Source organism: Arthrobacter sp. BG5 (genome assembly GCF_056680155.1).
In genome coordinates, this window is record NZ_CM155268.1 from 3683727 (window position 1) to 3739348 (window position 55622).

Here is a 55622-nt window from a genome sequence, read left to right on the forward strand (position 1 = left end):
CGGATCTCCGTCCGCCGGCTGGGGCTCGGATGGACGGACCTGATCAGGCGGCATCCCTAGCTATGTTACTCATCAGTAACATAGCTGGCAAGGAGTAGGTATGCCGGGCTTCAGGACACGGCGTCGGAGGGTGCTGCCGCTTCCGCCGGGGCTGCCTTGGTATCCTTCGGCGGCAGCGGCTGGGGGTTCAGGAAAGCATCAGCGATCAGCGGGGCGGTGAGCTGGATCTGCCATTGCCGGGCGCCGAGGTTTTGCAGCTCCTCGGCAATGCCTTCCTCACTGATCTCGGCCGGCGGCCGCCACGCCACACGGCGCAGGTAATCCGGGGTGAGCAGGTTTTCGACCGGCAGGTTCAGCTCCTCGGCCCGGGCCTGCAGCTTGGGCCGGGCGGTGGCGAGCCGCGCGGCAGCCTCGGGATCCCGGTCGGCCCAGACGCGCGGCGGCGGGGGAGCGTTGGTGGGCAGGTGCAGCGGCGGGAGCTCCTCAAGGCTGCGGGCCGCGCTGATGCAGCGCAGCCAGCGCGGGGCCTCGCGCTGCGCGGCCCGGCCGTGGAAGCCCTTCGTTCCCAGCAGCTGCGGGACGGTGCTGGGCATGGCCTTGGCGGCGGCGACGAGGGACGAGTCGGGGATGAGCCGGCCCGGGGCGACGTCGCGCTTCTGCGCCAGCGAGTCGCGCTCCAGCCACAGTTCGCGGACGGCGGCGAGCTGACGCCGGTCGCGGATCTGGTGCAGCCCGGAGGTCTTGCGCCAGGGATCGACGCGCGGCGGGGCCTGGCCGGCGTCGAGGATCGCGGCGAATTCCTGCTCGGCGTAGTCCAGTTTGCCGTCTGCGGTGAGCAGTTCGATCAGCTCTTCGCGCAGCTCGGTGAGGACCTCGACGTCGAGCGCGGCGTAGCGCAGCCAGGGTTCCGGCAGCGGCCGGGTGGACCAGTCGGCGGCGGAGTGTTCCTTGGCCAGGCCGAAGCCCAGGAGTTGTTCGATCACGGCGGCGAGGCCCACCCGCGGCAGCCCGGCCAGCCGGGCGGCGAGTTCGGTGTCGAAGAGTTTGTCCGGCCACATACCGAGTTCGGACAGGCAGGGGAGGTCCTGGCTGGCCGCATGCAGGATCCATTCAACGCCGCGCAGTGCCTCGTTGATGATGCGCAGGTCGCCGAACGGCTCCGGGTCGATCAACCAGGTGCCGGCGCCTTCGCGGCGGATCTGCACGAGGAAGGCGCGCTGGCCGTAGCGGAATCCGGAGGCGCGTTCGGCATCCACCCCCGCGGGTCCGTGGCCGGCGGCCAGGGCGGCGGCGCAGCGTTCCAGCCCTGCCCGGGTCTCGATGACGAGGGGGACGCCGTCACGGGGGGCGTCGAGGTCAATGACCTCGGGGACCAGGCTGTCGAAGCCTTCCACCGTGATGTGGGCTGCCGTGTCCGCGGCGTCGGTTGCGCCCGACACTGCGCTGGGGACTGGGTTGGTGGCGGTGCCCGCGGTGCTGATTTCCGGATTATGAGGGGTCATGATGGTTCCAGTTTACCGACAACGCTGTCCTTGCCGGCCGAGGCTGCGGCGCTCCGGGCCAGGTCATGCCCGCCGTGGACGCCGTCGGGGCAGTGCGGAGACGCCCTCGGGCAGCGGCGGCAGGCCGGCAAAGGTGCAGACCATGTCAGACCACGCCTCCAGGTGGGCGGTGATGTCCCGGCCGGCCGGGGTCCAGGAGGCGCGGAGTTCGATGTCGATGGTTCCGGGCCGGTCGGCGAGCGTGCCGAAGCTCTCGGAGAGTACCCGGGTGGCCGTGCCGCCGGCCGAACGGTACTCCGCGTGGTGGTTTTCCAGTGCTTCCACGAGCCAGGTCCAGGCAACGGAACCCAGCATCTCGTCATTGCCCATGTCCGGCTCCAGCTGGGCCCGGATGTAGGTGACAATCCGGAATTCGCCGTCCCAGACGGCGGAGCCGTCCGGGTCGTGCAGCAGGATGAAGCGGCCGGTGGCGAGTTCGACGTCGTCGCTGCCGGACGCCGGCGCCAGCGCGGCGGCCGCCGGGCCATGGACCGCGCCCGATGCCGCGTCGCCGGGGACGACCACTTCCGCGCCGAGCGCCACCGCGTAGGGGGCGAGCCGGCCGGGTGCCGGGATCTCATCGAGGCGCAGTTCGCTGCGGCACCGTGCTTTTCGAAGCGTCCCCAGGGCGAAGAGAAAATCCGCCGGAACCTGGTCGAGTGGGTTCACAGTGAAAGATTATGCACGGGGTCCGTCCCGGCCCGGCAGGCTCGCCGCCGGGCCGGGACGGGTGTGCTGCTAGCCGTCCGCGAGCTCGCGCTTGATCGCGGCAATAAAGGAATCAACGTCTTCCTCGGTGGTGTCGAAGGAGCACATCCAGCGCACCTCACGGGCCGCCTCGTTCCAGTCGTAGAAGCGGAAGGACTCCCGCAGCCGGTCCGCCGCGCCGGCGGGCAGGACGGCGAAGACGCCGTTGGACTCGGTCTTCTGGCTCAGTTCGACGCCCGGGATCGACTCGACGCCGGCGCGCAGCCGGGCAGCCATCGCATTGGCGTGCGAGGCCGAGCGCAGCCAGAGGTCGCCCTCGAGCAGCGCGATGAACTGGGCGGACATAAAGCGCATCTTGGAGGCCAGCTGCATATTCATCTTGCGCAGGTAGACCAGGCCGTGGGCCGCCTCGGGGTTCAGCGCGACCACCACCTCGCCAAAGAGCAGGCCATTCTTGGTGCCGCCGAAGGAGAGGATGTCCACGCCGGCGTCGCGGGTGAAGGCGCGCAGCGGCACATTCAGGTGGGCCGCGGCGTTGGCCAGCCGGGCGCCGTCCATGTGCAGCTTCATGCCCTTGGAGTGGACATGCTCCGCGATGGCGCGGACCTCGTCCGGGGTGTAGCAGGTGCCCAGCTCGGTGGTCTGCGTGATGGAGACAGCCAGCGGCTGTGCCCGGTGCTCGTCGCCCCAGCCCCAGGCCTCCTGGTCGATCAGGGCGGGGGTGAGCTTGCCGTCCGGCGTCGGGACCTGCAGCAGCTTGATGCCGCCGATCCGCTCCGGCGCGCCGTTCTCGTCCATGTTGATGTGGGCGGTGGAGGCGCAGATGACGGCGCCCCAGCGGGGGAGCAGCGACTGGAGCGACAGGACGTTCGCGCCGGTTCCGTTGAAGACGGGGAAGCACTCGATGCCCGCGCCGAAGTGCTGTTCCATCAGTTCCTGCAGGCGGGCGGTGTAGTCGTCCTCGCCGTAGGACACCTGGTGGCCCTCGTTGGCTGCGGCCAGGGCGGCCAGGACCTCGGGGTGCACGCCGGAGTAGTTGTCCGAGGCGAAGCCGCGGACGGAGGGGTCGTGGAGCCGCGCCGCGGTGTCCGCGGGGGCAGCGTCAAGGGTGGTGGTTTCGACCGGGTTTGTTTCGACCGTGCTGGTCATCTCTTTGCTCACGCTTTCAGTCTAGGGGTGCCGGCTTACCGGTTGAGGGGCAGGCGCCGGCCGTTCAGTTCTGCGGCGGGGGTCCGGAAAATTTCGACGGCGGCCGCCGCCAGCTCCTCGACGTCGGTAAAGCCGGGGAATTTGCGTTCGGGGGAGGCCTCGCGCATGGCCGGATCGACGAGGGCTTTCACCACGAAGACGACGGCGGCGCTGTGCTGCTGCTCCGGGCCTGCTGTCGTTCCGGAGGCGGCCGGGTTTGCAGCATTCGCTGCGTCGGCCGGGTTTCCGGACTTTCGGGCCTGGTCGCGCCGGAAGCCGTCGGCCACGGCGAGGGTCCAGGCTTCCGCGGCGGCCTTGGCCGCCACGTAGTTGGCGCCGCCCGCCGTCGGGCTGGCCACCGCGCTGGAGGAGACGATGGCCAGCCGCCCGGTGTCCGAGGCGGCGAGGTCCTCGTAGAAGGTCCGGCTGACGTTGCGGAGCGTGGTGACGGCGTTGCGTTCCAGGAACTCCCAGTCCTCGTCGCTCTGGTCGGTGATGCCCTTCGCGCCGCGCCAGCCGCCCACCAGGTGGATCACGCCGTCGATGTGTCCGGCCCGTGCCGTCAGCTCTGCGTGGAGGTCCCGGACCGCCGCCGGATTGGCGAGGTCGCAGGCCAGCGGCACCACGCCGCTGCCGGCTTCGGCGGCGGCGGCCCGGATGCGGGCGGCATCGGAGCCGACGGTGAAAACCGTGTGCCCCGCGCCCCGGAGGGCGCGGGCCACGGCGATTCCGGACGGGCTGCTGCCGCCGGCCACCAGGATGTTGAGCGTGCGTCCGCTGCTCATCCGGCGTTGATGGCCTGGGTGGCGGGGCCGGCGGCCGTGTCCGGGTGGGTGTCTGTGCTGGTGTCTGTCGACCCCGTGATGCCGGCGGTCGATTCGATCACGGTCCGCATCTTCTTTTCCAGCGCCTCGTAGAACATGGAGAGCGGGAACTCGTCGTCGAGCACCTGGTCGGTGAGGCCGCGCGGCGGGCCGTCCAGCGGCAGGGCGCCTGGGCCCTTGGCCCAGACCGAGGCCGGGTTTGGCGTGACGGTGCCGGAGATGAGCTCGTAGGCGGCGAGCCAGTGGGCCAACTTGGGCCGGTCGATCGAGCGCCAGTAGAGTTCCTCGATCCGGGCGCCGAGTTCCACGACGACGTCGGCCACTTCGTCCCAGTCGATGCTGAGCTTGCTGTCGGTCCAGTGCAGCACGTGGTGCTGGTGCATCCAGGCGAAGAGCAGCTGCCCGCCAAGGCCGTCGTAGTTGCGGACGCGGCTGCCGGTGATGGCGAACCGGAAGATGCGGTCGAAAATGACGGCGTACTGGACCAGCTTGGCGTGCCGGCGGGCTTCCGGGTCCGCTTCCTCGTCCTTTTCGATCTTCACCGATTCGCGGAAGGCGGTGAGGTCGCAGCGGAGTTCCTCGAGCGAGTACAGGAAGAACGGCATGCGCTGTTTGATCATAAACGGGTCGAACGGCAGGTCCCCGCGCATGTGCGTGCGGTCGTGGATCAGGTCCCACATGACGAAGGTCTCCTGCGTCAGTTCCTGGTCCGCGAGCAGGCCGGCGGCGTCCTCGGGCAGTTGCAGCGAGGTGATGTCCGCGGCGGCCCGCAGGACGCGGCGGAAACGGGCGGCCTCGCGGTCGGCGAAGATGGCGCCCCAGGTGAAGGTGGGGGTCTCACGGACGGCCACGGTTTCCGGGAAGAGCACCGCGGAGTTGGTGTCGTAGCCCGGGGTGAAGTCGAGGAAGCGGATCGGGACAAAGAGCTTGTTGGAGTAGTCGCCCGCTTCCAGTCCGGCGATGAACTCGGGCCAGATGACCTCGATCAGCACGGCCTCGACCAGGCGGTTGCTGCTGCCGTTCTGCGTGTACATCGGGAAGACCACGAGGTGCTGCAGGCCGTTGACGCGGTGCTGCTGCGGCTGGAACGCCTGGAGCGAGTCGAGGAAGTCTGGAACGCCGAAGCCGCCGTCGGCCCAACGCTGGAAGTCGGCAACCAGGAGGTCCAGGTAGCGCTCGTCATGCGGGAACGCCGGGGCGAGGGCGGCGACAGCCGTCGTGATGGTGGCGACGTGCCCGGCCGCTGCCTCGTGGTCGGCGGGCTCCGGCACGGAGCCGTCCTGGATCTGGAGCGCCTGCAGGGCCGTGGCAGCGGCTTTGAGCCGCTGCCAGTCGGGGGATTCGGCGGTGATCGGGGCAGGGGCGGTGAGGGCGGTCATGGTCATCGTCGGTCGCCTTTCTGGTTGCTTGGAACGTCTACGGCGAGCGTAGCAAGCAAACAGCAGCTCTAACTCAAAAAGCGGTCGAGCGTAAGGAACTCTGAGTCATTGGGGCACCCGCAAGCGTCCCAGCTCCAGCGGGGCCGGGGGTTGCTTAGGACTCCTGGCCGGCGGCGGCCGTGCCGGCCGCCGGGACCAGCTTCAGCGAGACCGAGTTGATGCAGTAGCGCTGGTCGGTGGGCGTCCCGTACCCCTCGCCTTCAAAGACGTGGCCAAGGTGTGAATCGCAGGCCGCGCACCGCACCTCAATACGGTCCATCCCCATGGTGCGGTCATGGATGTAGCGCACGGTGCCGTCCGCCAGCGGCGCAAAGAATGAAGGCCAGCCGCAGTGCGAGTCGAACTTTTCCCGGCTCGTGAAGAGCTCGGCGCCGCAGGCCCGGCACTGGTACACGCCCTCGGTATGGGTGTCCCAGTATTCGCCGGTGTAGGGCCGTTCCGTTCCGGCCTGGCGCAGGACCCGGTACTCCTCCGGGCTCAGCTCCTCGCGCCATTGCTGGTCCGTTTTTTCAACCGGTGCCGGTCCGGCCGCCGGCGGGTTGCCGGCCGGATCACCGGCGGGGGAGCTGACGGGCGTGACTTTGGGCTTGTTGCTGAAGATGCTCATGACGTCAGTAACGCTCAGGAGTCCCCGATAAATCCCGATCCGGCGTACAAATGCAGCACCGGAAGGCCCAGCTTGTCCTGTGCCTCGTTGGCCCAGTCGGTGTGGAAGGTGTCCGCGACGGCGTGCGGACGGGTGATGACCACAGCCTGCCCGGCGTTCAGTTCCTTGACCTTGGCGACCAGGCCGTCCACGGCCCGGCCCTCGACGACTTCACCGGTCACGCCGCCGCCCAGGCCGCCCAACGCGGCCAGCGAGGCGGCAAGGGTTTCGGCCGCAGCCGTCCGTTCCACGGCCGGATCCGGCTGCTTGGCGGTCAAGTCCCGGAACGCCTTGGCGATCTCCAGCATGGACAGGTTCTCCAGGAAGTCCACCAGCAGGTGCCGCTCGGTGTTCGCCGGGACCAGGACCACCAGCGGCGAATCACCGCCGGCCACGAGGGTTTCGATGTTGACGCGGTCGTCCGCGCCGAGGGGCTCTTCTGTCAGGATGACGATTGGGTCGCTCATGCCCCCAGCCTAACTGTTAATGCGCCGGGGGCCGCCGCCCCGGCACCGAATGGGCCGCGGTGCGCCGGATGCCGGGCTTGACCGGGAGTTCGGTAAGAATGGTGCCATGGCATCCACCCCGCGCCTCGTCCCGCAAAAGCCCCGGACCCCGACTGCCCGCGGGGCCTCCCGCATCCTGCAGGCGGCGGTGCCGGACACCCCCCTTGCGGATACGTCTGTCCCGGGGAGCGCTAAATGGGCGGTGGGCGGCATCATCGGCGGAGGTGCCGCGGCCGGCCTCCTCGCCGCGGGGTCCTCGGCGCTGGCCCTGTACTTTGCCCGGCGGGTCATCACCCCGGTCCGGGTCCGCGAGGAGGACCAGGAGGTGCTGGCGGTGATCCGGGAAGGCCGCGGGCAGCAGATCATCCTCAAGGCGACCCCGGATTCCACCGTGGAGGGCGTTTACGGTTTCTTTTTCGACGGCGGCCGCGGGCACGCCCGGCTGGGCCGGGTTCTGTCCTATTCCCCGGCCGAGCAGACCGTCCTGCGCGACGTTGAGGCCGTCTACAGCGGGGACCTGGCGACGGCGCGCCGCGGCTACTGGAGCGGGGCCGTCCATCCGGATCCTGCGGCCATCGGGCTGCCGTTCGAAGACGTGCAGATCGAGGTCGACGGCGGAACAGCGCCGGCGTGGCTGGTTCGGGCCGCCCCGGCGGCGGATGCGCCGGCGTCGGACACGTGGGCGATTATGGTGCACGGGCGCGGCGCCTCGCGGCAGGAGGGCCTGCGGGCCGTCCGGGTGGCCCGGGAGCTGGGCCTGTCCAGCCTGCTGATTTCCTACCGCAACGATGGGCTGGCGCCCTCGGCCGAGGACGGCCGCTACGGCCTGGGTTCCACCGAGTGGCGTGACGTCGAAGCCGCGATCGGATATGCGCTGGAGCAGGGTGCCCACGAGGTGGTGCTCTTCGGCTGGTCCATGGGCGGCGCGATCTGCCTGCAGACCGCGGATTTGTCCCGGTACCACCACCTGATCCGGGCCATGGTGCTGGATGCGCCCGTGATCAACTGGGTCAACGTCCTGGCGCACCACGCCGAGCTGAACCGGATCCCGTCCGCCGTCGGACGCTACGGGCAGCTGATGATGAGCCACCCGCTGGGCCGCCGGCTGACCGGGCTGGCCGCCCCGGTGGACCTCAAGGCGATGGACTGGGTGTCCCGCGCCGTCGAGCTCCGGACGCCGACGCTGATCCTGCACTCCGTCGACGACGAGTACGTCCCCTACGGCCCGTCCGCGGACCTCGCGGAGAAGAACCCGGAGATGGTGACCTTCGAAGCGTTCAGCACGGCGCGGCACACCAAGGAATGGAACGTCGATCCGGAGCGCTGGGAGTCGCTGGTCTCGGCCTGGCTGCGGCAACAGCTGGCGCCGCGGTCTAATCCGGGCCAGCCCGACCCGGAGACGCCGTCGAACTGACAGGTGACGGCAGGGTTGGCCCGCGGGATTGGCGTTAACTGTCAGTTGGGCGGCGGGCGGGACCCGGGTCAGCTGCGGGACGTGCCGATCCGGGCCGTGCGGGCGCCGGTCAGCCGGATCAGTTCGGCGGGGCTGAGTTCCAGGTCCAGTCCGCGGCGGCCGCCCGAGACCAGGATGGTCTCCAGCTGCAGCGCGCTTTCGTCGACCACGGTGGGGGAGGGCTGGCGCTGTCCCAGCGGCGAGATGCCGCCGAGCACGTAGCCGGTACGGCGCTCCGCCGTCGCCGGGTCCGCCATCGCCGCCTTCTTGCCGCCCAAGGCTGCGGCCATCGCCTTCAGGTCCAGATTGCCGCTCACCGGCACGACGCCGACGGCGAGCCGCCCGTCGACGTCGACCACCAGTGTCTTGAAGACCCGGGCCGGGTCAATCCCCAGCACCTCCGCGGCCTCCAGCCCGTAGCTCGTCGCGGCGGGGTCATGGCTGTAGGAGTGCGCAACGAAGGAAACCCCGGCCGCCGCGAGTACCGCGGTGGCAGGGGTTCCCTGGGACGCCTGTTTGCGGGCCATGGTGCGGATCAGGCCTGTTGCGGCAGGGCGGCGACCTTGCGCTTGATCCGGCCGAGCATCGCCGTCATGCCGCGCATCCGCAACGGAGTGATGGCCCGGGTGAGCCCCAGCAGTTCGGGCATGTCGTCCGGAACAGCGAGGATCTCCGCGGGGCTGAGCCCGTCGAGTCCCTCGTGCAGCACGCCGGCGAATCCGCGCGTCGTGGGAGCCTCCGGCGGGGCCTTGAAGAACAGGCGCACCCGCTCGGGCGCACTGCCGGACTGGCCGCCGGCCGGCTCCGTTTCGATCGTCAGGAACAGTGGCGACTGGCATTCAACCACCTGCTCCATCAGCTCCGGGTGGTCCTGCAGGCGCGCCGGGGGATCGGGCAGCTCGCGCGAAAACTCAAGCAGGAGCTGCAGCCGCTCGGCTTCTTCGAGGGCCTGGAAGTCGTCAACGATTTCCGCCAAGGCGGCGGGGAGGGCAGAGGTATTCATCAGTTCCAGTTTACTTTCCTGCCGGCACGGTGCCGCGCTCGGTGCCCTTGACGATCGGAACGCGCACGGCGTTGCCCCATTCGGTCCAGGAGCCGTCGTAGTTGCGGACGGTGTCGAAGCCCAGCAGGTACTTGAGTGCGAACCAGGTGTGGCTGGACCGCTCACCGATCCGGCAGTAGGCCACGACGTCGTCGCCCGCCTTGAGCCCGGCTTCGTCCAGGTACAGGGCCTCCAGTTCGGGACGGCTGCGGTAGGTGCCGTCCTCGGCGGCGGCGCGGGCCCAGGGGACGGACGCTGCGGTGGGGATGTGGCCGCCGCGCAGGGCGCCCTCTTCCGGGTAGGCCGGCATGTGCGTGCGCTGGCCGGTGTATTCCTCGGCCGAGCGGACGTCGATCAGCGGCTTGCCGAAGTGCGCCAGCACGTCGTCCTTGAAGGCGCGGATCGGGGCGTCATTGCGCTCGACCACCGGGTAGTCGCCGGGCACGGGGACCGTCCGGTCCGTGGTCATCGGGCGGCCCTCCGCGATCCACTTGTCGCGGCCGCCGTCGAGCAGCCGGACGTCCTCGTGGCCGAAGAGCGTGAAGACCCAGAGCGCGTAGGCGGCCCACCAGTTCGACTTGTCGCCGTAGATCACTACGGTGCTGTCGCGCGAGATGCCCTTGGCAGCAGCCAGCGCGGCGAACGCTTCACCGTTGACGTAGTCGCGGGTGACCTCGTCGTTCAGGTCGGTGTGCCAGTCGATCTTTACCGCGCCGGGGATGTGGCCGATTTCGTACAGCAGGACGTCCTCGTCCGATTCGACGACCACCAGTTTGCCGCCGTCGAGCGCACCGCCCTCGATTGCCGCCGCGAGCCACTCGGTGGAAACCAGGCGTTCGGGGTGGGCGTAGGCGGCGAATTTGTCGTTCTGCTCAACGGGGTAGGGCATGAAGATGGCCTTTCACTTGGCGGTCGTGGGGGCCGGGCCAAGGGTGGTGAGCGGCGCCGGGCCTGCTACCCACAGTAACCACGCTCCGGCAGGATTGCTTCCCGGGCCTCCATGCGCGGAAATATGGCCTTCGTCACGTCCGTTGCCGCGCCCGGAAGGGAAACCCGCCGTTGCCGGTATTCTTTTTGGGGACACGAGACCAGCAGAACGGACCACCTTGGTACAGATCGAACAGCTCGCCGCCAGAACGCCGGCGGTTTCCGTGGATGAACTCCTCAACGGGTTTTATCCGTCGCCGCGCTTCGGTGAGGTGTCCTTCGCCAGCTACCGGCCGGACCCGGCCCAGCCCAGCCAGGCCCATGCGGTCCATGCGCTGCAGAGCTTCGCTGCCGGCGTCGGCTCCCGGGACGGTGACGGCCTGTTCAAGCGTCTCTTCGGCAAAAAGGACACCTCCCGGGCGGGCATTTACCTCGACGGCGGGTTCGGCGTTGGCAAGACCCACCTGCTCGCTTCGCTGTGGCACGCCGCCCCGGGGCCCAAGGCCTTCGGCACCTTCGTGGAGTACACCAACCTGGTGGGTGCGTTGTCCTTCCGCAAGACCGTAGAGGCGCTCAGCCACTACAAGCTGGTCTGCATTGATGAATTCGAGCTCGACGATCCGGGCGACACGGTCCTGATGTCCCGGCTGATGCGCGAGCTCGCCGACGCCGGGGTCAAGCTCGCCGCGACGTCCAACACCCTGCCCGGTTCCCTCGGCGACGGCCGCTTTGCCGCCGTCGACTTCGCCCGCGAGATCCAGGTCCTGGCCGACCAGTTCGACGTCGTCCGGATCGACGGCGAGGACTTCCGCCACCGCGGCCTGCCCAAGGCGCCCGCGCCGCTGCGCAACGACGAGCTGACGCACCACATGAAGGCGGAGTTCGACGGCCGGACGGTGGCCAAGGACGAATTCAGCACCCTGATCAACCACCTGGCCGGCGTGCACCCGAGCCGCTACCGGCAGCTGATCGACGGGATCGACGGCGTGGTGTGGCGCAATGTCGAGACCATCACCGAGCAGGCCGTGGCGCTGCGCTTTGTGGTCCTGGCGGACCGGCTGTACGACAAGGACGTGCCGATCCTGGCCAGCGGCGTGCCGTTCGACCAGCTCTTCACCGAGGAAATGATGACCGGCGGGTACATGAAGAAGTACTTCCGCGCCGTGTCCCGGCTCACCGCCCTGGCCCGGGAGGGCCAGAACCACGAGCCCTCCTAGCCTGTGACTGCAACGCGGGGTCACTTTTGGCCGATTCGGAGTCTCCGGATGGGCAGAAGTGACCCCGCGTCGGTCGTTAAACGACAAAGGTGCCGGCGCCGCCTCTCGGCGGGACCGGCACCTCGCTGACGTACCTGGGTCAGAGGCCCTGCTGCCGGGGTTCCCCGGCGACGGGTGGCTCACCCGCGACGTGCGGCTCTGCGGCGGGGGCCGTTGCCGGCCGGCCGTCCGCGTTGTCCACGAAGCCGGAGGCGCCTCGCTGGGCGGAATCTACTTTGTCGGCGTATTTTCCGCCGGTCTTCGAATCGACGAAATCACCCGCCTTTTCGATGCCGTCCTTGATGGCCTGTTCGTTGCCACCAATCAGATGCTGAGCCTTGCCCTTTAGATCGTCAATTAAACCCACGGGCACCTCCCTTCAGTCGCGGAGCCAGATCGCTCCTAGCGCTTTCGATCCTAACCGCCGGGTGGAAACGTGCCAAGGGTGTACGCCCAGAGGAGAAAGACCTGGGCGGGGGAACCCTGGAAGGGCAACGAAAAAAGCAGCCCCAGGGGAGCTGCTTTCATGGTGGGCGATACTGGGATCGAACCAGTGACCTCTTCCGTGTCAGGGAAGCGCGCTACCGCTGCGCCAATCGCCCGCAACCGGAAGGATCCGGAGTGGAGTTGTGAAGCTTCGAAACAAGAGAGCGGACGACGAGATTCGAACTCGCGACATCCACCTTGGCAAGGTGGTGCTCTACCAGCTGAGCTACGTCCGCATTTTAGTCCGTTCCGGCAATGCCGGCGGTACTGGATCAAGCAAGTTGCCTTGCTTTGGTGGGCGATACTGGGATCGAACCAGTGACCTCTTCCGTGTCAGGGAAGCGCGCTACCGCTGCGCCAATCGCCCCTTCGTAACCGGCCGGAACCGGAAACCAGGGTTTTCACCGAGGTGGGTACGGGATTCGAACCCGTGTATACGGCTTTGCAGGCCGCTGCCTCGCCTCTCGGCCAACCCACCGTGTAGACAGGGTTCCAGAAGAACCATATCCGTGACAGTGTCCTGCGAGCGGACGACGAGATTCGAACTCGCGACATCCACCTTGGCAAGGTGGTGCTCTACCAGCTGAGCTACGTCCGCATTGTTGCCTGCGATTCACTGCCGCAATCGGCATTTCCTCGCGTTCCAACGAGTAAGAACTCTATAGGAGGTTCAGGGAACTTACAAATCGGTGCGCGTTCCCCGCCCCCTGACCCCCGTCCTTCGCTGCAATCTAGCGGATTTTGCTAATTACAGGGGTGTAATTCGCGCCGGGTCTGGCGGCGTTGGGGCCGGGCGCCTGAGCGGTGGGGCGACGACGGCGGCCGGGCGCTTGTGGGGTTGGACGACGGCGGCCGGGCGCCGCGCCGGGTGCGAGGCCGGGCGCGGGTCTCGCGGGTCTGCGGCCCACTGGGGAAGCGGGCCCGACGATTCGCCAATGGTGGCCGCTATGTTGCCCTCAAAGCGGCCATCTTCGTCAGATGGGCGCAGCGGGCCCCGGTTCCTAAGGGGGCCGCGCCGCCGTCGGGAGCGCCGATTTCTAAATTCCGCCGGGGTGGGCTAGCATTCAATGGCACCGGGGCGATTGGCGCAGTGGTAGCGCGCTTCGTTCACACCGAAGAGGTCACTGGTTCGAACCCAGTATCGCCCACCCGAAAGATGGTCCGTTCCGCTCACAGAGCGGGGCGGGCCATCTTGTTTTTCCGCGGCCTGTTGCCTGCGGCCTGTTCTCCTGTGGCTTGTTTTCCTGCAGCGTCCGACCCCTGTGAAAGAGTCTTTCTATGACCGCCCCGCTCCTCGCCCACGCCACCGAATACGGCCGGATGTATGCCCGTTCCACGTCCGAGCAGTTCTCCGTCCCGTCCATCACCACGGTGATCGGCCAGCAGCCCCACGGCCTGGACGGCTGGTTCGGCTACATGGGCGCGAACAGCCTCGCCGCGGATCCCACGCTGCCGGCCATCCTGGGGAGCCCGGCCAAGGTTCGGCAGGCGGTAAGCCGGGCCGCCAAGGCAGCCGAAACGCACCGGGACGACGCCGCCAAGCGCGGCGACCGCGTCCACAACTACTGCGAACAGGTGGCCCTGCGGGCGCTTGGCCGCCCGCACCAGATGAAGGAAACCCGGGAGGCCCTGGCCGCCAACGGCGAGGAAGCGTTCGCCGCGCGCTTTGACGAGTGGTGGGAGCTGTTCCAGGTGGAGCCGGTCGCTCCGGAGATCACGGTCTGGAACAAGACGGTGGGCTATGCCGGCACCCTGGACCTGGTGGCCAAAATCAACGGCCGTACCTGCCTCATCGATTACAAGACCAAGGGGACCAGCCGGGACGGCACCGTCAAGCCGCTCGACGACAAAGTGGTGATGCAGCTGGTGGCCGGCATGAAGGCCGAAGAAAGCCTGGTGGACCCGGTGGCAGGGGAGTGGGAAGCGTGGCAGCACGGCGACTCCCCGATCCTGCTCGCGGTGGCCATCGGTGAGACGGAGGTGCGGCCGCAGCGGGCCAACCCGGACGTGCTCAAGCATCACTGGTGGAAGTTCTGCGCGCTGCGGCGCGTCTGGGAGATGTCCGCCGACACGCTGGCCGCCGGACCGGCCCTGCTGCCGATCGCGCCGCCCGCGGCCCGCTGAGCCGGAAACCCGCGGCAACCACTAAACTGGACGGGATCCCGAAGCCGCCCACCGTGAGGACACACCGCCCATGGCCATCTTGAATATCCGCATCATTGGGGACCCTGTGCTGCGCACAGTTGCCGATCCCGTGACGGAATTCGGGCCTGAGCTGGAAAAGCTCGTTGCCGACATGACCGAAACCATGGAGGACGTGGAGGGCGCCGGACTGGCCGCCCCGCAGGTCGGGATCAGCCAGCGGGTCTTCACCTACCGCATCCGCGGGGTGGAGGGCCACATCATCAACCCGGTGCTGGAAAACAGCGATGACTTCCAGCCCGACGAGGTGGAAGGCTGCCTGTCCATTCCCGGGCTTGGGTTCCCCGTCCGCCGGCACCGCAGCACCCGCGTCACCGGCGTCGACGTGCACGGCAACCCGGTGGTGCTCGAAGGTGAGGGCATGCTCGCCCGGGTCTTCCAGCACGAGACCGACCACCTGGACGGGATTCTCTTCACCGACCGGCTCGACGGCGAGGACCGCAAGGCCGCCCTGCGCGCCATCCGCAACGCCAACTACGACTCCATTACCGAGCAGACGACGTCGAAGCGGGCCAAAACTGTGGGCTCGAGCTTCGGCGCGGGATCCGCGTTCGGAACCGGCCAGTGAGGGTCCTCTTCGCGGGAACCCCGGCCGTCGCCGTTCCGTCGCTGGATGCCCTCCTCGCCGCCGGGTTCGACGTCGTCGCCGTGCTGACCCGGCCCGACGCACCGCTGGGCCGCAAACGGGTCCTCACGCCCTCGCCGGTCGCCGCCCGCGCCGCCGAGCTCGGCATCGACGTCATCCATGCCGCCAAGGTCGACGCCGGCGTGACGGCCAGGATCGATGCCGCCGCACCGGATGTCGCCGCCATCGTGGCCTACGGCGGCCTCATTCCGCGGGCGGCCCTGGACATTCCCCGGCACGGCTGGATCAACCTGCATTTTTCGCTGTTGCCGGCCTGGCGCGGCGCAGCGCCGGTCCAGCGCGCCCTGATCGCCGGGGACGACATCACCGGCGCCGTGACATTCCGGCTCGAAGAGGGCCTGGACACCGGGCCGGTGTACGGCACCCTGACCGAGGCCGTCCGGCCTGCTGACACTGCCGGCGAGCTGTTGGAGCGACTGTCCCACAGCGGCGCCGTGCTGCTGACCCAGACCCTGTCCGCCGTCGACGCCGGCAAAGCCACCGCCGTCCCGCAGCAGGGGGACGTCAGCCTGGCCCCCAAACTCACCCTCGAGGACGGCAGGCTCGATTGGCAGCAGCCGGCCCTGGCGATCGGGCGCCGCTCACGCGGTGTGACGCCGGAGCCCGGCGCCTGGACCACGCTGGAGGGTCAACGCGTGAAACTCGAACCGGTGCTGCTCCGCCCGGTGGCCCCGGCCCTGCGTCCGGGGCAACTGGCCCTGGACGGGAAGTCGGTCCTGGTCGGGACCGGCTCGCACCCCGTTGAGCTCACCCGGGTCCAGCCCGCGGGCAAAAAAATGATGACCGCCGCTGATTGGGCGCGCGGACAGGCAACACTGGAAAGCGTGGTCTTCGAATGAGCGAATCCGGATCCAACGGCAACGGCCGGGGACGCGGCGCTGCCGCCGGCGGTCCGTCCTCCGGCAAGTCCGGCCAAGGCGGCCGCGGCGGCCAGGGTCCCCGGGGCGGCGTCAAGCGGAACGCGCAGGGACGCGAACGGAACCGCGGACCGCAGCGCGGCTTCACCGAAAACGCCCCCTCCCAGCGCACCCGGCGCGCCGATCCCGCCCGCCTGGTGGCCTTCGAAGTGCTGCGTGCGGTGGCCGCCGAGGACGCCTACGCGAACCTGGTGCTGCCGGCCCGGATCCGGCACCACGGACTGGACAAGCGCGACGCCGGGTTCGCCACCGAGCTCAGCTACGGCGCGCTCCGCGGCCAGGGCACCTACGACGCCATCCTCGCCCGCTGCGTGGACCGCCCGTTGGACCAGCTGGATCCGGCGATCCTCGACGCGTTGCGGATCGGCGCCCACCAGCTGCTGGCCATGCGGGTCCCGGCCCATGCCGCCCTCGACGAAACCGTGGGCCTGGCCCGCGCCGTGATCGGCGCCGGCCCGTCCGGCCTGATCAACGCGGTGCTCCGCAAAGTCTCCGCGCACACGCTCGACGAGTGGCTGGAACTGCTGCTCAGTGATGAGCAGGACGAAACCAAGGTGGCCTCGGTCCGGTACGCCCACCCGGAGTGGATCGTGCGCGCCTTCCGGCAGTCGCTCGTGGCGCACGGCCGCCCGGTCACGGAAATCAATGAACTCCTGGAGGCGGACAACGCCGCCCCCGTGGTGAACCTGGTGGCCCTTCCCGGCCTGGGCAGCCTGGACGAGGCCCTCGAAAGCGGCGCCACCCCCGGCGAGCTCGTGGAAGGGTCGGCGCTGTCCAGCGGCGGTGACCTCGGCCGGCTCGCGTCCGTGCGGGACGGCAGCACCCGGGTCCAGGACGTCGGCTCCCAGCTGGTGGCCCGCGCCCTGGCATCGGTGGACCTGTCCGCGGGAACCGGGGCTGGCAGCCAGGCCGGCGCCGACGGCAGCCAGCCCGGCGCCGACGGCGAACGCTGGCTTGATCTCTGCGCCGGCCCGGGCGGCAAGGCGGCCCTGCTCGGCGCCCTGGCCCGGCAGCACGGCGCCACGCTGCTCGCCAACGAGCCGGCGCCGCACCGCGCGAAACTGGTCCGGCAGGCGCTGGCAGCCGTCCCGCACGAGGTGTGGCATGTCCGGACCGGCGACGGCCGGGAGGTCGGGTCCGAGCAGGCGGAAAGCTTCGACCGGGTGCTCGTGGACGTGCCCTGCACCGGGCTGGGCGCGCTGCGCAGGCGGCCGGAATCCCGCTGGCGGCGCACCCCCAAGGACCTGGTGGACCTCGGCCCGCTGCAGCGCGAACTGCTGAAGTCGGCCCTGGATGCGGTCAAGCCCGGCGGCGTCGTGGCGTACGTGACCTGCTCCCCGCACCCGGCTGAGACCACCGCCGTCGTCAGCGATGCGCTGCGCAAGCGGGACGACCTCGAACTGCTCGACGCCGGCGCCGCCCTGGACGCCGTCAGCCTCACCGGCCACCTCGAGGCGGGCCACGACCTCACCGCCCAGCTCTGGCCGCACCGGCACCGCACGGACGCCATGTTCCTGGCTCTCATCCACAAAAAGGCCTGAGTCCCGGGCCATACTGGCACCAGCTACCCGACCTTCCGACCAGCACAATGAAGAGGAAATCCATGGCCCATTGCTGCATCCACCCCAGCATCCTGTCGGCGGACTTCGCGAACCTCCAGTCCGAGCTCCACAAAATCAGGACCGCGGACGCCGTGCACGTGGACGTGATGGACAACCACTTCGTGCCCAACCTCTCGCTCGGCCTTCCCGTGGTCCAGCGGCTGCAGGAAGTCAGCCCGATCCCGCTGGACGCGCACCTCATGATCGATCACGCAGACCGCTGGGCGCCGGCCTACGCCGACGCCGGGTTGGCTTCGGTGACGTTCCACGCGGAGGCTTCGATCGCGCCGGTGAAGCTGGCCCGTGAGCTGCGCGCCCGCGGGGCCAAGGCGGGCCTGGCGCTGCGGCCCGGCAGCGGCGTGGAGCCGTTCCTGGACATGCTCGGCGAGCTGGACATGATCCTCATCATGACGGTGGAGCCCGGTTTTGGCGGCCAGGAATTCCTGGACCTTACGCTGCCCAAGATCCGCCGGGCCCGGGCGGCGATCGACGCTTCCGGCCTGGACATCAAGCTCCAGGTGGACGGCGGCATCACCGAGAAGACCATCTGGCGTGCCGCCGAGGCAGGCGCGGACGTCTTTGTTGCCGGATCCGCGGTGTACGGCGCCGACGACCCGGCGGACGCGATCGCGCGGCTGCGAACCGCCGGCGGCCGCTGACGCGAACATGACGAAAGTTGTACCGCCCGCCCGCGAGGAATAGCGGGGCGGTACCGGCGGTTGTGTCAGAATAGCTACACACATACGTGCTCCGGGGTCGGTGTAAGTCCGAACCGGCGGTTATAGTCCGCGACCCGCGAGCCGTCACTTTCCCGCTGGGGGAGGCCGACGGCGGACGGTTGAACCGGTGGAACTCCGGTACCGACAGTTAAAGTCTGGATGAGAGAAGCACGTACAGCTGTTACTGCGGCGCCCCACGGCGCCGCGGAATTGCGCTGTCGTATACCCCCGGAGCCATCGCGGTTCTTGAGGGAAGGAACGACAGACATGAACCCCTTGCGATGGCTCTACGCCGACCCTGCGGTCCAGCCGGACCAGGCGGACGGCAAATGAGCGTTCAGCAGCCGGCCGCCAGGCCGCAGGATATCGAAGAGCCGGGCCATAAAACGGCCAGGGCGGATTTCGCCGCCGCTGCCGGTTTCAGCGCCGCCGAGACGGCCGCCATGGACACTGCCCTCGCTGCGGCGGCACAGGGTCCGCGCGGGGCGAACCCGCTGGTGGGCGCCGTCGTCATCGGCACCGACGGCGCGCCCCTGGTCACCGGCTACCACCGCGGCGCCGGCACCCCGCATGCGGAGGCCGACGCGATCGCGCAGGCCGCGGACGCCGGGCTCGACCTGACCGGCACCACCATGGTGGTCACGCTCGAACCATGCAACCACTGCGGCCGCACCGGCCCCTGCGCCCAGGCGATCATCGAGGCGGGCGTCGCGGACGTCGTCTACGCTGTCGATGACCCGCATGATCCGGCAGCCGGGGGAGCGGCCACCCTGCGTGCTGCCGGGGTCCGGGTCCGTTCCGGACTCGGCGCCGTGGCCGCCCTGGAGCTCAACCGGCGCTGGTTCGACGCCGTCGCCGCCAAACGGCCGTTCGTCACCCTGCACATCGCGCAGACCCTGGACAGCCGGATCGCGGCCAGCGACGGCACCAGCCAGTGGATTTCCAGTCCCGAATCGCTCGCCGACAACCACGCAATGCGGGGCCGGATCGACGCGATCCTGGTCGGCACGCAGACCGTCCTGGTGGACAACCCGCGGCTGACCGCCCGCACCCCCGACGGCTCACCCGCGGAAAAGCAGCCGCTGCGCGCAGTGATGGGCCTGCGCGGAATCCCCGAGGACGCCGCGGTCAACGGCGAGGACGGCAAGGTGCTGCACCTGCCCACCCGCGAGCCGCGCGAGGCGCTGGACCAACTGTTCGACGCCGGCGTCCGGCACCTGATGGTGGAGGGCGGCTCGCGGATCCTGAGCGCGTTCCTGGCCGCCGGCCTCGTCGACGAGCTCATCGTCTACCTCGCTCCGACGCTGCTTGGCTCCGGCACCGCCGCCCTGGAAGACCTCGGCATCGGCACCCTCGCCGACGCCCAGCACTGGGACTGGGACCACGCTTCCGGCGGCGCCGTCCGGACACTGGGCCGCGACCTGCGGCTGCACCTGCGCCCCGCCACCGACACTTCATCCGATTCCACCCCGCGCAGCGACGCGGACACTGCCGCAGGAGGCTACTGATGTTTACCGGAATTATCGCCGAACAGGGGAAGGTGCTGTCCGTCGAGCGCGACGGCGACACCAGCGCCACACTGCGCCTGCACGCCCCCGGCAGCACCGAGGGCCTGGCCCACGGCGGATCGATCGCCGTCAACGGTGTCTGCCTGACCGCCACGGACATCGACGGCACGGACTTCAGCGTCGACGTGATGGGCGAGACCCTGGTCCGCAGCACCATCGGCGGGCTGGCCGCAGGCGATCCGGTCAACCTCGAGCGCTGCGTCCCGGCCGGCGGCCGGCTCGACGGCCACGTGGTGCAGGGGCACGTCGACGGCGTCGGCGAGCTGCTGGAACGCGAGGCGCTCGGCAACTGGGACCGGCTGCGCTTCGGCGTGCCGGCCGCGCTGGCCCGCTACATCGCGGAGAAGGGCTCAATCGCCGTCGACGGCGTGTCCCTGACCGTCACGGCCGTGAGCCCGGCGCCGGAGCCGGCCCCGTGGTTCGAAGTCGGCCTGATCCCGACCACCCTGGCCGAAACCGGCCTCGGCGCCAAGTCCATCGGCGCCCGCGTCAACCTCGAAGTGGACGTGCTGGCCAAGTACACCGAACGGCTGCTCGCGTTCGCGCCCGCGGCGCCCGCCGCGCACCGCCAGGAGGCCGCATCATGAGCAAATTGCAGGAGGACCGCGGTGTCGCCGTCGACACGCCGTCGGCGCTGGACCCGATCGAGGACGCCATCCGTGCCATGGCCGCCGGCCGGCCGGTGCTGGTGGTGGACAACGAGGACCGCGAGAACGAGGGCGACATTATCTTCGCCGCGCAGCACGCGACGCCGGCGCTGATGGGCTGGACCATCCGGTACAGCTCCGGCGTGATCTGCGTGCCGCTGCCCGGCGAACGGGCCGATGCACTCGCGTTGCCGCCGATGGTGACCATCAACCAGGACTCCAAGGGCACCGCGTATACGGTGTCCTGCGACGCGGCCGTAGGCGTGAGCACCGGAATCTCCGCGACCGACCGCGCCCTGACGGCCCGGATCCTGGCCGATCCGACCAGCCAGCCGAATTCCCTGACCCGTCCCGGGCATGTTTTCCCGCTCCGCGCCGTTAAGGGGGGTGTGCGGGAGCGTCCCGGCCACACCGAAGCGGCTGTCGAGCTGTGCCGGCTGGCCGGCTTGGAGCCCGTGGGCGTTATCGCAGAACTGGTGCACGACGACGGAGAAATGATGCGGCTGGACGGACTTCGCGGCTTCGCGCGGGAACACGGCTGCCCGCTGATTTCGATTGCCGACCTGGTGGCGTACCTTGAGGCCGGTAACACCGGCAGCCACGCAGCGGAATCCGCCTGACACCCTGAATTGAGGAGAGACAATGACGACTTCTGAAGCGCAGCCGGCCACCCCGGGACAGCAGCCGCATCCGGTCAGCGGCGGACCGATCGTCCAGTTGCCCACCGCGTACGGAGACTTCGTGGCGCAGGCCTGGACCGACCTGGACACCGGCGCCGAGCACCTCGCCGTCAGCTCCCCGCTGCCGGCTACGGACGGCCAGCCACCCCTGGTCCGGCTGCACTCCGAATGCCTCACCGGGGATGTGTTTGGTTCCTACCGCTGCGATTGCGGCGAGCAGCTGGCCTACGCCCTGGAAATGATCCACGAATTCGGCGGCACCCTGCTCTACCTCCGCGGCCAGGAAGGCCGCGGCATCGGCCTGGCGAACAAGATCAAGGCCTACGCCCTGCAGGAGGCCGGCTTCGACACCGTCGAGGCCAACGAGCAGCTGGGCCTGCCGGTGGACGCCCGCTGCTACAACGCCGCGGCGCAGATCCTCGCCGAGATGGGCCTGCACGAGGTCCGCCTGCTGAGCAACAACCCGGACAAGCAGGACCGGCTGGCCCAGGCCGGAGTAAAGGTCGTTGAGATGGTCCCCACCGAGGTGCCGTCCCGCGAGCAGAACCTGCGTTACCTGCAGACCAAAAAGGACCGGATGGACCACCGCCTGGTCCTCGACATGGAGCCCGCCGCGCCCGCCGCGGGACCACTCGGCTTCGAGCACGAACAGGGCTAACAGCCCACCACCAGAGACCCACCCCCACAGCATAGGAAACTGCATGAGCGGCCACGGCGCACCCCAGATCGACCTCACCACCTTCCAGCCCGACGAGACCTCCCGGCTGAAACTGGCCATCGTGGCCGCCAGCTGGCACACCCAAATCATGGACGGCCTGCTCGACGGCGCGCTGCGCGCCGCCAAGGACGCCGGCATTGCCGAACCGACCGTCCTGCGCGTCCCCGGGACCTTTGAACTGCCGGTCGCGGCGGCCCGGCTGGCACCGCACTTCGACGCCGTCGTCGCGCTTGGCGTCGTGATCCGCGGCGGAACCCCGCACTTCGAGTACGTCTGCGAGGCCGCCACCCTCGGCCTGACCGAGGTCAGCGTCCGCACCGGCGTGCCGGTGGGCTTCGGCGTGCTGACCTGCGACACCGAACAGCAGGGAATTGACCGGGCCGGCCTGCCGGGCTCCACCGAGGACAAGGGCCACGAAGCCGTCACCGCCGCCCTCGCCACCGCCGTCACACTCAAGCAGTACTCGTAGGCTGTGTATTCCCTCACATCCGGGGCGTCATGCTGGGGCCCGGCAGGCGTGGCCCGGCGGTGAACAAGTAGGCTGGACGGTGTGAAGAATTTCGAATCGCTGTTCGCAGAACTGAGTGAGAAGGCAGCCGTCCGTCCGGAGGGCTCCCGCACCGTCGCCGAACTGGATTCCGGGGTCCACGGCATCGGCAAGAAAGTCGTGGAGGAAGCAGCCGAGGTCTGGATGGCTGCCGAGTACGAATCCGACGAGGCCGCCGCGGAAGAAATTTCGCAGCTGCTCTATCACCTGCAGGTTCTGATGCTCGCCAAAGGACTCAGCCTGGAAGACGTCTACAAGCATCTCTAGCCACGTCGCGCCGGGCTGCGCGGACTGAAGTCCGCGCAGTCCGGCGCACCGCGTGGCCCGTTGTGCCTGCACCCGATGACTTCCTAACCAGAAAGAACTTCCCATGCTGAGAGTTGCCGTCCCGAACAAGGGATCCCTGTCCGAAGCCGCCTCCGCCATGCTCGCCGAGGCCGGTTACCGCCAGCGCCGCGACAGCCGCGAACTGGTCATGGTGGACCCGGACAACGACATTGAATTTTTCTTCCTCCGCCCGCGCGACATCGCCGTGTACGTAGGCCAGGGCACCCTGGACGTCGGCATCACCGGCCGCGACCTGCTGCTCGACGCCGAGGTGGAGGCCGAGGAGCTGCTGCCGCTGGGCTTCGCCGCCTCCACGTTCCGGTTCGCCGGCCCCGTCGGGGACTTCAACTCCATTGACCAGCTCGAGGGCAAGCGCCTCGCCACCAGCTACGACGGGCTGCTCCGCGGCTACCTCGCCGAGCGCGGCATCAACGCCAAGGTCGTCCGTCTCGACGGCGCCGTCGAATCCTCCGTCCGGCTCGGCGTCGCGGATGCGATCGCCGACGTCGTCGAAACCGGCACCACCCTCAAGGCCGCCGGGATGGAAATCTTCGGCGAGCCGATCCTGAACTCCGAGTCGGTCCTGATCGGCCGCAAGGGCGAGCAGAACCCGGCCACCGAGGTGCTGATCCGCCGCCTGCAGGGCGTCCTCGTCGCCCGCCAGTACGTGCTGATGGACTACGACATCCGCAAGGAGCTCGTCGAACAGGCCGCGGCCCTCACCCCCGGCCTGGAATCGCCTACCGTCTCGCCGCTGCGCGATTCGGACTGGGTGGCCGTCCGGTCCATGGTGCCAAAGAAGGAAACCAACCGGATCATGGACGAGCTCTACGACCTCGGTGCCCGCGCCATCCTGGTCAGCAGCATCCACGCCTGCCGGATCTAGCGGCCCGCCCGTGAAACCATCAGCCGTGAGCAAATTCCAGGAGCAGCCATGTCCGTAGCCGTCCGCGTCATCCCGTGCCTGGACGTCGACGCCGGCCGCGTGGTCAAGGGGATCAATTTCGAAGGCCTGCGCGACGCCGGCGACCCGGTGGAGCTGGCGCACCGCTACGACAACGGCGGCGCCGACGAACTGACCTTCCTGGATGTCACCGCGTCCTCCGGCAACCGCGAAACCACCTTCGACGTCGTCCGCCGCACCGCGGAGGAAATCTTTATCCCGCTGACCGTCGGCGGCGGTGTCCGCGGCGTCGCCGAGGTGGATAAACTGCTGCGCTTCGGCGCGGACAAGGCGGCCATCAACACCGCGGCCGTCGCCCGGCCCGACGTGATCGACGAGATCACCCGGCACTTCGGTTCGCAGGTCCTGGTGCTTTCCCTCGACGCCCGGCGCACCCGGCCCGGCTCGCAGCCGACCCCGTCCGGGTTCGAGGTCACCACCCACGGCGGCCGCCAGGGCACCGGCATTGACGCCCTCGCCTGGGCGCGCGAGGCCGCCGACCGCGGCGTCGGCGAGATCCTGCTCAACTCGATCGACGCCGACGGCACCAAGGACGGCTTCGACCTGGAGCTGATCCGGCTGGCCCGCGCCAGCGTGAAGGTGCCGCTGATCGCCTCCGGTGGCGCCGGCAAGCCCGAGCACTTCCCGCCGGCGGTGGCCGCGGGCGCTGACGCCGTACTCGCAGCCTCGGTGTTCCACTTCGGCCCGCTGGACATGATCGCCCAGGTCAAAACCGCCATCCGGGAGGCAGGCTTCGAAGTCCGCTGACCACCTGCCGAGACCACCGCGGTTTAAAGCAACGCGGGGTCACATTGCGCCCAACCCGAAGGGGAATATGGGCGCGATGTGACCCCGCGTTGTTTGGTTTAGTGCGAGCTTAGAGGCCGACTTCGGCGGACTGCAGGAGTGCGACGGCGTCCGGCTGGCCCTCGAAGGTCACCAGCGCGTGCCTAGTGCGGCCATGCGCATGCATCAGGAGTTCGCCCGGTTCGCCGACGATCGCGACCGAGACGGGCGCGCGCTTGGCCACATGCCGGGGACCGGACGGGCGCACCAGGACGATGCCCAGGTCCACGCCGCGGTACAGGATGGCGGCCCGCTTGATCAGTTCATCCCAGAGAGCGTCGGAGTAGGCCTCGTCCAGGGCGCGCGGGGCCCAACGGTCCACCGCCCTGCGGACATCCTCGGTATGCACGAAATATTCGATCAGGTTGGAGCTCTCGTCCAGGGCTTTGATCAACATGGGGGAGAGCGCAGGCGGACCGGCGCGGAAGGTGTTGACCAGCCGGGCGTACGCGTCCGGCGTCCGGACCTTGGCGGCGAGTTCGGCCGTGGCTTCGTCCGAGGCCTTGGACAGGCGCTTGATCAGCAGGCCCAGTCCAACGCGGGCTTTTCGCTCCCGCAGATACAGGTGCGCGGCAAGATCCCGGGTCTGCCAGCCCTTGCAGAGCGTGGGGGAGTCAGGACCGGCCGCCAGCAAGGTTTCGGCCAGAACTTCTCGGGATGGATCGACGAAATGCATCACTTGTGAAACTAGCACGAGACGCCGGTCCGTGTGCACAGCGGGCGCCGTGATTTTGGCGGCGTCGGGCTTTTAGCGCACATGTTAAGCGCGGGCCCCTCGGCGCCGGGCGGCAGCCGGTCCCGAGGCACTAGACTTGAGCTGATGTCTGAGCAGCCCGCCCCCGCCCCCGTCAGCGAAACTCCGCTCCCTGCCGGCCTGGCCGCGTCCCTGAAACGGGACAGTGCCGGCCTGGTGGCAGCGATCGTCCAGCAGTACGACACCAACGAGGTGCTGATGCTCGGCTGGATGGACGACGAGGCGCTGCACCGCACCATGACCAGCGGCCGCGTCACCTTCTACTCCCGCTCCCGGCAGGAATACTGGCGCAAGGGCGACACCTCCGGCCACGTCCAGTGGGTCAAGTCGCTCGCGATCGACTGCGACGGCGACGCCCTGTTGGTCCGCGTCGACCAGGTCGGCGCTGCCTGCCACACGGGCACCCGGACGTGCTTCGACGGACGCGCGCTGGACGCCGTCGTCGGCCACGCCGACTGACCCCGCATGCATAGCCGCGCCCACCGCGGCGCGCACCGCGGCACCCCACCAGCTTCAGACCAAGAGAACAGGCGGAAAAACGCAGCCATGCAGGACCTTGGAATCATCAGCCCCAGCCTGGACGAGTTCCGGGAGCTCGCCGGCCACAGCCGCGTCATCCCCGTCCGGCTGAAGGTGCTGGCTGACGCCGAAACGCCGATCGGTTTGTACCGCAAACTCGCCCAGGGCCAGCCGGGAACCTTCCTGCTGGAGTCCGCCGCGGTGGGCGGCGCCTGGTCCCGCTACTCCTTCATCGGCGCGAGGTCCCGCGCCACGCTGACCACCAGGGACGGGCAGGCACACTGGCTCGGCGAGCCGCCCGTGGGTGTGCCGCTGGACGGCAGCCCGGTCGACGCCATCCGGGACACCCTGCGCGTCCTGCACACCGACCGCTTCGAGGACCTGCCGCCCTTCACCTCCGGCCTGGTCGGCTTCCTCGGCTGGGAAACCGTCCGGCACTGGGAGAAACTCACCAGCCCGCCCGAGGATGACCTGCAGCTGCCGGAAATGGCGCTGAACCTCGTGACGGACATGGCCGTGCACGACAACATGGACGGCACCGTGCTGCTGATCGCCAACGCGATCAACTTCGACAACAGCTCCGAGCGCGTCGACGAGGCCTGGCACGACGCCGTCGCCCGGGTGAAAGAGCTGCTGGCCAAGGTCAGCACCCCGACGGAACAGCCCATCTCCGTGCTGCAGCCCGCTGCCGTCGACTTCGCCTCCAGCGTGCAGGAGCGCTGGGACGAGAACGACTACCTGGCCGCCCTGGACCGCGGCAAGGAAGCAATCGTTGACGGCGAGGTCTTCCAGGTGGTGATCTCCCGGCGCTTCGAAATGGAATGCGGAGCCGACCCGCTGGACGTCTACCGGGTGCTGCGGAACACCAACCCCAGTCCCTACATGTACATCTTCAGCCTCGAGGACGCCGCGGGCCGCCAGTATTCGATTGTGGGTTCCTCCCCGGAAGCCCTGGTCACGGTCACCGGTGAGGACGTCATCACCCACCCGATCGCCGGATCCCGGCCGCGCGGCAAGACCATCGAAGCGGACAAGGCCCTCGCCGAGGAACTGCTCGCCGACGAGAAGGAACGCGCCGAACACCTGATGCTCGTGGACCTTTCCCGCAACGACCTCTCCAAGGTCTGCGTGGCCGGAACCGTGGACGTCACCCAGTTCATGGAGGTGGAGCGGTTCAGCCACATCATGCACCTGGTGTCCACGGTGGTGGGCAAACTCGCGCCGTCCGCCACCGCCTACGACGTGCTCAAAGCCACCTTCCCGGCCGGCACCCTCTCCGGCGCCCCAAAACCGCGCGCGCTGCGGCTGCTGGACGAGCTGGAACCGCACCGCCGCGGCATTTACGGCGGCGTCGTGGGCTACCTGGACTTCGCCGGCGACCTGGACATGGCGATCGCCATCCGCTCCGCGCTGCTCCGCGAAGGCCGCGCCTACGTGCAGGCCGGCGGCGGGATCGTGGCCGACTCCGTCAACGCCACCGAGGCGATTGAAACCATCAACAAGGCCGCCGCCCCCATGCGCGCCGTCCACACGGCCCAGTCGCTGCGCAACATCACGGCCGACACGGTGCCCGGGACCGGGACGGAGCAGCCATGACCGGCCCCGCAGGAACGATCAAGAGCACCAGCCCGGCCGTCCCGCGCTGGGCCCGGAAGTCCACCCTGGTCCTGGTCGTCGCCGCGCTGGCGCTGGCGGTCTTCGGCACCACCACCCAGACCTGGCTGTCCGTCCAGCTGGACCCCAGCCAGCTCGGCCAGGGCGTCAGCAGCCAGGACGGACTGCAGGTCCAGGGGAGCAAGGCAGCCACCACGGTGACGGCGCTGGCCCTGGTTGCGCTGGCCGGCGGCCTCGCCGCGTCGATCGCCGGACGCATCGCCCGGTGGGTCATCACGGCGATCATCCTGCTCGCCGCCGCCGGGATCGTTGCCGCCGCGGCGACCGTATTGGCCGACCCGCTGGCCGCGGCGCAGGGTTCCATCGCCGCCGCCACCGGCATCAGCGGCAGCAACGTCCAGGTGGCGACCACCGCCTTTCCCGTCCTCGCCGTCGTCGCCGGTTCCCTGCTGGGGCTCAGCGCCCTGGCGATCGTGCCCGCCGGACGGTACTGGAAGAGCCGCACCAAGTACGACGCCGCCGCCACCGGCGGCGCCTCGGACCCCGCCGGGCCGACCGACGAGATCGACAGCTGGGACCGGCTCTCCCGCGGCGACGATCCCACCTGAGCCGGTGCCGCGGGTGATCCCGCGGACGCTGCCGGCCACCCGGCCAGTAACGCGGCCAACGGCGCCGCCAATAAATGGCAGAATGTAAGCAGTATTGATCCTGAGGAGATTTCCATGAGCAAAGCCCCTGTTTCTGCACCCAAGCCCGCCGCCGGCACCGGCGTCTACGACGGCGTCGACCACAGCGAGCCGACCGGCCACGGCAACAGCCCGGCGGCCTGGACCACCGTGATCGTGATGCTGATCGGTGCCCTCATCGCAGCCATCGCCTTCGTGATCGCCAACACCCCGATCTTTATCGCGGGCGCGGCCGTCATGCTGATTGGCCTCGTGGTGGGCTTCGTGATGCGCAAAGCCGGATACGGCGTCGGCGGCAGCAAGCTGAAGAACTCCGGCCACTAAGAGTGACTGTTCTCGATGACATCAATGCCGGTGTCAGGGAGGATATGGAGGCACGCCAGCGCCTCGTCACGCTCGCCGAACTGAAGGAGCGTGCCGCGGCGGCCGCCCCGGCGCGCGACGCCTGGGCCGCCCTGGGCGGGCCAACGGAGCGGACGCAGCTCAAGGTGATCGCCGAAATTAAACGGCGCAGCCCCTCCAAGGGCGACTTGGCGAGCATCGCGGACCCGGCCTCGCTGGCGGCGCAGTACGCCGACGGCGGCGCGGCCGTGATCAGCGTGCTCACCGAGCAGCGGCGCTTCAACGGCTCGCTCGCGGACCTGGACACCGTCCGGGCCGCGGTGGACATCCCGCTGCTGCGCAAGGACTTCATGATCGACGAGTACCAGATCTGGGAGGCCCGGGCCCACGGCGCCGACCTGATCCTGCTGATCGTCGCCTCCCTGTCCGACGCGCAGCTGCGCGAGTACAGCGCGCTCAGCCACGAGCTGGGCATGAACGTCCTCGTGGAGACCCACACCGCCGGAGAAGTTGAGCGCGCCGTCGCCGCGGGAGCCCGGATCATCGGCGTGAACGTCCGCAACCTCAAGACGCTCGACGTCGACCGTTCCGTCTTCGCCGAACTCGCCGCCGGCATCCCGGCCGGGTCGCTTGTGGTGGGCGAATCCGGTGTACGCGGCGTCGACGACGTCCGGCACTACGCGGCCAGCGGCGCCAACGCCGTCCTGGTCGGCGAGGCGCTGGTCAGCGACGCGACCCCGCGCGAGCGGATCGCCGAATTCATGGCCGCCGGAGCCGAAGAAATCGCCGCACGTTCCTGACCGCGTCCGGCCGGATCCCCGGCCGGACTCCGCGGCGCTTCCGTGCGGCACCGAAGATCTAGTTAGCAGTGGAACAGGATGGTGAGACTGATGGTCGATGCGCCAACAGCCGGCTCAGAGGACAGCCCCGTGGATGCGTTCCTGGAGGGCAGCCGACCGGATGAAGACGGACCGCAGGGCGCACCCTCCCTGCGCCACAACCCGGGACCCTACTTCGGCTCCTACGGCGGCCGCTGGATGCCCGAGTCCCTCATCGCCGCCCTGGACGAGCTCGAGGACACCTTCGAGAAGGCCAAGGCCGATCCCGAGTTCACCGCGCAGATCGCGGAGCTGAACAAGAACTACTCCGGGCGCCCGTCGCTGCTTACCGAAGCCAAGCGCTTCGCCGAGCACGCCGGGGGAGTGCGGATCTTCCTCAAGCGCGAGGACCTGAACCACACCGGCTCGCACAAGATCAACAACGTGCTGGGCCAGGCGCTGCTCGCCAAGCGGATGGGCAAGACCCGCGTCATCGCCGAGACCGGGGCCGGGCAGCACGGCGTGGCCAGCGCCACCGCCGCGGCCCTGCTCGGCCTGGAGTGCGTGGTCTACATGGGCGCCGAGGACTGCCGCCGGCAGGCCCTCAACGTGGCCCGGATGGAGCTCCTCGGGGCCACCGTCATCCCGGTGACCAACGGCTCCCAGACGCTCAAGGACGCCATCAACGAGGCGCTCCGGGACTGGGTCGCCAATGTGGGCAACACGCACTACCTGCTGGGCACCGCCGCCGGAGCGCACCCGTTCCCGGCCATGGTGCGGTACTTCCACGAAGTCATCGGCGAGGAAGCCCGCGCCCAGATCCTGGAACAGACCGGCCGGCTGCCGGACGCCGTCTGCGCCTGCATCGGCGGCGGCTCCAACGCGATCGGCATCTTCCACGGCTTCCTCGATGATCCCTCGGTGAAGATCTACGGTTTCGAAGCCGGCGGCGAGGGCGTCGAAACCGGGCGCCACGCGGCGACCATCACGCTGGGCAAGCCCGGCGTGCTGCACGGTGCCCGCTCCTACCTGATGCAGGACGACGACGGCCAGACCATCGAGTCGCACTCCATCTCCGCCGGCCTGGACTACCCCGGCGTCGGACCCGAGCACTCCTACCTGGCCGACATCGGCCGGGTCAGCTACGAGCCGATCACGGACAGCGAGGCCATGGAAGCCTTCCGCCTGCTCTGCCGCACCGAGGGCATCATCCCGGCCATCGAGTCCGCGCACGCCCTGGCCGGCGCCATGAAGATCGGCCAGCGCCTGGCCGCCGACGCCGGCGATACCCCCGGCGGCGCCTCAGACAAGATCGTGCTCGTAAACCTCTCCGGCCGCGGCGACAAGGACGTGGCCACCGCCGCGGAATGGTTCGACCTGCTGGACAAGGATTCACCCGAGCACGAGATCGCCCAGGAGGGGGAGCAGCTGTGAGCGACACCGACAACAACACCGAAGGCCAGACCGACGGCCACGCCGAAGGCAAAGTGCAGTCCGCCAGCAAGTCCGCGGCGGCCATCGACCGGGCCAGGGCCCAGGGCCGGGCCGCCCTGATCGGATACCTGCCCGCCGGCTACCCGAGCGTTGAGGACACCATCGCCGCCGGCATCGCGCTGGCCGAAAACGGCGCCGACCTGATTGAGATCGGCATCCCGTACTCGGACCCGGTGATGGACGGCCAGGTCATCCAGGCCGCCACCACCGAGGCGCTGGCCAAAGGCTTCCACGTCAGCCAGGTCTTCGACGTCGTCCGCGGCATCACGAGCAAGACCGAGGCTGCCGTCCTGGTCATGACCTACTGGAACCCCGTGGTCCGGATGGGCGTGGACGAGTTCTCCCGCCGCCTGGCCGACGCCGGGGGAGCCGGGCTCATCACGCCGGACCTGATTCCGGACGAAGCCGCAGAATGGATGGCCGCCTCGGACAAGTACGGCCTGGACCGGGTGTTCCTCGTGGCACCGTCGTCCTCGCCGGAACGGATGAAGCGCACCGTCGACGCGAGCCGCGGGTTTGTGTACGCCGTCTCCATCATGGGCGTCACCGGCGCCCGCACCTCCGTCAGCTCCGCGGCCAAGGACGTCGTCGCCGCGGCCCGGGCGGCGGGCGCCGAACGCGTCTGCGTGGGCCTGGGCGTCTCCAACGCCGGCCACGTCCGCGAAATCGCCGCCTACGCCGACGGTGTGATCGTCGGTACCGCCTTGGTCGCGGCGATCGGCGAGGGCGGCGTGGATGCGGTAGCGTCCTTGACGAAAGAGCTCAGCACCGGCTTGAGCAAGGAAGAAGCGTAAGCAATGCAGTCAATCCTCCACGCGGCAGCGATGGTTCCCGCGAGCATTCCGAGCCCGGACTGGTCCGGCTTCGATATCCCGCTGCCCTGGGGGACCCTGCGGATCCACGCCTACGCGCTGTGCATCCTGGCCGGCATCATCGCCGGCCTCTGGCTGACCTCCGTGCGCTGGGCCCGCCGCGGCGCGCCTGAGGGCAGCGTCTGGGACATCGCCATCTGGGCCATCCCCTTCGGCATCATCGGCGGCCGGCTCTACCACGTGGTGTCCTCCCCGGACGCCTACTTCGGCCCCGGCTTCGACGGCACCGGGGACCTGTCCCTGATCCCGCAGATCCAGCGCGGCGGCCTCGGGATCTGGGGGGCCGTGGTGCTCGGCGCCGTCGGCGCCTGGATCGGCTGCCGCCGCGCCGGCGTCAAGCTCAGCGCCTTCATGGACGCCGCGGCCCCCGGCCTGCTGCTCGCCCAGGCGATCGGCCGCTGGGGCAACTACTTCAACCAGGAACTCTTCGGCGGCCCCACCACCCTGCCGTGGGGCCTGCAGGTCGACGCGGACAACCCCAACTTCCCGGCCGGCATGCCGGCTGACACGCTGTTCCACCCCACGTTCCTCTACGAATCCCTGTGGAACCTCGTGGGAGTGGTGGTGCTGCTCGCCCTGGACCGGAAGTTCTCCTTCCGCCGCGCCCGGTTGTTCTGGCTCTACGCCATCTACTACACGCTGGGCCGCGTTTGGATCGAGGCCATGCGGATTGACGACGCCGAGCAGATCAACCTCTTCGGCATCACCACACGGCTCAACGTCTGGACCAGCATCTTCGTGCTCATCGCCGCGCTGGCGGTCTTCATCGTCCTGGGCCTGCGCAAGCGCGAGGTCCCGGACACCCCCTACCTGCCGGGTCGCGAACCGGAGGCTGCTGTGACGACGGACGACGTGAAGGGGGACGACGCCGTCGGGCAGGATTCGGCGGACGACGCCGACGCCGACGCCGACGCGGAACCGGCGACGGTGCCGGCCGCCCCCGCTGCTATCCGCCATTCGGACACAGCTGTCTCAGATACTGAATCGCGTGCTAATGTCCCGGGTAACCAGAGCGGTCCGGACCGCGCTTCGGCCCCAGCCGAAGCGCCCGGCGAATCCACCGGCGGCACCAAACCCGCCAGCGGAGAACCTGCCACCGGAGCATCCGGCAGCAGGGGCACCGGAACCGCGCCGGAAGCTGACAGCACCAAGTAGCTCAGCACCGGCAATCGGGCTGCAGGGCGAACGCCGGCTGGGCCCGAGTCCACAGCGTCGTGGCGAGATGGTTTGCATGGAGCAGCAGACAGCTGCACGCTATGCAAACCCGGGCTGGCGGCCCGCGTAACTGTTCGTACAGCAAGCGGCGCTGGCCTACAATTCGAGTAGGAAAAACACGTTGTTGTGCCCGTCACACCGGCGCACCGATACGGGCCAATGTTGTCCCTCCCATACGCACGATCAGGAGGAAGGACGTCTCCCATGACCCAAACCCTGCACAGCCCCAGCTGGTCCGGTCCGGACCAGCCCGCCACGGCTATCTCACCGTTCAAGCGCTTCGCGGCACTGCCCGACGCCGCCGGACTGTACAACCCGGAGCAGGAGAAGGACGCCTGCGGCCTGGCCATCATTGCCACCCTGCGCGGCGAACCCGGCTACGACATTGTTGACGCCGCGCTGACCGCCCTGCGCAACCTTGAGCACCGCGGTGCCGTCGGCGCCGATGAGGGAACCGGTGACGGTGCCGGCCTCCTCATGCAGGTCCCGGACGAGTTCTTCCGCGCGGTCACCGACTTCGAGCTGCCCGCCGCCGGCCAGTACGTGGTGGGTACCGCGTTCCTGCCGGCCGAACAGCGTGAATCCGACGCCGCCAAGGCCGGCATCGAAGGCCTCGCCGCCGACGAGGGGCTTACGGTCCTGGGCTGGCGTGAAGTCCCGATTGTGGCCGACCTCGTTGGCGCCATGGCCCGGGCCTGCATGCCGTACTTCTCGCAGCCGTTCTTCGCCTCCAGCACCGGGGAGTCGCTCTCCCGCAACGAACTCGACTCCCGGGCCTGGCGGATCCGCAAGCGCGCCCAGAACAAGTTCGGCGTGTACTTCCCCTCGCTGTCCTCCCGGACCATCGTCTACAAGGGCATGTTGACCACGGCGCAGCTTGAACCGTTCTACCCAGACCTCTCGGACACACGTTTCAAGACCAAGCTCGCGATCGTCCACTCGCGCTTCTCCACCAACACCTTCCCGTCCTGGCCGCTGGCCCAGCCGTTCCGCACCATCGCGCACAACGGCGAGATCAACACGGTCAAGGGCAACCGGAACTGGATGCGTGCCCGCCAGTCGCAGCTGGCCAACCCGCTGCTGGGGGACAGCCCCGAGGAGCTCTACCCGATCTGCACCCCGGGCGCCTCGGACTCGGCCTCCTTCGACGAGGTCGCGGAACTGCTCTGGCTCTCCGGCCGGCCCATCACGCACTCGATCATGATGATGATCCCCGAGGCATGGGAAAACCACGCCACGATGGACCCCGCCCGGCGCGCGTTCTACGAGTACCACTCGCTGCTGATGGAACCGTGGGACGGCCCCGCCGCCGTGTCCTTCACCGACGGCAACCTCGTCGGCGCCACCCTTGACCGCAACGGGCTGCGCCCGGGCCGGTACTGGATCACCGAGGACGGCCTGGTCGTCTTCGCCTCCGAGGTGGGCGTGATCGACGTCGAACCCTCCAAGGTGGTCAAGAAGGGCCGCGTCTCGCCCGGCAAAATGTTCCTCGTCGATACCGAGGCGGGCCGGATCATCGACGACGCCGAGGTCAAGGCCGAGGTCGCCGCGGCGAACCCCTGGGCCGAGTGGGTCAAGGACAACCTGATCGACCTGGCGGACCTGCCCGAACGCGAGCACGTGGTGCACACCGCAGCCTCGGTCAACATCCGCCAGCGCACCTTCGGCTACACCACCGAGGAACTGAAGATCCTGCTCGGCCCGATGGCCCGCACCGGCGCCGAACCCCTCGGCGCGATGGGCTCGGACACCCCGGTGGCCGTGCTCTCCAAGCGGCCCCGGCTGCTCTTCGACTACTTCGTGCAGTCCTTCGCACAGGTCACCAACCCGCCGCTGGACGCCATCCGTGAGGAACTGGTCACCTCGCTGACCTGCGCGATCGGCCCCAACGGCAACCTGCTGGACACCAAGCAGGTCCGCCAGCCGCAGGTCTCGCTGCCGTTCCCGGTGATCAACAACGACCAGCTGGCCAAGATTGCCAACATTGAAAACGCCGACGGCGACCGGGTCGCCATGAAGGTGCGCGGCCTGTACCGTCCCGACGGCGGCGAAAACGCGCTGCGCGCCCGGCTGACCGAAATCTGCGAGCAGGTCTCCGGCGCCATCAACCGCGGCGTCCAGTACGTGGTGCTCTCGGACCGCGACTCGAACGCCCAGTGGGCGCCGATCCCGTCGCTGCTGCTGGTCAGCGCCGTGCACCACCACCTGCTGCGCAGCGCCAACCGGACCAAGACCGCGCTGGTCGTCGAGGCCGGAGACGTCCGCGAGACGCACCACGTCGCCGTGCTGATCGGCTACGGCGCGTCCGCCGTCAACCCGTACCTGGCGATGGAATCCGTGGAGCAGCTGATCTCCTCCGGCGACGTCACCGGCGTCACCGCCCAGGACGGCGTCTACAACCTGATCAAGGGCCTGGGCAAGGGCGTCCTGAAGATCATGTCCAAGATGGGCATCTCCACGGTCGCCTCCTACACCGGCGCCCAGACCTTCGAGGCGCTCGGCCTGGGCCAGGAACTGGTGGACGAATACTTCGCCGGCACGCACTCCCAGCTGGGCGGCGTCGGCCTGGACGTCATCGCCGCCGAGGTCGCGGCGCGGCACCGGATGGCCTACCCGGAAAGCGGGATCGAACTGCCGCACCAGCCCCTGCTGGGCGGCGGCGAGTACCAGTGGCGCCGCGACGGCGAACCGCACCTGTTCAACCCGGAAACGGTGTTCCGGCTGCAGCACGCCACGCGGGAGCGCCGCTACGACATCTTCAAGGCCTACACCCGCGGCGTGGACGACCAGTCCACGAACCTGATGACCCTGCGCGGGCTGCTGAAGTTCAAGGGCGGACTGCGCCCGGCGGTCCCGCTCGAGGAAGTGGAGCCCGTCTCCAGCATCGTCAAGCGTTTCTCCACCGGCGCGATGAGCTACGGCTCGATCTCGCAGGAGGCCCACGAGACCCTCGCGATCGCCATGAACCGGCTGGGCGGCAAGTCCAACACCGGCGAAGGCGGCGAGGACGTGGACCGGCTGCTGGACCCCACCCGGCGCTCGGCGGTCAAGCAGATCGCCTCGGGCCGCTTTGGAGTGACCAGCCTGTACCTGACCAACGCGGACGACATCCAGATCAAGATGGCGCAGGGCGCGAAGCCCGGCGAGGGCGGCCAGCTGATGGCCCAGAAGGTGTACCCCTGGGTGGCCCGTACCCGGCACTCCACGCCCGGCGTCGGACTCATCTCGCCGCCCCCGCACCACGACATCTACTCGATCGAGGACCTCGCGCAGCTGATTTATGACGCCAAGCGGGCCAACCCCTCGGCGCGGGTGCACGTCAAACTGGTTTCCGAGGTCGGCATCGGCACTGTCGCCGCCGGCGTCACCAAGGCCAAGGCCGACGTCGTACTGGTCTCCGGCCACGACGGCGGCACCGGCGCCTCGCCGCTGAACTCGCTCAAGCACGCCGGCGTGCCCTGGGAACTCGGCCTCGCCGAGACCCAGCAGACCCTGATGCTCAACGGCCTGCGCGACCGTGTGGTGGTGCAGGTGGACGGCCAGCTGAAGACCGGCCGCGACGTGGTGATCGCCGCGCTGCTCGGCGGCGAGGAGTTCGGTTTCGCCACCGCGCCGCTGGTGGTCTCCGGCTGCATCATGATGCGCGTCTGCCACCTGGACACCTGCCCGGTGGGCGTCGCGACGCAGAACCCCGAGCTGCGTTCACGCTTCAACGGCAAGCCCGAATTCGTGGTCAACTTCTTCGAATTCCTGGCCGAGGAAGTCCGTGAGATCCTCGCCGAGCTCGGCTTCCGGAGCCTGGAAGAAGCGATCGGCCACGCCGAGATGCTCGACACCCGCGAGGCCATCAGCCACTGGAAGGCCGAAGGGCTGGACCTGGACCCCATCCTGCATGGACTGGAGTTCGACGACGACGCCCCGCTGCGCAACCTCACCGGCCAGAACCACGAGCTGGACAAGCACTTCGACCAGCGACTGATCGCGATGGCCGCGGAAGCCTTGAGCGACCGAACCCCGGTGAAGATCGCCGTCGACGTGATCAACACGGACCGGTCCGTGGGCACCATGCTCGGCCACGTGGTCACCAAGACCTTCAGCACCGACGTGCTGGCCACGGACACGATCGACATCACGCTGACCGGCACCGCCGGGCAGTCTCTCGGCGCGTTCCTGCCGGCCGGCATCACGCTGCGGATGTTCGGCGACTCCAACGACTACGTCGGCAAGGGACTCTCCGGTGGCCGCATCATCGTCCGCCCGGACCGCACCAACGTGTTCGCCGCGGAGCGGAACGTGATCGCGGGCAACGTGATCGGCTACGGCGCCACGAGCGGCGAGCTCTTCCTGCGCGGCCAGGTGGGGGAGCGCTTTATGGTGCGCAACTCCGGCGCCACCGCGGTGGTCGAAGGCATCGGCGACCACGGCTGCGAGTACATGACCGGAGGCCAGGCGCTGATCATTGGGCGCACCGGCCGCAACTTCGGCGCCGGCATGTCCGGCGGCACCGCCTACGTCCTGGACCTGCAGACCGAACGGGTCAACAAGCAGGCCCTCGACGCGGGCGAGCTGCAGCTGCGCGAACTGGACGCCGAGGACCGCGAAATTGTCCACGGGCTGCTGGTCAAGCACCTTGAGGAAACCGAGTCGCTGCACGCGGCCCGGCTGCTTGAGAACTTCGACGACACCGCCGCCCGCATTACCAAGGTGCTGCCGCGCGACTACGCGGCGGTGCTGCAAACCCGTCTTGACGCCATCGAAGAGGGCCTGGACCCCGACGGCGAAGAAGTTTGGTCTCGAATCCTGGAGGTGACCGGTGGCTGATCCACGCGGATTTCTGAAAGTACGCCAGCGTGAAACGCAGCCCCGCCGTCCGGTTCCGGTCCGCATCATGGACTGGAAAGAGGTCTACGAAGCCCAGGAAAAGGGTGTCCTGAAAAGCCAGGCGGGCCGTTGCATGGACTGCGGCGTCCCGTTCTGCCACCAGGGCTGCCCGCTGGGCAACCTCATCCCGGAGTGGAACGACCTCGTCTGGCGGGACAAGGGCGAGGAAGCGATGGAACGGCTGCACGCCACCAACAACTTCCCCGAGTTCACCGGGCGGCTCTGCCCGGCACCCTGCGAGGCGTCCTGCGTGCTGGGGATCAACCAGCCTGCCGTGACCATCAAGCAGGTTGAGGTCTCCATTGTGGACCAGGCCTTCGACAACGGCTGGGTCACCCCGCTGCCGCCGGCGCGCCTCTCCGGCAAGACGGTCGCCGTCGTCGGCTCCGGCCCCGCCGGGCTCGCCGTCGCGCAGCAGCTGACCCGGGTGGGCCACACCGTCGCCGTGTACGAGCGCGACGACAAGATCGGCGGCCTGCTGCGGTACGGCATCCCCGACTTCAAGATGGAAAAAGAGCACGTGGACCGCCGCCTGGACCAGATGAAGGCCGAGGGCACACGCTTCCGGACCGGCGTGGCCGTCGGCACCGACGTGACCTGGGAGCAGCTGCGCCGGCGCTACGACGCCGTCGTGGTCGCCACCGGCGCGACCGTCCCGCGGGACCTGCCGATCCCGGGCCGCGAGCTCGAAGGTGTGCACTTTGCGATGGACTACCTGGTCCCCGCCAACCGTGTGGTGGCTGGCGAGAGCGTGGAAAACCAGATCAACGCCGCCGGTAAGCACGTGGTCATCCTCGGCGGCGGCGACACCGGCGCGGACTGCCTCGGCACCGCCCACCGGCACCAGGCCGCGTCCGTGACTACGCTGGCGATCGGCAAGCAGCCGTCCGCGGAGCGGGCCGCGCACCAGCCCTGGCCGACGTTCCCCACCCTGTTCGAGGTGGCCAGCGCCCACGAGGAAGGCGGTGAGCGCACCTACCTGGCGTCCACCGTCGAATTCGTCGGCGAGAACGGCAAGCTGACCGGCGTCAAGGTCGCCGAGACCGAATTCGTTGACGGCAAGCGGCTGCCCAAGGCCGGCACCGAGCGGATCATCCCGGCGGATCTGGTCTTCCTGTCGCTGGGCTTCACCGGCGCCGAACCGGCCGGAATCACCGACCAGGTGCACGCCGAATTCGACGGCCGCGGCAACGTGGCCCGGGACGGCTACTACATGACCAACACCGAAGGCGTCTTCGTCGCCGGCGACGCCGGACGCGGCCAGTCCCTGATCGTCTGGGCGATCGCCGAGGGGCGCGCCTGCGCCGCCGCGGTGGACAAGTTCCTGATGGGCAGCACCGTTCTCCCGGCGCCGGTAGCGCCGACCGACCGGGCGATCGCCGTCCTGTAGTCCGGCCCGGCCCCTTGCGGCCCGGGCCGAACACCGGCCGTTCATCCCCGCGAGAACTTAAAACAACCAAGAGACAACTAGGGTAGGTATATGAGACGCGCTAAAATTGTGGCCACCTTCGGACCGGCGATCGCGAGCTTCGAGAACACGCTCGCCGTGCTGGAAGCCGGGGTCGACGTAGCCCGCATGAACATGAGCCACGGAGACTACTCCGTGCACGACAACACCTACGACAACGTCCGCAAGGCCGCCGGGCAGCTCGGCAAGGCCGTCGCCATCATGGCCGACCTGCAGGGCCCGAAGATCCGCCTCGGCCGCTTCGTCGACGGACCGCACCTGCTCGCCGTCGGTGACACCTTCACGATCACCACCGAGGACGTCCCGGGCACCAAGGACATCTGCTCCACGACGCTCAAGAGCCTCACCGAGGACGTCAACCCCGGCGACTCGCTGCTGATCGACGACGGCAAGGTTGCCCTGCGCGCCATCGAGGTCGACGACGTCAAGGTCGTCGCCCAGGTGGTCGTCGGCGGCTACGTGTCCAACAACAAGGGCATCAACCTGCCCGGCGTCGCCGTCAACGTCCCCGCCCTGAGCGAAAAGGACGAGGACGATCTGCGCTGGGCCATGCGCCGCGGCGTGGACATGGTTGCACTCTCCTTCGTCCGCGACGCCTCGGACATCAAGCGCGTCCACGAAATCATGGACGAAGAAGGCCGCCGCGTGCCGGTGATCGCCAAGATCGAAAAGCCGCAGGCCGTGGAGCAGCTCCCCGAAATCATCGACGCCTTCGACGCCATCATGGTGGCCCGTGGCGACCTCGGTGTGGAGCTTCCGCTCGAGGAAGTGCCGATCGTGCAGAAGCGCGCCGTCGAACTGGCCCGCCGCTGGGCCAAGCCCGTCATCGTGGCCACCCAGGTGCTCGAGTCCATGATCGACAACCCGCGCCCGACCCGCGCCGAGGCCTCCGACTGCGCCAACGCCGTGCTCGACGGCGCGGACGCCGTGATGCTCTCCGGCGAGACCAGCGTGGGCAAGTTCCCGATCGAAACCGTCAAGACCATGGCCCGGATCATCGAATCCACCGAGGTCCACGGCCTGGAGCGCGTCCCCCCGCTGGGCACCAAGCCCAAGACCCGCGGCGGAGCCATCACCCGGGCCGCCGTCGAAATCGCCGACCAGCTGGAAGCGAAGTACATCTGTACCTTCACCCAGTCCGGCGACTCGGCACGCCGCCTCTCGCGACTGCGCCCGATCCGCCCGGTCTTCGCCTTCACCCCGGTGGAGCACGTCTGGAACCAGCTGGCGCTGACCTGGGGCATCCAGCCGGTACTGGTCCCGATGGTGGGCCACACCGACGAGATGACCGCCCAGGTTGACCGCAACCTGCTCGAGATGGACCTCGTCGAGGACGGCGACATGGTGGTCATTGCGGCCGGTTCGCCTCCCGGAAAGGCCGGTTCCACCAACATGCTGAAGGTCCACAAGGTGGGCGACCTGGCCGACGCCGGCAGCCACGGCGAGGCCGTCACCAAGGACAAGCTCGGCCCCTGGCCGGAAAAGAAGAAGAAGAACACCAAGGTCTAGTTCTTCAGGCAATAAACAAAGGGAGGGTCCCCGCCGCTGGTATTCAGCGGCGGGACCCTCCCCTTGTTGGCGGGCCCGTTGGCCGGGCCCTGCCGGGCGCTAGTTGACCTGGTTGATGATGGTCTCGGCAACCTCGCGCATGCTCAGGCGGCGGTCCATCGAGGTCTTCTGGATCCAGCGGAAGGCTTCCGGCTCCGTGAGGCCCATCTTGGTGGTCAGCAGGCTCTTGGCGCGCTCTACGAGCTTGCGGGTGGCGAACTGCTCCTGCAGGTCGCTGACTTCGCTTTCGAGCGCCTTGATCTCCTCGTGCCGGGACAGGGCGATCTCCAGGGCGGGGATCAGGTCCGCGGGGGTGAAGGGCTTGACCACGTAGGCCATGGCGCCGGCGTCGCGGGCGCGCTCGACAAGTTCCTTCTGGCTGAACGCGGTCAGCAGCACCACCGGGGCGATGCGGGCCTTGACGATCTTTTCCGCGGCGGAGATGCCGTCCATGACGGGCATTTTGACGTCCATCAGGACGAGGTCGGGCTTCAGCTCTTCCGCGAGCTGCACGGCCTTCTCGCCGTTGTCCGCTTCGCCGACGACGTCGTAGCCTTCGCCGCGCAGGATCTCGATGATGTCCAGGCGGATGAGGGTCTCATCCTCGGCGACCACGACACGGCGCGCCGGCTGGGAGGTGGGGGTTGACTCCGTCTGTTCTGACACGGGTACTCCTTGGAAAGGTACGGCGGGAACTGGTCCATCTGAGGCAAGTCCGCTGGTGTACTGGGGGCCGGTTGGGATCGATGCGGCGTCACTGGCGCGATTCTGGAATTCAGCCTATCTGCATGTAGAGTAATTTCGCGCACCGGAAGCGATCGCGTTGCTCACAGCACCATGGAGCAGGCGAATATGACATCCGGTGTACTCCGCGCCCGAGTGGCGGAATTGGCAGACGCGCCGCACTCAAAATGCGGTATCGAAAGGTGTGTGGGTTCGAGTCCCACCTCGGGCACGTGTTTTCCCTGTTCAGGGGCTTGTAGGCCTCTGAGTGTGGACAAACTGTTCACATGTGGGCCCCCTTCGGGGGCCTTTTTCTAGTGGTGGCCGCGGCCGTGGCCGTCTGCCTCCTTGCTTGTCTAGATCGACAGTTTGTCCTTCGTTACCTGTTCATGGACGCCCTTGGCTTGTGCGACATGACCTGAAACGAACCGGGGCTGAGGTTCTTTCCTGCGTCGTTTGTCGTTCATCGCGCTCCTCCTAGTCGGTTTGTGGTGGCTTTCCTGCTTCTTCATGGTGGGCGAGGGGGAGGGCGACGTGACTTTGTGCCAACTTCTGGGGGAACCGGTGCTGCGCGACTCCCGCAAGCGGTCGGACACGAGTCACCGTGCGCGACGGGGAGCCAGCATCGTCGTACATGTAACTCATGAAGCTCACCGTCTTACTTCCCCGGCTCGGTGGTTTTGCGCCGATACCTGTTCATCGTTACCTAGGCGTCAGCCACAGGGCGCTGTGGATTTCTACCGGGATCCCGAACTGGGGTGCCGGCGGCCTGGCTGGATGACTGCGTGACAAAGTGGTGAGACACCGCGGCCCCTCCGGCCGACAAGAACCCATATCGCTTTGATACTGCGGCCCTTCGCGAGCAGCCCTTAGTGCGGTTGTTGACTGGCTACTCGTCATCGAGCGAGGAATAGGGAAGCTTAGGGCAGGTCGGGGTTCGTTCCGGTAGCTCGTGCTTGGCATGGATCCGCTCTTCAGCCACCTGAGGGTGAATAGGCAAGTTCGGCCCGAGAGCAGCCGATTAGCTTGTCATGGTGCTCGTGTCTTTGAACGAACAATGACGTCGTGATCGAAGCCGGGACAACTGGTGCGTGATCGCCGCCTTGGCGTAACCGAGGGACGTATGTGCCTTTCTGGCCGGTTGCCGGGAGGGAATGATGGTCGTCCATGAGGCGGGCTTCATGAGCGCGGCGCCTCTGCGGCGGAATTCCACAGAACCCCGGCCGACGCGGTAGGCGCACGAGGGCAGCCGTGGCGGGCACACAGTCAGATCCAGCCCATTGCGGCCAGCTCGTCGATGCTCGTAATGATGCGGAAGGGGTCCATGGCCCCTATGTGTGGGGCACGCGGCGGAAAGCTCCCCGGCGGGGCGGGCCGGGGACGCAGGCAAGTAATTTAGTCGGACTGCTTGCGCAGTGCTGCCCAGGCTTGGAAACCGCCGATAAGGTCAGTCGCACGGGTCAGCCCCAGCCGCTGCAGGGTGTGTGCAGCGAGGCTTGAGCTGTAGCCCTCGTTGCAGACGACCACGATCCGCCGAGCGGGGTCGTCAGCGATCGGGAGCCGGTGGGGGCTGGAAGGATCGAGGCGCCACTCAAGAACGTTTCGGTCAATAGCGACCGCTCCTGGAAGATCACCGTCGCGGTCTCGCTGATCGACCGGTCGTGTGTCAACGACAAGGGCGCCTGCTGCCATCTCCCGCTCAAGATCCGAAGGATCGACACGCTCGAGCCCGATGCGGCTCTCAAGTAGTAATTGGTTGATCGTAAGAGTCCCGGGGGAATCGCTCGGATCTGACCTGCGCTGGCAGATCGCGACGCCGTCATCGGAAATAGGACACTGCTTCACTGTTTTTCTCGCTTTACCTGCGGATCGGTTGGTTGTTCCACCATGAAGCGGAACGATGAGCCCTTTTGGTCGTCAATTTCAAGGGTATGGAAGGAGTCAGGTCAACGGGAGATGCGATCAAGGCTCCCGGTTTGGCGCAGCTCAACAGGCAGACGCTCGGGCGGGCCCCTCTCCGGTAACGGCTTGCGGGCATTAGGGTGCCATTTAGGGCCGCCAAAAATCGCCTCTTATCGCTGCGGGTCACATCCTGACGCCCCATGGAGCGGCCAGCCAATTTCATTGATCGATCTATTACTGAGACAGAATGGAGGCTGGTGTTTGGCTTCAGAAATCCGTGTCGCGACCAGGACTCAGCTGTCTCTAAATGCCGTCCAACAACTCAGCGACTCCCCACGCCATATTGTTCAGGATTGAGGGGTGGCTAATCCTGCAAGCTGGCTCCATCGCGTTGAGACCATGGAGCCAGCGTTGTGCAGGGATTGGCGGTGCGCGCCCGCCACGTGGTCTGCCCCCAACGGTTGCTCGGGCCACTCCCAACGCTAGGGTAGGCGCTCTGGCCCTGGCTGACAATGGGTGCGCCAACTGCCACTGAGCCTGAGTCTCGCGGCAGTAGCATCAGGTGCGACTCCTCTGTTTCCCCAATTAATGGAGGAGTTGCCCCAGCCCGAGCGGGGTCCGCCTCGCCAGCACGTGGGTTAGTACTTCACATCCGGAAGGCAGATTCGGTCGGATCTCATCAAGCCAGACCGCGCCGGCACGTAAACGCGCGCGAAACGTCCTGGCCGCGTCTCCGGTCCTGACCTCCGCCCATCTAGAGCGTTAGGTTCTCCACCCGGAAAGTTCCCCGCTCACGACGGAGGGGCAGGGGCGGCGAAGTAGCCTCGGCACTGTACCGCTCGAGGTTCTATCCGGGCTGAGGAATGTCGTGGCGTGTAAGTGCTGATATCCGGCCGGGCTACGGCGCTTGGGGAGCGGCGGTCAGAACCAGATCGAAGCGCTTGGGGAAGACGTGTCGGATCCAGCTTTGGCAGGATCCGGGAGGTTCCATCGGGCCCAGTCCTGGGGCCTGGTTGTGGGCCTGCCGAGGAAGTAGCCTTGAGCGGCCGTTGCGCCGAGACTGGTGACAGTTGCCAGCTCGTCTCGGGTTTCGATGCCTGCGGCGATGAGCGTTGCTCCGAGTTGCTCGGCGAAGCCGACCATGGCCTCGCCGAAGGCATGGCGGAGAATGTCCGTGTCGATTCCGGTGATCAGGTCGCGGTCCAGTTTGATGATGTCCGGTTTGAGCTGCCTGATGTGCCGGATCGAGTCGAAGTACGAGCCGATATGGTCGACCGCGAGCCGGACTCCGCGCTCCCGCAGGGGTCGTAGGCCAGCGTGAAGGGCTGCGGGCTGCCCCTCAGACAGGGCCTCGGTGAGTTCAAGGACGATGCGGTCCGGGGCGAGCAGGGATTCCTCCAGCAACCCCGGCAGCAAGGGATCCAGACAGGTGGCAGGAGACAATTTCAATCCCACATACAGATGGGACGGGATGTGCCGGGCGGCCGCGAGGGCAGACTCCAGGGCAGCGAATTCAAGTTCACTTCCCAGCCGCGCCTCGGCGGCTTCGGCGAACCAGTAGTCAGCGTTGTCGGCCCCGTCGGTGACGAACCGGGTCAATCCTTCCACGCCGGCAACGGCGCCCGTGGCGAGTTCGTAGATGGGCTGAAAGGCGGTCAGCAGCATCCTGCCGTTCAGGACCGCCTGTATCCGCGAGGCGCGCTCCGCCGGTGCCGGGGTCCTGGCCGCCGGCTCAACGGCGGGCCGGACGGCCGGGGCGAACGCCATCGAGACCCCGCCCGGGAGCCCGGTCAGCGACCTGATGGCCAGGAGGTGCTCCGCCAGCGCAGTCTCCGGGTGCCCGGGGTGGGCAGCAACCTGTTCCCGGAGCCGGTCCCTGACCCCGGCGTCCACGGGAGCCGGCGATGAGAGGACGGCATCGATAATGGCCGAGGCCTGCCGGCGTATCCCCATTACGGCGTCGGCAGAAGGAGCGCCGGGTGCCGGGCCGCTGTCGGCGCACGCTGGCAGGGACAACGGTTCCATCGACATGGATGATTCCTTTGATCCGCGTTCCGGCTGAGTCCGGAACCGGCCCCCACGTCCAGAATTCGGAACCCCGAAGGGCGGAGGGTCGTGCCCGCATCGTACTGCGCCGCCGAGCTGTAAGTCCACAGCACCGGGGCCCGAACCCGCGACTGTCCGACAGCGCACCGGCCCCGGCTGGGGAACCCGGGTAATTCGGTCGGGGATAAGACCGGTCATCCGGATTGACAGAGCCGCTTGCCTCCTGCCCTTATTCGGTTTCGGTGAGGGCGGGCGCTGTACGCTGGAAGCACGTTACGACAGGGGATGTATGGAAGCCATAGGCCAAACCGGCACACCCGGCGGCGGCGCCGGGAGGACTAGTTGCCACCGGCCCTGCTTCCGGGCACCGACAAGCCACGGGGTGGCTGGGTAATCATGCGGACTCTCGTTATTTGTTCCGCCTGTGGATCAGCAGTTGTTTCTTCTCGGCTCAGGGCCGCTGGGGCAACGACAACGACGCCGCCGACTGAAGTCCCGTCGCACTGCAGCAATATCAACTGCCCCAACAGCGCTAAGAGCACGAAGCTCGCCCGCCACTGGTATCAAAATGCCGCGCCGGACAGGGCACGCCCGAACTGACGAACCGCCGCGATGCCCGATCAGCTCCGGGGGCAAGGGCGACGGAGTTAGCTCACCGGACCGGCGGCCGGGGAAGCGGTGCCCGGTGCCCGCGATTGCCGTCAAGTCGAGCCGTGCCCGCGCCGGTGGCCCGAGGAGCACCGAAGGAGCATTGGCTGGCGACCCTCTTCCGCGCCGGCCCGGCCGCTCAAATACCCCGCAAGGACCGCATTGCAATCGGGCGAACCAGAAGCCCTGTTCGTGCCCGGTTACCTGGAACGAACAGCGGCACACCAATGTGGTTGACAGCAACGTTGAGATTCCTGCGGATGCCAAGCGGCCGCTCCATGGGCCTCAAGGGGGCCCTTTCGTTGGCCGACGCTGTGGCCCGGTGGCTCCTTCTTTTGGTTTCGGGGCAGCGGGGGCCTGGAAACCGCTATGAAGTCACCGGAGTGCCTCGGTCTCGTCTGCGGCTCCGTGCCTGGGCCCCGTATTGCGAGTAGGTTGTTCGTATCCGCTGATCTTTCAGGGTCGCGCGGATCAGCCAAACGGGCACGTGGACAAGGACCCGGATGAGCCGGCCGTACCGCATCGACACTCACCAGCACATCGTTCCGCCGGGCTATGCGGGCTGGATGCAGGAAAAGGGCATCCGCCCCGGCGGCGTGGGCCTGCCGTCGTGGTCCGAACGTTCAGCGTTGAAGTTCATGGACAGGCACGATGTGCAGACCGGCATCCTGTCCCTGTCCACGCCCGGAGTGTACTTCGGGGACGTCTTGGAGGCGCGGCAGCGGGCGCGGGAGGTTAACGAGTACAGTGCGGAGGTGGTTGCCGGGCGGCCAGACCGGTTCGGCTTCTTCGCGACCCTCACGCTGCCGGACGTGGAGGGTGCCCTCGCGGAAGCCCGGTACGCCTTGGACGCCCTGCTCGCGGACGGAATCGTCCTGCTGGCCAACAACGACGGACGCTACCTGGGCGATCCGGGCTTTGAGCCTCTCCTGGAGTTCCTGCACCACCGCCGGGCCGTAGTGTTCATCCATCCCGGCGAACTGCCCGCGCCGGCGGTACCGGGCATACCCGCTTTCGCCGCAGATTTCCTGCTCGACACCACCCGTGCTGCTCTCAGCCTGATCCTGTCCGGTGCGATGGAGAAATATTCGGGCATCAAGTTCATCCTCGCCCACGCGGGCGGCTTCGTACCTTACATCGCCCACAGGATCCTGCTGACAATGCTTAGCAATAGGGAGTTGGCTCTCAGCGCGCTGGCGGCGCTGACAGATAAGGAGCAGTCCGTCCTGCGGCGGTTTTATTACGACGTTGCGCTGTCCGCCAGTCCGTCGGCGTTGCCCAGCCTGCTCGAGGTAGCCGGCCCCGGCCGCATCACGTACGGCACGGACTTCCCGTTCGCCCCGTCGGCGGCGATCGACTTCCTGAACATGCAGTACGAGACTTACCCGCTGGGCCCCTCCCTGCGCGCGGCGATAGACCGGGGCAACTCCGAGGCGCTGTTTCCCCGCCTCAAGCCTGATAAAGGCTAATCGAGTTCCGCGAGCGACGGTGCGGAAATCCCGTTACGGTAGCTGCCATTCGGCATGCGCCCGAGTTGTCCGCAGCTCCGGACGTTCAGCCCACGGGTGTCAGCCTGCGTCATGAGATCGTCGAAGTCCGCGTTATCGCCCAGTCGCAGGTCGATGCGGTAGTAGTCCATGGAATCATAACCGTGAGTCTCCGAGGAGAAGACGGGACTCAGGGCAAGAACCGAAGCTCCAAGTTCCACGATGTGATCGAGCCAGGGGATCAAGTGGCCCGTCGCTGCGCCACCGGTTGCTTCAGTGCCTCGGACCCAGGCTCCGCCCCGACGAAGCCAGGAGGGTGCACCTGCCACTAGAGAGCGTGCTGAACCCATGCGGGCTCTGTCATCGGGATCCGTCTATCCGTCAGCGATCCAGCATGCCCACAACGATCCTGCCTGGCCGCCGGAAATTCTTCGTCATTGCGCTGGACCATCAGCCGTGGTGCTTACTAGAATCTCTAATTACGAAAACCGCCAGGGGCGCGAACAGCGCCCGGGGAGGAGGAGCGCATCACAGCTGACCAATATCATGGATCAACTGCCCAGCCCGCTGAAAGCCCCTCCGATGGGGCTTTCCCTATTTATCGTCAATATGAACGGACGCAGCCGTTTGTCCGAGCACTTCCTCACGCATCTCACGGTCGTGGGAGCGTTGGTGCTGTGAAAGTCTTCCGCCGGCCAGGCAAGGCAGGCCGGCGCAGGATTGCTTCGGTTTCCGGCGGGGCGGTGATGAGCACCGGAGCCTCCTCCATTGAAGATGTGCTCGGCAGGAGCGTATATCCGTTCCAGAGGCCGCAGCGTCTTACCGCCATGGAAACCGCCGGCTGCTTGACGGCTCCAACGGAGCCCGGACCGGTGTTTAGAGGGCCTGGTTACTTCGAGAACAGCCAGTTACGGAAACGTCTTAGGCTTCAATTTCATGGTTGTCCTCCGGATCAGCATGCGCCTTAATCGGCGCAATAGCGAACGGCCCCTGCATGGGCCAACAACCACCCCCGATAATGGACCTATTCCGATCTGGCCCGGAGTGACCCCAGCCGGGTCATGAGGACGTTATCGCCAAGGCCTGACTACGGCCGGAGGAAGTGGAAGAGTCTTTGTCCCGCGCGCATGCACGATCTAGTCGAGGGCTCACGCGGCCCGGATGGGTAGTTTGCCGTGAGAACTCGCCGCGGCCTGGGTTTCCCGGGCGACGAACGCGGAGAGTTCCCCGCTGGTGCTCATGAGCGTGCCGGGAAGACGACAGTGGTGTTCTTGTCCACATCGACTTCGAGCGCGGACTGCAAACTGCGCAGCCGCAGGGCCAGGAGATGGATCATCATCGTGTCAGAGGCGTCCCCTCGGTGTAATTCCCACGACGTTGTGAGCGCGGCTGACCGGGGGTTTTGCCTCCGATGCCGGTATGGGTCCTGTGGGGATAGTAGTGGCGTAGGAGATGTTCGGCGACTTCGCTCCGAAGCTGGCCGAGCTCACCGACGACGTGTCCTTCGAGGACTCCCGGAACCGGCTCGAACTGAACGCCTGCGACCGCAGCGTCATCACAGTTGCCGTGCTCACTGCTGGCGGGAACACCGACCAGCTGGGCTCCGCCTCGGCCGCGCCATCGAGAACGGCCTGACCCGGGAGGAGCTCATCGAAGCCATCACCCGCCGCGCGCTCTGCGCTGGCTGACCCGGGGTGTGGACAGTGTCCACACCCCGGGTCTCGGATCGGGTCGTACCGGAGTCGGACTGGCCCGGATTGGCGATGCTTTCGGGGGAGCTGCGGATATTCAAGGGCTGGAACCAGGTTCAAGCCCCACCTCGGGCACAGTGTTTTCCCTGTTCAGGGGCTTGTGGGCCTCTGAGTGTGCACCAACTGTTCACTGATGGGCCCCTTTGGGGCCCTTTTCGGTTGGTGGCCGTTGCTGTGGCCGGGTCGCTCCTTCCACTAAGAACTTTGATGGCTCGGCACTTTGTTGTTACTTCATAGTCTCTAGGGGAGCGGGCGACATGACCCGTTGCGGTCGTGGAAGACTTCTCGACTTCAGCCGCTTTCCCTGCAAGCCCTCGGGGAGGGTTATCGGGGTTTATGACGTCCGTCCGCTAAGCCTTTGGCGGTAGTTCCCGGGGGTTTCGCCGGAGTCGCTCAGAAAATGCCGGTTGAAGTTGGACAGGTTCGAGAAGCCCACTTCGTAGCAAATGGTTGAGATAGCTTTGTCGCTGTGTTCGAGCAGGCGCCGAGCGTGTGCCGGCCGAAGTTTGCGGACCAAGTCGCTGAAGTTCTGCCCCGTGGCGCGTTTGAAGTATTTCGAGAAGTTGGACACTGACATTCCCACGAGTGCCGCTGCCTCGGACATCTTGACGCTTCCGGTGGCCTATAGGGGGTAGTTAGGCGTCGTCGTGGGCGAGGTTGCTGGAGAGCTCGCGGTGCGCGTCGGCCTGGGCTTGGAGTTCCTTTGCCTTGGTCTCGAATACTCCGACGGCGTCGGGGCCGGCGGCGAAGCGCAGCGGCGGTGCATCCAGTCCAGCCAGTTGGATGAGGGCGTCGGCGAGTTTGGCCGGGTCCCCGCCCTGAAGGCCGTTCATGCTTTGCCAGGAGGCGACGGTCTGTTCGGTGCGCTCGGCATAGTCCTCGATGGTGGATTCGGCGTAGCTGGTGGATTCCGGGGTGAGGAGCTCTGTGCGGAAGAAGCCCGGTTCCACGATCATGGAGCGGATGCCGAAAGGTGCGACCTCGGGGGCCAGTGACTCGGCCCAGCCTTCGATGCCAAACTTTGACGCGGCGTAGGCGGTCAGGAATTCCCCGCCGGCGAGGCCGGCGGTCGAGGAGATTGTGACGAGGAGGCCCGAGCGCTGGGCGCGCAGGACAGGCAGGGCCGCACGGGTGACGTTCATGGGCCCGAACATGGTGGTTTCGATTTGTGCCCGGAAGTCTTCCGGGGTGATTTCCTCGAAGAACCCGGCGTGAAAGTTACCGGCGTTGTTCACCAGGACATCGATCCGGCCGAAGCGGTCCACGGCACCCTGTATGGCGGCCGCCGCGTCGGCGGGGTCGGTGACGTCGAGCTTTACCGTCAACAGGTTCTCGTTTTCGCCTATGGCCTGGGTGACTTTTTCAGGGTTGCGGCCGGTGGCGACGACCGCGTGGCCGGCGGCTAGGGCCGCCTTGGCAATGTCTGTGCCGAGGCCGCGTCCGGCTCCCGTGATGAACCAGACCTTCTTGCCGGTCGTGGTCTGGTTCTGTTCAATGAGGGTGTTCTCAGTCATGTGTTTGGTTCTGTCTTTCCTGGGTTGTGTGGTCCTGGCTGCGCACGGTGGCGGGTGTCCGGGACAGAGGGTTCGGCGGCGGAGCTGCCGGCGGTGCTTGTTTCGGGCGGCGATGCCGCCCAGCTGGCAAGGAACGCCAGTGCGTGTTCGGATGCGGAGCCCGGCTCCGCGGTGAAGGTGAACAGGGTCTGTCCCTCGTCGCTGGGGAGGTGAAGCGTCTCGAACTGCAGGGACAGGTCCCCGGCGACCGGGTGGTGGAAGCGTTTGGTCCCGGTGGTGTGGATCCGCACGTCGTGGCCGGCCCATAATTCGGCGAACAGTCCGCTGCGGGTGGTCAATTCTCCGACCAGTTCGTTCAGCTCCCTGTCGTGGGGGTTTCGCCCCGCTTCCAGGCGAAGCATCGCAACGGTGGTGGCCGCGACCGCACGCCAATCGGGGTAGAAGTCCCCTGCACCCGGATCGAGGAAGAGGTAGCGCGCCTGGTTTGGCTGACTGCCTGGAGCATCCGGGCCAGCCGCTGCTGCCGATTCGAACACTGGCCCGTACAGCGCACGGCCCAACAGGTTTGCGGCCAGCACGTCGGAACGGCCGTTCTGCACGATGGCGACCACTGCGTTCATCCCGTCCAGAAGTCGCAGCACCCCTGGACGGACCCGCTGTTGCGCTGGCCGTCGCGGCGCCCGGCGCGACGGCGTGCTGGCCGTCCGCGCCAAATCCATCAAGTGCATCCGCTCTGCCTCGTCCAGCTGAAGAGCAGAGGCCACAGCCTCGAGCACAGAATCTGAGACGCCGCGGATGGTGCCGCGTTCCAGCCGCGTGTAGTAGTCCGTGCTTACGCCAGCGAGCTGCGCCACTTCCTCACGGCGCAGGCCCGGCACGCGGCGCAGCTCCCCGTAACTGGGGATGCCCGCCTGCTCCGGACTGAGCTTCGCGCGACGCGAGATCAGGAACTCACGGATTTCGTTTTTTCTGTCCACAACCACCACGCTACGCAGGCCGCCCCGTTGGTGGCAGTGTCTGTCAGACACCCCCACTTGAGATGGGTGCATGCTTCAGCGCCGGGGGAGGTGTTCACCGGTTTCGTCGGCGAGGGCCGAGAGGAGCCGGTCCTGGAAGGCCGTGTCGTGAACGGAGGGGTGGGGTTCTTGTCGGTGCTGGTGGTGCCAGTATCTGCCGCTGGTGCGCGCTTCAGGGTCATCGCTGGTGGCGAGCCACTCCTGCGTGCGGTGGCCTAGTTCGAGGCTGTCGGGGGCTCCGGATCCGCCCATTCGGGTGGGTACCCATCCGGGGTCGACGGAGTTGGACAGTACCTCCGGGTACAGGCGGGCAATGGCCGCGGCGAGGGTACTGACGTAGAGCTTGCTGTCACTGTAGGAGCCGGCCCTCTCGCCTTGCCAGTCGACACCGTCCAGGCGCGGTTGGCCGCCGAAGTGGGACCCGCTGCTGAGGTAGACCAGCCGTTCCGGGAGCGGAAGAAGCGCGGTCAACAGATACGGGGCGATGATGTTGACGGGCATGACGTCCCGCCCGCTCCAGACGCCGGCGTTGTGGATGACGGCGTCCAGCGGTGCCTGTTCAACCAGTTCGGCGGCGATACGGCGTACGGCGTCGGGATCGGCGAAGTCTCCGATGACGATGCCGGCACCGTGGTCGGTGAGAGGGTGAAGGTGCGTTGCCCGTTCAGTGTTTCGGGCGTGCACGATGACGTGATGCTCCTGGGCGTGCAGGGCTTCTGCGGTGAGGCGGCCCAGTCCGTCAGCTGACCCGGTGATCAGGATGCGAGCCATGATTACTCTCCTTCGTGGGCAGTACGGATGTCAGCGCCCGTTGAGGCTGCGCGGTTGATCGCGATGTTGAAGTTGAACGAGCCGAACGAGGCTGCGAGCTGAAACAGAAGGTAGGCGTACATTTCGGGTCCGCGGGAGGCCCGCACGTCGCCGAGGTCGTGAATGACGTCATCTTCCCAGCCGAACTGTTTCAGGAGGGCCCGCACGGTCTTCTTGGCCTCGATGTCGTTGCCGGTGACGAAGACGACGTGGTCACCGGGTACCCGTCCCGGATCGACCATGAGGTGTGCCGCCATCGTGTTCAGCGACTTCACGACCCGCACGCCGGGGTGAGCGTGCTGGATCTGCTCGGCGAGGCTTAGTTCCTCTACCCCGGTCAGGGTGGGAGGAAGGCTCTCGTGACGTTTTAGCGGGAGCGCAGTGTCGAGCAGAACCTTGCCTTCCAGCGCGCCCGGATCAATGTGTGAGAGGGCATCCAGGGTCACGACACCCGGCAGGGCGTTCACGATAAGCTCTCCGTGAGCTGCAGCGTCGGACATGCCGGTCAGCCGTATCTTGGGGTGTTCCGAGAGCCGGTCATGGAGCGGAACCTGCCCGCGAGCATCGGTTCCGGTACGGGCGAGAGTGGCGTTGGGGTCCCGGGTGCCCATGACGATGTCATGCCCGACCTCGTGGAGGCGATCTGCGAGGGTGCGTCCCACGATTCCGGTACCGAGAATTGCGATTTTCATGGTTCTTCTTTCTCTGGGGCTGGAGTGTGCGCGTTGGCTCAGCGGGCAAGGACACCGGTGCGGGTGATCAGCCAGGTCAGGAGGGCGAGGGCGGCGATGGCGGCTGCGGCGGTCATGACCGGTACCCAGCCGCCGAGCTGCCAGAAGGCGCCGGCGAGGGCTGACCCGATGGCGCCGCCGATGAAGTTCCCGCCGACGAAGGCGGTGTTGAGGCGGCTCCGGGCGGAGGCGTCGATGGAGACCATCCGGGTTTGCGCGAGGATCTGCACGGTCTGGAGACCAACACCGAACACGACCGCGCCGATGATGAGGACGATAATCGACGTCGATCCGAACGCGGAGACAACCAAGCCAGCGAGAGTGACGGCCAGCCCAATGCCGAGCGCCGGGATGAACAAGCCCCGGTCGAAGAACACGCCCACGCGCTGCGCGGCAAGAGCACCCACGACACCGACGAGGCTGAACGCGCCAATCAGCGACACAGAGAACCCGAACGGTGGGGAAGAGAGCAGGAACGTCATCCCGGTCCAGAACATCGTGAATACGCACATTGCACTGGCGCCGATCAGCATCGTCACCTGCACGGTCCGGTTCCCGGTAACGGTGCGAAGCACTGCGAGCAGCAGCGTGCCGTAAGGCACCTTCCCGCGTGGTTCCAGTCTGGGGATGCGGGGAGCAAGAATGGCGGCGAGGGTGACCATGATGACGGCAGCCATGATGAACACGGCACGCCATCCGAAGTGCTCGGCGACGAGGCCACTGAGCGCGCGGGCGATGAGCAGTCCGATCATGATGCCGGCAGCGACGGTGCCGAGTACGCGGCCGCGCTGGTCGTCGTGGGCGAGGTCGCCGGCGAGCGGGATGAGGAACTGTCCGGCCACGGCACTGAATCCGATTAGAGCGAGCGTTCCGAGCAGCACCGGGTAGGTGGGGGCTGCGGCGGTGGCGAGAAGGAACACGGCGGTGAGGATCATCAGACCGGGGATGAATCGTTTCCGGTTCACCATGTCGCCCAGGGGCAGCAGCAGGAACACGCCGATGGCGTAGCCGATCTGGGTGACGGTGACGATGAGACCGGTGGAGCCGGTGGGGACGGAGAAGTCTTTACCGATGATGCCGAGGAGCGGCTGCGCCCAGTAGAGGTTGCCGACCGCGGCACTGGCGGCGATCGCAAACACAAGGGTGAGGCCCCGAGTCATGCCGGCAGTCCGGGTATCGCTGGGGGTTTGTGGTCATGGGAGGTGTGTCTCTTTCAAAAGTGTCGTGCGGCTGCATGCTCAACTTCGGCGGGGTGGTGTGGGGCCGGTAGCGGGTGCGTCGCGTTGCCGGGACTGCCAGGGGCGGCCGCATGACGAGGTGTTGCCACGGCCGCCGCCCTCGGCGGTTGCTCAGTTGTTGCCGTCGAAGACGGTCTCTGGGGTCCAGTCGGTGGCGGGCTGGGTGTGCAGTGCCCAGAAGGTTTCTGCGATCAGCTCAGGTGCCATCGGGGTTCCGGGCTCGATGGCGCCGGCGATGGTGACGGATGCGGCGTGTACGCCCTCGTCCTTGAGCTCCTTGTGGATCAGGGTCGTGGCAGTGCGGAGACCGGCCTTGCCGAGTGAGATCGTGGCGTACGTGGGGTTCGGGTCGATGTAGGCGTAGCCGCCGGAGGCAAGGAACGTGCCCTTCCCTGCCTGACGCATCGCGGGGGTGAATACCTGGGCGGTCACGATCGCGCCCAGGGCATCGATGTTGTAGTTGGTGATCAGGTAGTCGAGGTCGCTGGTCAGGACGTTGTCGGCGGCCACGATCGCGGCGTTGTAGACGACTACGCTCGGAGTGATCTTTTCGGCCAGCTCCTGCAGGGAGGCCTTGAAAGCCTTGGGGTCGGCGGCGTCGGCGATCGCGGTGTCGACGGTGATGCCCTCACCGCGGAGCTGCTCCGCGAACTCTTTGAGCTTTTGTTCGTTGCGGCCGGCGATGGTGAGGGCGAAGCCTTCACGGCCGAAGCGGCGGGCGAGGGAGATGCCGAGGCCGGGGCCGACGCCCACGATGAGGGCCTGGGGGGTTGAGGTTGAATCAGTCATTGTTCGCTTTCCTTCTTGAATCGGGTCGGGCCTGTGCCGGTCGGCGCGGGCCCGGTCGAGGAGTTTTACGGGTGGAGGAGCGTCTTGATGGCGCGGCGTTCGTCCATTGCCTTGTAGCCTTCGGCGGCGTCTTCGAGGGGCAGCTGGAGGTCGAAGACCTTCCCGGGGTTGATCTCGCCGCGGAGGATGAGGTCGATCAGCTCGGGCAGGTAGTCCCGCACCGGAGCGGGTCCGCCGTGCAGGTGCACGTGGGCCATGAACAGGTCCATGCCGGGGATGGAGACTTCGTGGCCCATGCCGACGAAACCGACGTGCCCGCCCGCGCGGGCGGACCAGATGGCCTGCATCATCGATTCCTGCGTGCCGACGGCCTCGATCA

General features: G+C 67.7%; 52 protein-coding genes, 7 tRNA genes and 1 riboswitch (1 of these 60 only partly in view). Of the genes, 30 read left to right on the top strand and 29 right to left on the bottom strand.

Annotated features, from left to right (window positions below):
• Positions 1 to 110 precede the first annotated feature (110 nt).
• From AC1MBE_RS16810 to AC1MBE_RS16840, 7 genes are all read right to left on the bottom strand, one after another.
• Complete coding sequence (locus tag AC1MBE_RS16810; protein WP_479779833.1) at positions 111 to 1502, bottom strand: HRDC domain-containing protein; 1392 nt, start codon at positions 1500 to 1502, stop codon at positions 111 to 113.
• A 63-nt stretch (positions 1503 to 1565) separates the two neighbouring features.
• A complete protein-coding gene (locus tag AC1MBE_RS16815) occupies positions 1566 to 2210 on the bottom strand; it encodes a DUF3000 domain-containing protein (protein ID WP_479779835.1) in 645 nt (214 codons plus the stop codon).
• A 69-nt stretch (positions 2211 to 2279) separates the two neighbouring features.
• Positions 2280 to 3398: a threonine aldolase family protein gene (locus tag AC1MBE_RS16820; RefSeq protein ID WP_479782680.1), complete on the bottom strand. Its 1119-nt coding sequence runs from the start codon at positions 3396 to 3398 to the stop codon at positions 2280 to 2282.
• Between the two features lie 35 nt (positions 3399 to 3433).
• Positions 3434 to 4222 (bottom strand): SDR family oxidoreductase, encoded by a 789-nt coding sequence (locus tag AC1MBE_RS16825; protein WP_479779836.1) that lies wholly within the window; start codon positions 4220 to 4222, stop codon positions 3434 to 3436.
• Complete coding sequence (locus AC1MBE_RS16830) at positions 4219 to 5646, bottom strand: DUF6421 family protein (RefSeq protein ID WP_479779838.1); 1428 nt, start codon at positions 5644 to 5646, stop codon at positions 4219 to 4221. The genes AC1MBE_RS16825 and AC1MBE_RS16830 overlap by 4 nt, the downstream gene beginning before the upstream one ends.
• Before the next feature lie 148 nt (positions 5647 to 5794).
• Positions 5795 to 6307, bottom strand: coding sequence for a peptide-methionine (R)-S-oxide reductase MsrB (gene msrB / locus AC1MBE_RS16835; protein WP_479779840.1), 513 nt, complete (start codon positions 6305 to 6307; stop codon positions 5795 to 5797).
• Between the two features lie 14 nt (positions 6308 to 6321).
• Positions 6322 to 6813, bottom strand: a complete 492-nt coding sequence (locus AC1MBE_RS16840; protein ID WP_479779842.1) for a hypothetical protein — start codon at positions 6811 to 6813, stop codon at positions 6322 to 6324.
• 106 nt (positions 6814 to 6919) lie between these two features.
• Between AC1MBE_RS16840 and AC1MBE_RS16845 the strand changes: the two genes are divergently transcribed.
• Entirely contained in the window at positions 6920 to 8266 is a 1347-nt protein-coding gene (locus tag AC1MBE_RS16845) for an alpha/beta hydrolase family protein (RefSeq protein ID WP_479779845.1), read from the top strand.
• Between the two features lie 68 nt (positions 8267 to 8334).
• On the opposite strand, the gene ybaK is transcribed toward AC1MBE_RS16845, so the two are convergent.
• From ybaK to AC1MBE_RS16860, 3 genes are read right to left on the bottom strand one after another with little or no spacing between them, the layout of a single operon-like run.
• On the bottom strand, positions 8335 to 8832 hold the full coding sequence (gene ybaK, locus AC1MBE_RS16850; protein ID WP_479779846.1) for a Cys-tRNA(Pro) deacylase: 498 nt from the start codon (positions 8830 to 8832) through the stop codon (positions 8335 to 8337).
• An 8-nt stretch (positions 8833 to 8840) separates the two neighbouring features.
• Positions 8841 to 9308, bottom strand: coding sequence for a SufE family protein (locus AC1MBE_RS16855; protein ID WP_479779848.1), 468 nt, complete (start codon positions 9306 to 9308; stop codon positions 8841 to 8843).
• Between the two features lie 10 nt (positions 9309 to 9318).
• A complete protein-coding gene (locus AC1MBE_RS16860; RefSeq protein WP_479779850.1) occupies positions 9319 to 10236 on the bottom strand; it encodes a sulfurtransferase in 918 nt (305 codons plus the stop codon).
• A gap of 217 nt (positions 10237 to 10453) precedes the next feature.
• Between AC1MBE_RS16860 and zapE the strand changes: the two genes are divergently transcribed.
• Positions 10454 to 11491 carry a cell division protein ZapE gene (gene zapE, locus AC1MBE_RS16865; RefSeq protein WP_479779852.1) on the top strand — a complete coding sequence of 346 codons (1038 nt, stop codon included), beginning with the start codon at positions 10454 to 10456 and terminating at the stop codon, positions 11489 to 11491.
• A gap of 139 nt (positions 11492 to 11630) precedes the next feature.
• Here zapE and AC1MBE_RS16870 read toward each other — a convergent pair whose 3' ends face one another.
• The 6 genes from AC1MBE_RS16870 to AC1MBE_RS16895 form a co-directional block, all read right to left on the bottom strand.
• Entirely contained in the window at positions 11631 to 11897 is a 267-nt protein-coding gene (locus AC1MBE_RS16870) for an antitoxin (RefSeq protein WP_479779853.1), read from the bottom strand.
• A 160-nt stretch (positions 11898 to 12057) separates the two neighbouring features.
• Positions 12058 to 12132: transfer RNA gene (locus tag AC1MBE_RS16875), tRNA-Val, on the bottom strand.
• A gap of 47 nt (positions 12133 to 12179) precedes the next feature.
• Positions 12180 to 12252 (bottom strand) — tRNA-Gly (locus AC1MBE_RS16880).
• Positions 12253 to 12308: 56 nt separating this feature from the next.
• A tRNA-Val gene (locus AC1MBE_RS16885) sits at positions 12309 to 12383 on the bottom strand.
• Between the two features lie 40 nt (positions 12384 to 12423).
• Positions 12424 to 12494, bottom strand: a tRNA-Cys gene (locus tag AC1MBE_RS16890).
• Positions 12495 to 12541: 47 nt separating this feature from the next.
• Positions 12542 to 12614, bottom strand: a tRNA-Gly gene (locus AC1MBE_RS16895).
• 478 nt (positions 12615 to 13092) lie between these two features.
• Between AC1MBE_RS16895 and AC1MBE_RS16900 the strand changes: the two genes are divergently transcribed.
• The 14 genes from AC1MBE_RS16900 to hisF all read left to right on the top strand — a co-directional run bounded on the left by AC1MBE_RS16900 (position 13093) and on the right by hisF (position 24299).
• Positions 13093 to 13164 (top strand) — tRNA-Val (locus AC1MBE_RS16900).
• A gap of 130 nt (positions 13165 to 13294) precedes the next feature.
• On the top strand, positions 13295 to 14140 hold the full coding sequence (locus AC1MBE_RS16905; protein ID WP_479779855.1) for a cytochrome: 846 nt from the start codon (positions 13295 to 13297) through the stop codon (positions 14138 to 14140).
• Between the two features lie 70 nt (positions 14141 to 14210).
• Positions 14211 to 14786 carry a peptide deformylase gene (gene def, locus AC1MBE_RS16910; protein ID WP_346958976.1) on the top strand — a complete coding sequence of 192 codons (576 nt, stop codon included), beginning with the start codon at positions 14211 to 14213 and terminating at the stop codon, positions 14784 to 14786.
• Entirely contained in the window at positions 14783 to 15703 is a 921-nt protein-coding gene (gene fmt, locus AC1MBE_RS16915; RefSeq protein ID WP_479779856.1) for a methionyl-tRNA formyltransferase, read from the top strand. The genes def and fmt overlap by 4 nt, the downstream gene beginning before the upstream one ends.
• Positions 15700 to 17322 (top strand): RsmB/NOP family class I SAM-dependent RNA methyltransferase, encoded by a 1623-nt coding sequence (locus tag AC1MBE_RS16920; RefSeq protein ID WP_479779858.1) that lies wholly within the window; start codon positions 15700 to 15702, stop codon positions 17320 to 17322. The genes fmt and AC1MBE_RS16920 overlap by 4 nt, the downstream gene beginning before the upstream one ends.
• Positions 17323 to 17384: 62 nt before the next feature.
• The gene (gene rpe / locus AC1MBE_RS16925; protein ID WP_479782681.1) at positions 17385 to 18041 is read left to right on the top strand and encodes a ribulose-phosphate 3-epimerase; all 657 of its coding nucleotides are present in this window, start codon (positions 17385 to 17387) and stop codon (positions 18039 to 18041) included.
• 82 nt (positions 18042 to 18123) lie between these two features.
• Positions 18124 to 18277, top strand: a riboswitch (FMN riboswitch).
• A gap of 267 nt (positions 18278 to 18544) precedes the next feature.
• Complete coding sequence (gene ribD, locus AC1MBE_RS16930) at positions 18545 to 19609, top strand: bifunctional diaminohydroxyphosphoribosylaminopyrimidine deaminase/5-amino-6-(5-phosphoribosylamino)uracil reductase RibD (RefSeq protein ID WP_479782683.1); 1065 nt, start codon at positions 18545 to 18547, stop codon at positions 19607 to 19609.
• On the top strand, positions 19609 to 20256 hold the full coding sequence (locus AC1MBE_RS16935; RefSeq protein ID WP_479779860.1) for a riboflavin synthase: 648 nt from the start codon (positions 19609 to 19611) through the stop codon (positions 20254 to 20256). The genes ribD and AC1MBE_RS16935 overlap by 1 nt, the downstream gene beginning before the upstream one ends.
• Positions 20253 to 20936: a 3,4-dihydroxy-2-butanone-4-phosphate synthase gene (ribB, locus tag AC1MBE_RS16940; protein ID WP_479779861.1), complete on the top strand. Its 684-nt coding sequence runs from the start codon at positions 20253 to 20255 to the stop codon at positions 20934 to 20936. The genes AC1MBE_RS16935 and ribB overlap by 4 nt, the downstream gene beginning before the upstream one ends.
• Before the next feature lie 22 nt (positions 20937 to 20958).
• Positions 20959 to 21654, top strand: coding sequence for a GTP cyclohydrolase II (gene ribA / locus AC1MBE_RS16945; protein ID WP_479779863.1), 696 nt, complete (start codon positions 20959 to 20961; stop codon positions 21652 to 21654).
• Positions 21655 to 21697: 43 nt separating this feature from the next.
• Complete coding sequence (gene ribH, locus AC1MBE_RS16950; protein WP_175321713.1) at positions 21698 to 22183, top strand: 6,7-dimethyl-8-ribityllumazine synthase; 486 nt, start codon at positions 21698 to 21700, stop codon at positions 22181 to 22183.
• Positions 22184 to 22264: 81 nt separating this feature from the next.
• Complete coding sequence (locus AC1MBE_RS16955) at positions 22265 to 22528, top strand: phosphoribosyl-ATP diphosphatase (RefSeq protein WP_024367461.1); 264 nt, start codon at positions 22265 to 22267, stop codon at positions 22526 to 22528.
• A gap of 103 nt (positions 22529 to 22631) precedes the next feature.
• Entirely contained in the window at positions 22632 to 23474 is an 843-nt protein-coding gene (hisG, locus tag AC1MBE_RS16960; protein WP_479779865.1) for an ATP phosphoribosyltransferase, read from the top strand.
• Between the two features lie 48 nt (positions 23475 to 23522).
• Entirely contained in the window at positions 23523 to 24299 is a 777-nt protein-coding gene (gene hisF, locus AC1MBE_RS16965; protein WP_479779867.1) for an imidazole glycerol phosphate synthase subunit HisF, read from the top strand.
• Positions 24300 to 24408: 109 nt separating this feature from the next.
• Here the strand turns inward: hisF and AC1MBE_RS16970 are convergent, their stop codons facing one another.
• Complete coding sequence (locus AC1MBE_RS16970; RefSeq protein ID WP_479779868.1) at positions 24409 to 25053, bottom strand: TIGR03085 family metal-binding protein; 645 nt, start codon at positions 25051 to 25053, stop codon at positions 24409 to 24411.
• A gap of 144 nt (positions 25054 to 25197) precedes the next feature.
• Here AC1MBE_RS16970 and hisI point away from each other — a divergent pair, with 144 nt between their 5' ends.
• The 11 genes from hisI to pyk all read left to right on the top strand — a co-directional run bounded on the left by hisI (position 25198) and on the right by pyk (position 40549).
• Positions 25198 to 25590 (top strand): phosphoribosyl-AMP cyclohydrolase, encoded by a 393-nt coding sequence (gene hisI, locus AC1MBE_RS16975; RefSeq protein ID WP_479779870.1) that lies wholly within the window; start codon positions 25198 to 25200, stop codon positions 25588 to 25590.
• Between the two features lie 87 nt (positions 25591 to 25677).
• Positions 25678 to 27246 (top strand): anthranilate synthase component I, encoded by a 1569-nt coding sequence (locus tag AC1MBE_RS16980; protein WP_479779872.1) that lies wholly within the window; start codon positions 25678 to 25680, stop codon positions 27244 to 27246.
• Complete coding sequence (locus AC1MBE_RS16985) at positions 27243 to 27872, top strand: Trp biosynthesis-associated membrane protein (protein ID WP_479779873.1); 630 nt, start codon at positions 27243 to 27245, stop codon at positions 27870 to 27872. Before AC1MBE_RS16980 ends, AC1MBE_RS16985 begins: the two co-directional genes overlap by 4 nt.
• 114 nt (positions 27873 to 27986) lie before the next feature.
• Positions 27987 to 28274 carry an HGxxPAAW family protein gene (locus AC1MBE_RS16990; RefSeq protein WP_346958951.1) on the top strand — a complete coding sequence of 96 codons (288 nt, stop codon included), beginning with the start codon at positions 27987 to 27989 and terminating at the stop codon, positions 28272 to 28274.
• 2 nt (positions 28275 to 28276) lie between these two features.
• Positions 28277 to 29092 carry an indole-3-glycerol phosphate synthase TrpC gene (trpC, locus tag AC1MBE_RS16995; protein WP_479779875.1) on the top strand — a complete coding sequence of 272 codons (816 nt, stop codon included), beginning with the start codon at positions 28277 to 28279 and terminating at the stop codon, positions 29090 to 29092.
• 90 nt (positions 29093 to 29182) lie between these two features.
• Positions 29183 to 30544: a tryptophan synthase subunit beta gene (trpB, locus tag AC1MBE_RS17000; RefSeq protein ID WP_479779877.1), complete on the top strand. Its 1362-nt coding sequence runs from the start codon at positions 29183 to 29185 to the stop codon at positions 30542 to 30544.
• Between the two features lie 53 nt (positions 30545 to 30597).
• Positions 30598 to 31398, top strand: coding sequence for a tryptophan synthase subunit alpha (gene trpA / locus AC1MBE_RS17005; protein ID WP_479782685.1), 801 nt, complete (start codon positions 30598 to 30600; stop codon positions 31396 to 31398).
• A 3-nt stretch (positions 31399 to 31401) separates the two neighbouring features.
• Entirely contained in the window at positions 31402 to 32631 is a 1230-nt protein-coding gene (lgt, locus tag AC1MBE_RS17010; RefSeq protein ID WP_479779879.1) for a prolipoprotein diacylglyceryl transferase, read from the top strand.
• 264 nt (positions 32632 to 32895) lie between these two features.
• Positions 32896 to 37512, top strand: coding sequence for a glutamate synthase large subunit (gene gltB, locus AC1MBE_RS17015; protein WP_479779881.1), 4617 nt, complete (start codon positions 32896 to 32898; stop codon positions 37510 to 37512).
• Positions 37505 to 38962, top strand: a complete 1458-nt coding sequence (locus tag AC1MBE_RS17020) for a glutamate synthase subunit beta (protein ID WP_479779882.1) — start codon at positions 37505 to 37507, stop codon at positions 38960 to 38962. Before gltB ends, AC1MBE_RS17020 begins: the two co-directional genes overlap by 8 nt.
• Positions 38963 to 39052: 90 nt before the next feature.
• Positions 39053 to 40549 carry a pyruvate kinase gene (pyk, locus tag AC1MBE_RS17025; protein ID WP_346958945.1) on the top strand — a complete coding sequence of 499 codons (1497 nt, stop codon included), beginning with the start codon at positions 39053 to 39055 and terminating at the stop codon, positions 40547 to 40549.
• 99 nt (positions 40550 to 40648) lie between these two features.
• Here the strand turns inward: pyk and AC1MBE_RS17030 are convergent, their stop codons facing one another.
• On the bottom strand, positions 40649 to 41254 hold the full coding sequence (locus tag AC1MBE_RS17030) for an ANTAR domain-containing response regulator (RefSeq protein WP_056739732.1): 606 nt from the start codon (positions 41252 to 41254) through the stop codon (positions 40649 to 40651).
• A gap of 207 nt (positions 41255 to 41461) precedes the next feature.
• Between AC1MBE_RS17030 and AC1MBE_RS17035 the strand changes: the two genes are divergently transcribed.
• Positions 41462 to 41543, top strand: a tRNA-Leu gene (locus tag AC1MBE_RS17035).
• A gap of 1163 nt (positions 41544 to 42706) precedes the next feature.
• Here AC1MBE_RS17035 and AC1MBE_RS17040 read toward each other — a convergent pair.
• Both AC1MBE_RS17040 and AC1MBE_RS17045 read right to left on the bottom strand, forming a co-directional pair.
• Complete coding sequence (locus tag AC1MBE_RS17040; protein WP_479782687.1) at positions 42707 to 43003, bottom strand: rhodanese-like domain-containing protein; 297 nt, start codon at positions 43001 to 43003, stop codon at positions 42707 to 42709.
• A 1131-nt stretch (positions 43004 to 44134) separates the two neighbouring features.
• Positions 44135 to 45244: an EAL domain-containing protein gene (locus tag AC1MBE_RS17045; protein ID WP_479779884.1), complete on the bottom strand. Its 1110-nt coding sequence runs from the start codon at positions 45242 to 45244 to the stop codon at positions 44135 to 44137.
• A 1166-nt stretch (positions 45245 to 46410) separates the two neighbouring features.
• Here AC1MBE_RS17045 and AC1MBE_RS17050 point away from each other — a divergent pair.
• A complete protein-coding gene (locus tag AC1MBE_RS17050) occupies positions 46411 to 47376 on the top strand; it encodes an amidohydrolase family protein (RefSeq protein ID WP_479779886.1) in 966 nt (321 codons plus the stop codon).
• Here the strand turns inward: AC1MBE_RS17050 and AC1MBE_RS17055 are convergent.
• The gene (locus tag AC1MBE_RS17055; RefSeq protein ID WP_479779888.1) at positions 47373 to 47744 is read right to left on the bottom strand and encodes an alpha-amylase family glycosyl hydrolase; all 372 of its coding nucleotides are present in this window, start codon (positions 47742 to 47744) and stop codon (positions 47373 to 47375) included. The two genes, AC1MBE_RS17050 and AC1MBE_RS17055, sit on opposite strands and share 4 nt — an antisense overlap.
• A 1102-nt stretch (positions 47745 to 48846) precedes the next feature.
• Between AC1MBE_RS17055 and AC1MBE_RS17060 the strand changes: the two genes are divergently transcribed.
• Positions 48847 to 49029, top strand: coding sequence for a carboxymuconolactone decarboxylase family protein (locus tag AC1MBE_RS17060; RefSeq protein WP_479779889.1), 183 nt, complete (start codon positions 48847 to 48849; stop codon positions 49027 to 49029).
• A 450-nt stretch (positions 49030 to 49479) separates the two neighbouring features.
• On the opposite strand, the gene AC1MBE_RS17065 is transcribed toward AC1MBE_RS17060, so the two are convergent.
• The 8 genes from AC1MBE_RS17065 to AC1MBE_RS17100 all read right to left on the bottom strand — a co-directional run.
• Entirely contained in the window at positions 49480 to 49749 is a 270-nt protein-coding gene (locus AC1MBE_RS17065) for a helix-turn-helix domain-containing protein (protein ID WP_479779890.1), read from the bottom strand.
• Positions 49750 to 49780: 31 nt separating this feature from the next.
• Positions 49781 to 50659 carry an SDR family oxidoreductase gene (locus AC1MBE_RS17070; RefSeq protein ID WP_479779891.1) on the bottom strand — a complete coding sequence of 293 codons (879 nt, stop codon included), beginning with the start codon at positions 50657 to 50659 and terminating at the stop codon, positions 49781 to 49783.
• Positions 50656 to 51636, bottom strand: a complete 981-nt coding sequence (locus AC1MBE_RS17075; RefSeq protein ID WP_479779893.1) for a helix-turn-helix transcriptional regulator — start codon at positions 51634 to 51636, stop codon at positions 50656 to 50658. Before AC1MBE_RS17075 ends, AC1MBE_RS17070 begins: the two co-directional genes overlap by 4 nt.
• Before the next feature lie 75 nt (positions 51637 to 51711).
• Positions 51712 to 52446, bottom strand: coding sequence for an SDR family NAD(P)-dependent oxidoreductase (locus AC1MBE_RS17080; protein ID WP_479779895.1), 735 nt, complete (start codon positions 52444 to 52446; stop codon positions 51712 to 51714).
• Positions 52447 to 52448: 2 nt separating this feature from the next.
• Entirely contained in the window at positions 52449 to 53177 is a 729-nt protein-coding gene (locus AC1MBE_RS17085) for an NADPH-dependent F420 reductase (RefSeq protein ID WP_479779897.1), read from the bottom strand.
• Positions 53178 to 53215: 38 nt separating this feature from the next.
• On the bottom strand, positions 53216 to 54376 hold the full coding sequence (locus AC1MBE_RS17090; protein WP_479779899.1) for an MFS transporter: 1161 nt from the start codon (positions 54374 to 54376) through the stop codon (positions 53216 to 53218).
• 189 nt (positions 54377 to 54565) lie between these two features.
• Positions 54566 to 55243, bottom strand: coding sequence for an SDR family NAD(P)-dependent oxidoreductase (locus AC1MBE_RS17095; protein WP_479779900.1), 678 nt, complete (start codon positions 55241 to 55243; stop codon positions 54566 to 54568).
• Between the two features lie 65 nt (positions 55244 to 55308).
• Positions 55309 to 55622: the 3' end of a zinc-dependent alcohol dehydrogenase family protein gene (locus AC1MBE_RS17100; RefSeq protein WP_479779902.1), read on the bottom strand. The gene runs 703 nt beyond the window's last position; the window shows 314 of its 1017 coding nt (coding positions 704–1017); the start codon falls outside the window, past its right edge; the stop codon is at positions 55309 to 55311.

What these genes read in the sequence shown, in the direction of transcription:
- AC1MBE_RS16810 (WP_479779833.1), bottom strand. Translation starts at nt 1,502, where the DNA reads ATGACCCCTCATAATCCGGAAATCAGCACCGCGGGCACCGCCACCAAC.
- AC1MBE_RS16820 (WP_479782680.1), bottom strand. Translation starts at nt 3,398, where the DNA reads ATGACCAGCACGGTCGAAACAAACCCGGTCGAAACCACCACCCTTGAC.
- AC1MBE_RS16825 (WP_479779836.1), bottom strand. Translation starts at nt 4,222, where the DNA reads ATGAGCAGCGGACGCACGCTCAACATCCTGGTGGCCGGCGGCAGCAGC.
- AC1MBE_RS16830 (WP_479779838.1), bottom strand. Translation starts at nt 5,646, where the DNA reads ATGACCATGACCGCCCTCACCGCCCCTGCCCCGATCACCGCCGAATCC.
- msrB (WP_479779840.1), bottom strand. Translation starts at nt 6,307, where the DNA reads ATGAGCATCTTCAGCAACAAGCCCAAAGTCACGCCCGTCAGCTCCCCC.
- AC1MBE_RS16840 (WP_479779842.1), bottom strand. Translation starts at nt 6,813, where the DNA reads ATGAGCGACCCAATCGTCATCCTGACAGAAGAGCCCCTCGGCGCGGAC.
- AC1MBE_RS16845 (WP_479779845.1), top strand. Translation starts at nt 6,920, where the DNA reads ATGGCATCCACCCCGCGCCTCGTCCCGCAAAAGCCCCGGACCCCGACT.
- ybaK (WP_479779846.1), bottom strand. Translation starts at nt 8,832, where the DNA reads ATGGCCCGCAAACAGGCGTCCCAGGGAACCCCTGCCACCGCGGTACTC.
- AC1MBE_RS16855 (WP_479779848.1), bottom strand. Translation starts at nt 9,308, where the DNA reads ATGAATACCTCTGCCCTCCCCGCCGCCTTGGCGGAAATCGTTGACGAC.
- AC1MBE_RS16860 (WP_479779850.1), bottom strand. Translation starts at nt 10,236, where the DNA reads ATGCCCTACCCCGTTGAGCAGAACGACAAATTCGCCGCCTACGCCCAC.
- AC1MBE_RS16905 (WP_479779855.1), top strand. Translation starts at nt 13,295, where the DNA reads ATGACCGCCCCGCTCCTCGCCCACGCCACCGAATACGGCCGGATGTAT.
- def (WP_346958976.1), top strand. Translation starts at nt 14,211, where the DNA reads ATGGCCATCTTGAATATCCGCATCATTGGGGACCCTGTGCTGCGCACA.
- AC1MBE_RS16920 (WP_479779858.1), top strand. Translation starts at nt 15,700, where the DNA reads ATGAGCGAATCCGGATCCAACGGCAACGGCCGGGGACGCGGCGCTGCC.
- rpe (WP_479782681.1), top strand. Translation starts at nt 17,385, where the DNA reads ATGGCCCATTGCTGCATCCACCCCAGCATCCTGTCGGCGGACTTCGCG.
- ribD (WP_479782683.1), top strand. Translation starts at nt 18,545, where the DNA reads ATGGACACTGCCCTCGCTGCGGCGGCACAGGGTCCGCGCGGGGCGAAC.
- AC1MBE_RS16935 (WP_479779860.1), top strand. Translation starts at nt 19,609, where the DNA reads ATGTTTACCGGAATTATCGCCGAACAGGGGAAGGTGCTGTCCGTCGAG.
- ribB (WP_479779861.1), top strand. Translation starts at nt 20,253, where the DNA reads ATGAGCAAATTGCAGGAGGACCGCGGTGTCGCCGTCGACACGCCGTCG.
- ribA (WP_479779863.1), top strand. Translation starts at nt 20,959, where the DNA reads ATGACGACTTCTGAAGCGCAGCCGGCCACCCCGGGACAGCAGCCGCAT.
- ribH (WP_175321713.1), top strand. Translation starts at nt 21,698, where the DNA reads ATGAGCGGCCACGGCGCACCCCAGATCGACCTCACCACCTTCCAGCCC.
- hisG (WP_479779865.1), top strand. Translation starts at nt 22,632, where the DNA reads ATGCTGAGAGTTGCCGTCCCGAACAAGGGATCCCTGTCCGAAGCCGCC.
- hisF (WP_479779867.1), top strand. Translation starts at nt 23,523, where the DNA reads ATGTCCGTAGCCGTCCGCGTCATCCCGTGCCTGGACGTCGACGCCGGC.
- AC1MBE_RS16970 (WP_479779868.1), bottom strand. Translation starts at nt 25,053, where the DNA reads ATGCATTTCGTCGATCCATCCCGAGAAGTTCTGGCCGAAACCTTGCTG.
- hisI (WP_479779870.1), top strand. Translation starts at nt 25,198, where the DNA reads ATGTCTGAGCAGCCCGCCCCCGCCCCCGTCAGCGAAACTCCGCTCCCT.
- AC1MBE_RS16980 (WP_479779872.1), top strand. Translation starts at nt 25,678, where the DNA reads ATGCAGGACCTTGGAATCATCAGCCCCAGCCTGGACGAGTTCCGGGAG.
- AC1MBE_RS16985 (WP_479779873.1), top strand. Translation starts at nt 27,243, where the DNA reads ATGACCGGCCCCGCAGGAACGATCAAGAGCACCAGCCCGGCCGTCCCG.
- AC1MBE_RS16990 (WP_346958951.1), top strand. Translation starts at nt 27,987, where the DNA reads ATGAGCAAAGCCCCTGTTTCTGCACCCAAGCCCGCCGCCGGCACCGGC.
- trpB (WP_479779877.1), top strand. Translation starts at nt 29,183, where the DNA reads ATGGTCGATGCGCCAACAGCCGGCTCAGAGGACAGCCCCGTGGATGCG.
- lgt (WP_479779879.1), top strand. Translation starts at nt 31,402, where the DNA reads ATGCAGTCAATCCTCCACGCGGCAGCGATGGTTCCCGCGAGCATTCCG.
- gltB (WP_479779881.1), top strand. Translation starts at nt 32,896, where the DNA reads ATGACCCAAACCCTGCACAGCCCCAGCTGGTCCGGTCCGGACCAGCCC.
- pyk (WP_346958945.1), top strand. Translation starts at nt 39,053, where the DNA reads ATGAGACGCGCTAAAATTGTGGCCACCTTCGGACCGGCGATCGCGAGC.
- AC1MBE_RS17040 (WP_479782687.1), bottom strand. Translation starts at nt 43,003, where the DNA reads ATGGCAGCAGGCGCCCTTGTCGTTGACACACGACCGGTCGATCAGCGA.
- AC1MBE_RS17045 (WP_479779884.1), bottom strand. Translation starts at nt 45,244, where the DNA reads ATGTCGATGGAACCGTTGTCCCTGCCAGCGTGCGCCGACAGCGGCCCG.
- AC1MBE_RS17050 (WP_479779886.1), top strand. Translation starts at nt 46,411, where the DNA reads ATGAGCCGGCCGTACCGCATCGACACTCACCAGCACATCGTTCCGCCG.
- AC1MBE_RS17055 (WP_479779888.1), bottom strand. Translation starts at nt 47,744, where the DNA reads ATGGGTTCAGCACGCTCTCTAGTGGCAGGTGCACCCTCCTGGCTTCGT.
- AC1MBE_RS17060 (WP_479779889.1), top strand. Translation starts at nt 48,847, where the DNA reads ATGTTCGGCGACTTCGCTCCGAAGCTGGCCGAGCTCACCGACGACGTG.
- AC1MBE_RS17065 (WP_479779890.1), bottom strand. Translation starts at nt 49,749, where the DNA reads ATGTCCGAGGCAGCGGCACTCGTGGGAATGTCAGTGTCCAACTTCTCG.
- AC1MBE_RS17070 (WP_479779891.1), bottom strand. Translation starts at nt 50,659, where the DNA reads ATGACTGAGAACACCCTCATTGAACAGAACCAGACCACGACCGGCAAG.
- AC1MBE_RS17080 (WP_479779895.1), bottom strand. Translation starts at nt 52,446, where the DNA reads ATGGCTCGCATCCTGATCACCGGGTCAGCTGACGGACTGGGCCGCCTC.
- AC1MBE_RS17085 (WP_479779897.1), bottom strand. Translation starts at nt 53,177, where the DNA reads ATGAAAATCGCAATTCTCGGTACCGGAATCGTGGGACGCACCCTCGCA.
- AC1MBE_RS17090 (WP_479779899.1), bottom strand. Translation starts at nt 54,376, where the DNA reads ATGACTCGGGGCCTCACCCTTGTGTTTGCGATCGCCGCCAGTGCCGCG.
- AC1MBE_RS17095 (WP_479779900.1), bottom strand. Translation starts at nt 55,243, where the DNA reads ATGACTGATTCAACCTCAACCCCCCAGGCCCTCATCGTGGGCGTCGGC.